The sequence below is a fragment of the Hoylesella loescheii DSM 19665 = JCM 12249 = ATCC 15930 genome (assembly GCF_000378085.1).
In the GTDB taxonomy this organism is placed as follows: Bacteria; Bacteroidota; Bacteroidia; order Bacteroidales; family Bacteroidaceae; genus Prevotella; species Prevotella loescheii.
This window is the reverse complement of sequence record NZ_KB899215.1, coordinates 1-57,671: the sequence shown is the minus strand read 5'-3', so window position 1 is coordinate 57,671 and position 57,671 is coordinate 1. Positions and strand designations below refer to the sequence as shown.

At 47.1% G+C, this 57,671-nt stretch carries 39 protein-coding genes, 2 rRNA genes and 1 pseudogene; 26 read left to right on the top strand and 16 right to left on the bottom strand.

Annotated elements, in window-relative coordinates; translation table 11 throughout:
• Positions 1-605 precede the first annotated feature (605 nt).
• Together F453_RS0107790 and F453_RS0107785 are read right to left on the bottom strand one after the other, a co-directional pair.
• A complete protein-coding gene (locus F453_RS0107790; protein WP_025789954.1) occupies positions 606-4,349 on the bottom strand; it encodes a collagen-binding protein in 3,744 nt (1,247 codons plus the stop codon).
• 2 nt (positions 4,350-4,351) lie between these two features.
• Positions 4,352-5,266 carry a TolB family protein gene (locus F453_RS0107785; RefSeq protein ID WP_009235030.1) on the bottom strand — a complete coding sequence of 305 codons (915 nt, stop codon included), beginning with the start codon at positions 5,264-5,266 and terminating at the stop codon, positions 4,352-4,354.
• A gap of 628 nt (positions 5,267-5,894) precedes the next feature.
• Here F453_RS0107785 and F453_RS0107775 point away from each other — a divergent pair.
• The 3 genes from F453_RS0107775 (at position 5,895) to F453_RS0107765 (ending at position 9,714) form a co-directional block, all read left to right on the top strand.
• A complete protein-coding gene (locus F453_RS0107775; RefSeq protein WP_018967510.1) occupies positions 5,895-6,578 on the top strand; it encodes a hypothetical protein in 684 nt (227 codons plus the stop codon).
• 193 nt (positions 6,579-6,771) lie between these two features.
• On the top strand, positions 6,772-7,251 hold the full coding sequence (locus F453_RS0107770; RefSeq protein ID WP_234398402.1) for a hypothetical protein: 480 nt from the start codon (positions 6,772-6,774) through the stop codon (positions 7,249-7,251).
• A gap of 132 nt (positions 7,252-7,383) precedes the next feature.
• Positions 7,384-9,714 (top strand): glycoside hydrolase family 20 protein, encoded by a 2,331-nt coding sequence (locus F453_RS0107765; protein WP_018967508.1) that lies wholly within the window; start codon positions 7,384-7,386, stop codon positions 9,712-9,714.
• A 318-nt stretch (positions 9,715-10,032) separates the two neighbouring features.
• On the opposite strand, the gene F453_RS0107760 is transcribed toward F453_RS0107765, so the two are convergent.
• Both F453_RS0107760 and yfcE read right to left on the bottom strand, forming a co-directional pair.
• A complete protein-coding gene (locus F453_RS0107760; RefSeq protein ID WP_018967507.1) occupies positions 10,033-10,836 on the bottom strand; it encodes a TrmH family RNA methyltransferase in 804 nt (267 codons plus the stop codon).
• A gap of 154 nt (positions 10,837-10,990) precedes the next feature.
• Complete coding sequence (yfcE, locus tag F453_RS0107755; RefSeq protein ID WP_009235025.1) at positions 10,991-11,539, bottom strand: phosphodiesterase; 549 nt, start codon at positions 11,537-11,539, stop codon at positions 10,991-10,993.
• Between the two features lie 646 nt (positions 11,540-12,185).
• Here yfcE and F453_RS0107750 point away from each other — a divergent pair.
• From F453_RS0107750 to carB, 5 genes are all read left to right on the top strand, one after another.
• Positions 12,186-13,382: a hypothetical protein gene (locus F453_RS0107750; RefSeq protein ID WP_018967506.1), complete on the top strand. Its 1,197-nt coding sequence runs from the start codon at positions 12,186-12,188 to the stop codon at positions 13,380-13,382.
• Between the two features lie 808 nt (positions 13,383-14,190).
• Positions 14,191-14,985 (top strand): polysaccharide biosynthesis/export family protein, encoded by a 795-nt coding sequence (locus tag F453_RS0107740; RefSeq protein WP_025789952.1) that lies wholly within the window; start codon positions 14,191-14,193, stop codon positions 14,983-14,985.
• Between the two features lie 76 nt (positions 14,986-15,061).
• Positions 15,062-16,957: an amidophosphoribosyltransferase gene (locus tag F453_RS0107735; protein WP_018967503.1), complete on the top strand. Its 1,896-nt coding sequence runs from the start codon at positions 15,062-15,064 to the stop codon at positions 16,955-16,957.
• A gap of 6 nt (positions 16,958-16,963) precedes the next feature.
• Positions 16,964-18,043, top strand: coding sequence for a glutamine-hydrolyzing carbamoyl-phosphate synthase small subunit (carA, locus tag F453_RS0107730; protein ID WP_018967502.1), 1,080 nt, complete (start codon positions 16,964-16,966; stop codon positions 18,041-18,043).
• Positions 18,044-18,057: 14 nt separating this feature from the next.
• Positions 18,058-21,288, top strand: a complete 3,231-nt coding sequence (gene carB, locus F453_RS0107725) for a carbamoyl-phosphate synthase (glutamine-hydrolyzing) large subunit (protein ID WP_018967501.1) — start codon at positions 18,058-18,060, stop codon at positions 21,286-21,288.
• Between the two features lie 902 nt (positions 21,289-22,190).
• On the opposite strand, the gene F453_RS0107720 is transcribed toward carB, so the two are convergent.
• From F453_RS0107720 to F453_RS0107700, 5 genes are all read right to left on the bottom strand, one after another.
• On the bottom strand, positions 22,191-22,661 hold the full coding sequence (locus tag F453_RS0107720; protein ID WP_232214818.1) for a hypothetical protein: 471 nt from the start codon (positions 22,659-22,661) through the stop codon (positions 22,191-22,193).
• 180 nt (positions 22,662-22,841) lie between these two features.
• Positions 22,842-23,414 carry a crossover junction endodeoxyribonuclease RuvC gene (gene ruvC / locus F453_RS0107715; RefSeq protein ID WP_018967499.1) on the bottom strand — a complete coding sequence of 191 codons (573 nt, stop codon included), beginning with the start codon at positions 23,412-23,414 and terminating at the stop codon, positions 22,842-22,844.
• Positions 23,415-23,578: 164 nt separating this feature from the next.
• A complete protein-coding gene (locus tag F453_RS0107710; protein ID WP_025789951.1) occupies positions 23,579-24,223 on the bottom strand; it encodes an MBL fold metallo-hydrolase in 645 nt (214 codons plus the stop codon).
• Positions 24,224-24,325: 102 nt separating this feature from the next.
• The gene (rsmG, locus tag F453_RS0107705; protein WP_018967497.1) at positions 24,326-24,973 is read right to left on the bottom strand and encodes a 16S rRNA (guanine(527)-N(7))-methyltransferase RsmG; all 648 of its coding nucleotides are present in this window, start codon (positions 24,971-24,973) and stop codon (positions 24,326-24,328) included.
• Between the two features lie 74 nt (positions 24,974-25,047).
• The gene (locus F453_RS0107700) at positions 25,048-25,848 is read right to left on the bottom strand and encodes a DUF3298 and DUF4163 domain-containing protein (RefSeq protein ID WP_018967496.1); all 801 of its coding nucleotides are present in this window, start codon (positions 25,846-25,848) and stop codon (positions 25,048-25,050) included.
• Between the two features lie 321 nt (positions 25,849-26,169).
• Here F453_RS0107700 and F453_RS0107695 point away from each other — a divergent pair, with 321 nt between their 5' ends.
• Both F453_RS0107695 and F453_RS0107690 read left to right on the top strand, forming a co-directional pair.
• A complete protein-coding gene (locus tag F453_RS0107695; RefSeq protein ID WP_009235013.1) occupies positions 26,170-26,790 on the top strand; it encodes a 30S ribosomal protein S16 in 621 nt (206 codons plus the stop codon).
• A 368-nt stretch (positions 26,791-27,158) separates the two neighbouring features.
• Positions 27,159-27,596, top strand: coding sequence for a hypothetical protein (locus F453_RS0107690; RefSeq protein ID WP_025789949.1), 438 nt, complete (start codon positions 27,159-27,161; stop codon positions 27,594-27,596).
• Positions 27,597-27,670: 74 nt separating this feature from the next.
• On the opposite strand, the gene prmA is transcribed toward F453_RS0107690, so the two are convergent.
• On the bottom strand, positions 27,671-28,540 hold the full coding sequence (gene prmA / locus F453_RS0107685; protein ID WP_018967495.1) for a 50S ribosomal protein L11 methyltransferase: 870 nt from the start codon (positions 28,538-28,540) through the stop codon (positions 27,671-27,673).
• 233 nt (positions 28,541-28,773) lie between these two features.
• Here prmA and F453_RS0107680 point away from each other — a divergent pair, with 233 nt between their 5' ends.
• From F453_RS0107680 to F453_RS0107670, 3 genes and pseudogenes are all read left to right on the top strand, one after another.
• Positions 28,774-29,757, top strand: a complete 984-nt coding sequence (locus tag F453_RS0107680; protein ID WP_025789948.1) for a hypothetical protein — start codon at positions 28,774-28,776, stop codon at positions 29,755-29,757.
• A gap of 71 nt (positions 29,758-29,828) precedes the next feature.
• A complete protein-coding gene (locus F453_RS0107675; protein WP_018967493.1) occupies positions 29,829-31,451 on the top strand; it encodes an OmpP1/FadL family transporter in 1,623 nt (540 codons plus the stop codon).
• 213 nt (positions 31,452-31,664) lie between these two features.
• A pseudogene (locus F453_RS0107670) lies at positions 31,665-31,901 on the top strand (RagB/SusD family nutrient uptake outer membrane protein); the annotation flags it as partial.
• A 1,012-nt stretch (positions 31,902-32,913) separates the two neighbouring features.
• Here F453_RS0107670 and F453_RS0107660 read toward each other — a convergent pair.
• Both F453_RS0107660 and F453_RS0107655 read right to left on the bottom strand, forming a co-directional pair.
• Positions 32,914-34,254, bottom strand: coding sequence for a TolC family protein (locus F453_RS0107660; RefSeq protein ID WP_018967491.1), 1,341 nt, complete (start codon positions 34,252-34,254; stop codon positions 32,914-32,916).
• A 343-nt stretch (positions 34,255-34,597) separates the two neighbouring features.
• On the bottom strand, positions 34,598-36,652 hold the full coding sequence (locus tag F453_RS0107655; RefSeq protein ID WP_018967490.1) for a DNA topoisomerase 3: 2,055 nt from the start codon (positions 36,650-36,652) through the stop codon (positions 34,598-34,600).
• A gap of 211 nt (positions 36,653-36,863) precedes the next feature.
• Here F453_RS0107655 and F453_RS0107650 point away from each other — a divergent pair, with 211 nt between their 5' ends.
• The 9 genes from F453_RS0107650 (at position 36,864) to F453_RS0107605 (ending at position 48,267) form a co-directional block, all read left to right on the top strand.
• The gene (locus tag F453_RS0107650; protein WP_025789945.1) at positions 36,864-37,373 is read left to right on the top strand and encodes a nitroreductase family protein; all 510 of its coding nucleotides are present in this window, start codon (positions 36,864-36,866) and stop codon (positions 37,371-37,373) included.
• 547 nt (positions 37,374-37,920) lie between these two features.
• The gene (serC, locus tag F453_RS0107640) at positions 37,921-38,988 is read left to right on the top strand and encodes a 3-phosphoserine/phosphohydroxythreonine transaminase (protein ID WP_009235001.1); all 1,068 of its coding nucleotides are present in this window, start codon (positions 37,921-37,923) and stop codon (positions 38,986-38,988) included.
• A gap of 101 nt (positions 38,989-39,089) precedes the next feature.
• A complete protein-coding gene (locus F453_RS0107635) occupies positions 39,090-40,007 on the top strand; it encodes an NAD(P)-dependent oxidoreductase (RefSeq protein ID WP_009235000.1) in 918 nt (305 codons plus the stop codon).
• Between the two features lie 10 nt (positions 40,008-40,017).
• Entirely contained in the window at positions 40,018-41,271 is a 1,254-nt protein-coding gene (locus F453_RS0107630) for a DUF1015 domain-containing protein (RefSeq protein WP_018967487.1), read from the top strand.
• 443 nt (positions 41,272-41,714) lie between these two features.
• Positions 41,715-42,299 carry an IMPACT family protein gene (locus F453_RS0107625; protein WP_025789944.1) on the top strand — a complete coding sequence of 195 codons (585 nt, stop codon included), beginning with the start codon at positions 41,715-41,717 and terminating at the stop codon, positions 42,297-42,299.
• A 172-nt stretch (positions 42,300-42,471) separates the two neighbouring features.
• Positions 42,472-43,983 carry a glycoside hydrolase family 10-like protein gene (locus F453_RS0107620; RefSeq protein WP_025789943.1) on the top strand — a complete coding sequence of 504 codons (1,512 nt, stop codon included), beginning with the start codon at positions 42,472-42,474 and terminating at the stop codon, positions 43,981-43,983.
• 475 nt (positions 43,984-44,458) lie between these two features.
• Entirely contained in the window at positions 44,459-45,754 is a 1,296-nt protein-coding gene (locus tag F453_RS0107615) for a Gfo/Idh/MocA family protein (RefSeq protein ID WP_018967484.1), read from the top strand.
• A 642-nt stretch (positions 45,755-46,396) separates the two neighbouring features.
• Positions 46,397-46,606: a hypothetical protein gene (locus F453_RS0107610; RefSeq protein WP_009234994.1), complete on the top strand. Its 210-nt coding sequence runs from the start codon at positions 46,397-46,399 to the stop codon at positions 46,604-46,606.
• 50 nt (positions 46,607-46,656) lie between these two features.
• The gene (locus tag F453_RS0107605; protein WP_025789942.1) at positions 46,657-48,267 is read left to right on the top strand and encodes a hypothetical protein; all 1,611 of its coding nucleotides are present in this window, start codon (positions 46,657-46,659) and stop codon (positions 48,265-48,267) included.
• A 138-nt stretch (positions 48,268-48,405) separates the two neighbouring features.
• Here F453_RS0107605 and F453_RS0107600 read toward each other — a convergent pair whose 3' ends face one another.
• Together F453_RS0107600 and F453_RS0107595 are read right to left on the bottom strand one after the other, a co-directional pair.
• Positions 48,406-49,422, bottom strand: coding sequence for a glycosyltransferase family 2 protein (locus tag F453_RS0107600; protein WP_018967482.1), 1,017 nt, complete (start codon positions 49,420-49,422; stop codon positions 48,406-48,408).
• Positions 49,423-49,451: 29 nt separating this feature from the next.
• Positions 49,452-50,903: an oligosaccharide flippase family protein gene (locus F453_RS0107595; RefSeq protein ID WP_018967481.1), complete on the bottom strand. Its 1,452-nt coding sequence runs from the start codon at positions 50,901-50,903 to the stop codon at positions 49,452-49,454.
• Positions 50,904-51,234: 331 nt separating this feature from the next.
• On the opposite strand from F453_RS0107595, the gene F453_RS0107590 reads away from it, so the two are divergent.
• From F453_RS0107590 to F453_RS0107575, 4 genes are read left to right on the top strand one after another with little or no spacing between them, the layout of a single operon-like run.
• Positions 51,235-52,182, top strand: coding sequence for a glycosyltransferase family 2 protein (locus F453_RS0107590; protein ID WP_018967480.1), 948 nt, complete (start codon positions 51,235-51,237; stop codon positions 52,180-52,182).
• Entirely contained in the window at positions 52,179-53,120 is a 942-nt protein-coding gene (locus F453_RS0107585) for a glycosyltransferase family 2 protein (protein WP_018967479.1), read from the top strand. The genes F453_RS0107590 and F453_RS0107585 overlap by 4 nt, the downstream gene beginning before the upstream one ends.
• Positions 53,117-54,235 carry a glycosyltransferase family protein gene (locus F453_RS0107580; RefSeq protein ID WP_018967478.1) on the top strand — a complete coding sequence of 373 codons (1,119 nt, stop codon included), beginning with the start codon at positions 53,117-53,119 and terminating at the stop codon, positions 54,233-54,235. Before F453_RS0107585 ends, F453_RS0107580 begins: the two co-directional genes overlap by 4 nt.
• A 53-nt stretch (positions 54,236-54,288) precedes the next feature.
• Positions 54,289-56,214, top strand: coding sequence for a hypothetical protein (locus tag F453_RS0107575; protein ID WP_018967477.1), 1,926 nt, complete (start codon positions 54,289-54,291; stop codon positions 56,212-56,214).
• 862 nt (positions 56,215-57,076) lie between these two features.
• Here the strand turns inward: F453_RS0107575 and rrf are convergent.
• A 5S ribosomal RNA gene (gene rrf, locus F453_RS0107560) occupies positions 57,077-57,189 on the bottom strand.
• 109 nt (positions 57,190-57,298) lie between these two features.
• A 23S ribosomal RNA gene (locus tag F453_RS0107555) occupies positions 57,299-57,671 on the bottom strand; the annotation flags it as partial.

Sequence of the window (57,671 nt, the reverse complement as noted above, 5' to 3'; positions counted from 1 at the left end):
CTATACCCTTTAAATGCGTTTTTAAACAATACGGTGCGTTAACGCTATCATATACTGCTGTTCCAGCTTATATGGAATCGTGTTCCGGCTTATATGGAACAGGGTTCCAACTTATATGGAATAGTGTTCCAGCTTACATGGAACACCACGCTTCATTAAAAACCACTGTGCAAAGGAATGATTATGGCATTCGTAACGTTTAATAGGTGCAGCGCCATCCCATATCTTGGAGGTGACGATCAAGCAAAAGATGAGAAGTAGGGAATTAACGGGGCGAGGCTCTTCACGCGCGCATACGCGCGCGTTCAATTAATATAAATCTGCTTGGAAAAAATAAAAGTAAGCGTTGAACTATTGGAAGGCAGTTTATCACCAATGCCTGTTAAGCAGATTGCTAACATATCTAGCCCAACATGCACCACAACAACGAAGCATATTGCCCCTCGTTTCACCTTGGAGAGAGGCTGGGTATGAGAGCCGTATTTAAAAAGGCGAGTTCTGGACAGCCATTGAAGGCCATTCCAAAACTCGCCCATCTGTTGTTATGCCTTTGTTGGAAGAGGCCGCGAGAAGTTAATACGCCGTGCCTGCACCAACCATGGGCATCATTTCTTCATCATTTTCTCAGTCTTCTTGCTACCATCGGCATACGTGGTAACAACGATATTCACACCTTCGAATGGTTGTGACGACTGCAAACCTGCTGCGTTGTAATAGCGCACACTTACCACGCGCTTGCCTGCGGTTGGCTTTTCGATACCCGTAGCGGGCTGTCCCTTCACCGTTAAGGCACGTTTGGCAGGCGTAAGTGTCTGATTGCGTTCGCTAGGAATACTCAAAACGTAAATCTGCTTGCCTGCACATACCAAGTTTCCAGCGGGGTCGAAGGCCATTTGGTATATTTCTTCGCCAAAGCCTCCGTAGCTATATTTCTTGGTAAGTGTGGGCGTTGAGCCGTTCCATGCAACGTTGAAGAATTGCAATGCCAAACTGCCATCGCATATTACGAGGGTCTTGCCATCATCGCTAACGGCAAATCCCGACCTGCGCGAACCGTTAAGGTTCTCTACCCAATCGGCGTTGCCAGAATTGAAGGTGACTTTTCCGTCCTTGTCTACGAACATCAGCGAAGGCACACCTTTGCTATTGTTGCCCGCTCCACGGAATTGCACCACCCAAAGTCCACCATCAGGACCAGCTGCTAGGTTGTCATCGGCATTGATTAGTCCGCTAACCTTAAACGTCTGACTAGGTGCCTTATTCCACGAGGTAAGTACCGATCCATCGGGTTGTCCGATGTTGTATACGCCGATAGCTGCCTTCATGTCTTCCAAGCAAACGTATAACTTGGCATTGCTGCCGCTACCCGTTGCCAAAACCATTGAAGCCGACGAGCCAACATTCTGTCCGTCGTTGGTGATTAGTCCGTCTTCATCAGGCTTACCAACGAAGAACTGCTCGAATGTGCCATCCATCTGGGCAGGGTTAGCGATAAATACGCCCGGATTTTCGTCGCTAAACTCGGCAATATAAAGTTTGCCTGTTGGGTCTACGCTCATTCGATAGTTCCCCATCAGCTTTTGTCCGCCCTTGTACGGGGCAGCATTGGTGCGCACGCCATTAGCATCGCACACGTAAATGCCTGTCACATCGAGTTTCTTCTTATTGGCTTCGCCCACATACATACGACCGAAGAAGTCGCTTTCGGTGCTCTTGTCGATGGCCACCGCAGCACGATTGTAGGTTGTGGAAGCCGCTTCGGGGTTGATGCGGTTGATACTTGCGATGCGATTTCCTGTGAGGCTAACGGCCCAGTTCAACTCTTGTTGCTTGCCGCCAGGCAACTGGTCGGTGGCAAATTCAAAGCTGTTGTGGCCAGCCTTTACGCCAGCGAGTGGCAATTCGCCTACGGTCGCACCCGACTTAGCGTCTGTAAACACCAATTTAGCGGCTGTTGGTTCGTCATTAGCATCAAACGAGAAGGTGTAACGTTCGCCAGCCTGTGCCAAACGCAGGTTATAGGCATACACACCTTTCACTGCGGGCTGGTCTACACCCTTGGTGGTGAAGTTGGTCAGCACGCTGTCTGTTACGAGCGTAAGGATGATGTCGACATCCTTCACCATGGCCGTGGTGGCCATAAAGCCCACTTTCTCAAGCGGCTTAGCAAGATCAAGCGTAGTTGCCTTTATCAATTGAGCCTTTTCCAAACCTTCACTCACGTCGAAGAGACGCAGTCCGGCCACCTTCGCATCTTTAAGATAAGGCGTGGCCAAGAGGGTATGTTTGGCGTATTTAAAGAATACGGCACCAGATGCAGTAGCCACTTCGCCCTCGTTGCCCAATATATCGGCAGACAAACGGCCAAGTATCTCGCTGTCTACATTAGATGTTGTTGCGGGCTTAAACTCCATCGGCGAGGTTACGTTGCCATCTACCATCCACTGATCGTCGGCAAAAGGCGATGCAGACAACTTGTAATCGTTACCCAATTTCACCTCGGTGAAGTTGCTGCTGGCGTTGATGGTTTTCTCTGTAAAGAGCGAAGAGGTGATGGTATTGTTCTCAACGTAGAGTATTAAGTTTCTCACCCCCTTGGCAACACCGTTGGCATTGGTTCCGCCAACAGCTATTTTGCAACTCTTAGCAGCACCACTCACGGCCACCGTCTTACCCATATCGGCGTTAAGGAAGTTGGCTGAGCTTTGTGTAGAGAGCCACTCAATGGGGTTGGCATCCATGTCTTGCCATTTAAAGATGCGCAACGTGCCACGTTTGTAACCTTTGTCCGTTTCCACTTCTCCATCGTTAAACTGGCATTCCACGCTGTTTACGCCCACCAATTGGCCGTCAGCAGTAAAGGCGATGTCGTTCAAACGGCTGTGGAAACCCTTGTTATCGGTTTCGGCTGCTGGCAGTCCGTTAGTGCTTAGTTGTTTTTCAATCTTCCTTGTGGCGTTGTTCACCAAGTAAAGCTGTGGTGTCCCATTGTCGTCGGTTAATATAACGGTCTTGCCTTCACGACTGATGGCGCGCTTAACCTTACCCTTAATGGGCAGCGTAACGGGCTCTTCTGCCTTCATGTTCAGTGCTTGGGGCATGCTCAAGTAGGCTGGTTGCTCAGGATCGGGATAGTTAACGTAAGTGTCAGAAGGAGGTTCGTAGCCCTCGGCCTCAAGATATAGTTTGGTGTAAGTGGTTTGATCGGCCTTCACCACCAGCTTTTCCATGCTCTGTGCCACGAGATTCTGATACTCGGTAGACGTGGCTTCGGCAGTGAATTTGCCTTGTTCCTTGTAGCCTTTAAGGGTGGCTCGCACGGTGTATTCGCCTGGTTCGAGGTCTTCGAACACAAAGATACCATTATAAAGTGAGTCTACCTGATAGGTTTTCACGGACTTTTCGCCCTTAAAGAGCGTCACCGTGGCCCCGTTCAGGGGCATCCATTGGTCGTTGGTACGCGGTGCATAACGGAACACGGGATTAACGATAATCTCGTGAAGGTCTTTCACCGTACCCATGATATAACCCGTTGTTTCGGCTGGGAGATTAAAAATAGCGGCCAATCCGCGCGACATTCTGATGGCATCTTGCTTGCAATAGTCGGGGTTTAAAGCGCGATGGCGAGCTGGTTGATAGGTGTGGAAATAGCCTTCGATAAGAAAGCCTGGCACACCATGCTTCAAAACACCCAAATAGCCTTCGTAATCGCCATGTTTGCCATGACGAACGGACGAGCTATGATAAAATGAGATGTCGCCACGAACATTCACATTGGTTCGGCTGTAATAGCTTTGCGGGTCCAGTTCGTCCATATAATGTGGTTCCCACATTTTAAGAGCCATGTCTCGGCTACCTGGTACCAGGTCACCATCCTTACCGTCTTTGCCACGATAAAGAATAAGGGGATAGTTGGTGTTTCCCCCATCGGTGGCGGCATTAGAGTGTACCGAGATAAAGAAGTCCATGTTGTTGGCGTCCACCTCTTCGCAAATCTCCGACAAAGGGCGGTCGAACTTATCGTTTTCAGGGTCGCCTGTAACGTAGGGATATGGTCCATTGCCTGTTCGCGAGAGCATGATGTTGTCTCGTTTAACACCCATCTTCACCAATTTATCTACCATAGGGAGGGTTCGCATCAGCACGGTTGTCGACTCGTAGAACCCTTTCTTGCCCGGTCTACCTGTTTCTGGCAGGTTGGGATAAGGTATGGTAGGCATCGGACGGTCGTTAGGTCCGTAGCAACCATGCCCAGGATTGAGGTAGATACGCAACTTGCTCGCGTCTTTTGTCTGTGCTTGCGCAAGGGCTGCAAAGGCCATTGCTATAAAAAGTAATATTTTCTTCATGGCTATTTGCTTTTAGTTACGTTGATGATATATGCTTTTCCGTCGGGCGTTGAGAATGCAATCTTGCCCGCCTGGGCCGACACTTTGGGGTACATCGCTATAAGCGAATCGGGTGTGAGCGACTGTTTGTCGCCTTTGAGATTGGTTGCCACGATACGCGATGCGTAAACAAACTCGCCATCGTCTTGATCGTACATGCCCACCACTGTAGCATCGTCCCACCATTGGGGTGCGCGCATCATGCCAAGTGGCTTTACATTGCTGCCATCGAGGTTGCAAACAAATGCCCCTTCTGCTCCCACGTAATACAAAATCTTAGTTCCGTCGGGCGAAAGTGATGGCCAAAGATAACTCTTGTCTTTACCATTGGGCGAGAGGTTGCGAGTTTTTCCGTTGCGCGAAATCATTAGCTGTCGGTTGTTAATACTCAACACCACGCCACTTTTGTCTGAAACCTTGCCCTCGAAACCCTTAGCGGTTACCTGTCCACGCGTAACGGGCAAGGCGGCTTGATTGTTTATGCCTACCCCTTGCAGGTTTCGCGTAGGGGCTACAAGTTCTCGACTCTGGCCCGATCCTAAGTTGATGCTGCGCAACGACACCATTCGGAGATGCCCAGAGGTAAACGAGTTTTCCCTGTAAACCACGCGTTTGCCATCGGGCGACACACGTGCGTCGTATCCCGCACCTGCTGCTCGCGTGATGTTTTGGGCTTTACCCGTGCTTAGATCTAGTTTAGTGAGTCCACTGTTGTCGTCTGCGGTGAGCAAAAGAAAATCTCCTTGCCCACTGATTGCCACTACCTTACTCCCCACATCTGGCGGAAGTGCCACGGGAACAAGGCTTGCGACGTTGAAAACTTGCGCCCAACCACCAACAGTCAATGTGGCGGCGAAGGCTAATAGTACTTTTCTCATACGAAGCTTGTTTTTAGGTTATATAATAATGTGAACGAAAATAGGCTTTCGTAGGCCGTGCACTTACGGCCGAAAGATGGTCTTTACGACGGTGCGTATGGAATGGCGCGCCTTTGGTTTTCCCCATCTGGCGGGTTTTCCATTGGTGTTTGGCACATTTACGCCACACTTCAACACCCTTAAATCGCCCTTCTAGCAGGCGTGTTTCGGCGTGTCTAGTCAGTAAAACAAATCAAATAATAAGCTTCTTACAGTTTCGCATTGCGCTGGTTCTTCGTTTGGCTTGCGCCTAATATGTCGTTTATTATTCCTCTAAAAAGTCCGATTTCAATATAAAATTGCATAATGTCACACATCCAGCGCTCTCTTTTGCGAAGTTAGGAAATTAATTGACATCTTGCAATAAGCCTTAAATTATTTTCATGATATTTAAATTTTGTAATGAAACTGCATGTAAGGAAATGGGGGAATGATAAGCCATTGAAAATGGAAAGAGGAGAATAGAAATGCCAAACATCCAGTAAATCAATGATGATTCTTAGCTAACAAGCAACGATACAACACACATTACGATCGCTATTATCAGCATTTTTCGTACATTTGCATCATTAACAAAAACCTCAACATCATGAAAACAATCGCACTTTGGATTATCGGTTGTCTTGCACTTACTGCAATAGGTTGCACCGAACGCACAGACAAACGAACAGAATTACCACTTAACAGTATTGACACAGCAAAACTTAAACCCGAACTGAAAGCCGTAGTGAGGGCCTATATCAAGGCGCATCCACGATATAAAACATTTTTATTAACACCAACAGAAATACCCGAAGAAAATTGGTTGGCATATATTGAACCCTATTTTCTTATCGGTCCTGCATTTGATGGTCTATACAACGGTGGAGAATTTGGCTTTACGCGTAGCTATCCCACAAGTTACTTCAACCTAGACGACCATATCGTTTTCGTAAAAACCATACAAGAAGATTTGACAATACTAGATAAGGCCGCCATTGATGCCTATAATAGGCTTGCCGAACCTCAAGACACATTCGACAAAGATACGCCAACACCATACGTATATCCAATAAAGAGTTACCTATTAAAGGCATGGGTGATGAGAACAGGCCTCAAAAGAACAACTGAACTCCTATCTACACGAGCCGACACATTTGCTACTATAAAAAGGATACCCTGTAATCTGCCCAACAAGGAATTGCTTTATTCCAATCGTAAAGCACGAAAATCAAGGCACGCAATAAAAAAAGACACCGCACTGAGCAACATCCCAGTAGCAGACAGCATATAGTCTGTGTGCTTAATCTCAACCTTTAATAAGTTTCTGGTTCTTGTTGCACACGCAGCAAAATGCTCTTTATCACATTGAATGACACGAAAAGTTGATTTCTTTTTTGTTAAATAAATAACAATTTGCTATCTTTGTGGTTCAAAAACAGCTATTCGGTGCATCAAAAAGCATTCGGAAGAAACAATGTTGAGAAATGAAAAGATGTGCAGCAGCATTATGTTGGGTGGCCATGGTATGGGCGCAAACAGCCAGGTCACAAACCCGATGCGTGGTGGCAGATATAGAAACACGCCGCCCACTGAAGGGTGTGCGAGTGACTACTGACACCAATGCCACCATCGAAACCGACTATACGGGCACATGCATCTTGCCTGCCACTTTCAAGTCGCTCGCGTTTGCTTCATACGGATACATGCGCCGACTGATGAATAGGAGCGAACTCACCGACACGGTGTTGCTTCTTCCTACCATGCTTAACGAGGTGGTGGTATATGGCAAGGCGCCAAAGCCAGGGTTCGACCTGCAAGAGGCTGCTAGGCGTAGTGCGCGAATAGGGGCAATGAAAGCACCAAGAGGAGTAAAATTCGACTTTTTTAGGATGTTCGATAAAAGTACAAGGCGACCCTCGAAGAAAGAACGCGAGATGAACGAGCGTATCCTTAAAACGTACTGATGCCCCCACCCCACAATCGTCCAACAAGCGAGCGTGCCATGTTAAAAGCGCATTCGCCTCACTGCTTACCATCACAAAGACAATCGTACACACCATAAATTGATATACAAACCTATTAATATAATAAGAAAAATGTACTTTAAGCAAATTATCCTCGGTGCATTAGGCCTGCTTTCGGCAACCTTTGCCCAGGCACAAGCTCCCAAAACAACGGCTAACTACCGTGTTGTGCCGCTTCCACAAGAGATTACCAACACATCGGCAGGCGCTTTCGCACTCAACGCCCAGACGCGTATAGCCTACCCAAAAGGCAACGCCACCTTGCAAAAAGATGCCGAACTGCTGGCGCAATATCTCTTTACGGCTACCAATATACGACCAGCACTAACCACCGCAGCACAAGGTCGCAACCTCATTCTGCTTTCGGCCACGTTGAAAAACAACAATAAGGAAGCCTATCGCCTAGAAGTGACCAAAGACCGTATCACCATCAATGGTGCATCGGCTGCTGGAACATTCTACGGCATACAGACTTTGCGCAAGGCGATACCCCAAACGGGAGCGCAAAGACTTAGTTTTCCGAGCGTAACCATCGCCGACCAACCCCGCTTTGGCTATCGCGGCGCGATGCTCGACGTAGCTAGGCACTTCTTCTCCTTCGAAGACGTGAAGACGTTTATCGACATCTTGGCCCTGCACAACATCAACCGCTTTCACATGCACCTTACCGACGACCAAGGTTGGCGTATCGAAATAAAGAAGTATCCACGACTAACCGAAGTGTCGTCGATGCGTCCCGAAACGATGGTTGGCCACGATGCAAGTAAGTTCGACGGCAAACCGCATGGCGGTTTCTATACCCAAGAACAGGCACGAGCCATCGTTAAGTACGCAGCAGATCGTCATATCATGGTCATTCCTGAGATAGACATGCCCGGACACATGGTTGCCGCCTTGGCAGCTTACCCTGAATTGGGCTGTACAGATGGCCCTTACAAGGTTCGTACCACGTGGGGCATTGCCGAAGAGGTGCTGTGCGCAGGCAACGACCGTACTTTACAGTTCGCCAAAGACGTGCTTTCGGAGGTGATGGACATTTTCCCTGCCGAGTATGTGTATATCGGTGGCGACGAATGTCCGAAGGTTAGCTGGGCAAAATGTCCGCGTTGTCAGGCACGCATCAAGGAGAAAGGATTGGCTGGCGACGGCAAACACACGGCAGAAGAACGTCTGCAAAGCTTCTTTATGAGTGATATTGCCAACTTTATCACCGCTCGCGGACGCAAAGTAGGTGGTTGGGACGAGATATTGGAAGGCGGAATAGCCCCCAATGCCACGGTGCTGTCATGGCGAGGAATGGAAGGCGGCATCGAGGCGGCACGCTTAGGCCACGACGCCATTATGTGTCCCGTGTCGCATCTCTATCTAGACTATTACCAAACCAATGCTCGCGAACACGAACCGCTGGCTTTCAACGGTTTCATACCTATCGAAAGAACCTACGATTTTAACCCCGTATCGCCTAAACTCACAGCCGAAGAATCGAAACACATCATTGGCGTGCAGGCAAATCTTTGGACAGAGCACATGGATAACTTCCCCCACGTGCAGTATATGGCGCTGCCACGATTGGCTGCAGCAAGTGAGGTGCAATGGACAATGCCCGAAAAGAAGAACTTCGACGACTTCGCCAACCGCATGCCGCAACTGCTCAACATCTATAATTTGAACAAATACCGCTACGGACGACATCTTTTCAACGTCAATATCGCGGTGTCGCCAGCCGAAAAGCCTGGTAGCCTCAACGTAACGCTCACCGCTCGCAATGGCGCAACCATCTACTATACCCTCGACGGAACACAACCCACGGCAAAATCGCAGCGCTATACACAACCGTTTACAGTGCAAAAGTCGTGCAAGTTGCGTACCATCGCCGTGTATCCCACCTTTACCAGCAGCGAAAACAGCGAAGATTTGCTTATCAGCAAGGCCACAATGGGCGAGGTGAAATACAATGTTGAACCAGATGCTAAGTACCCTGGCCTATCGCCGCGCGAACTTACCAATGGCCTACAAGGCAGCGTTATCTTCAACTCTGGCCGTTGGGTGGGCTACGTTGGTAAAGATCTCGATCTCACGGTAGACCTTGGCGAAGTGAAACCCATTCGCCTTATCAGTGTTCGCACGTTGATAAGTGCAGCCCAATGGATTATGCCCCATCGCGGATTATACGTTTGGGTGAGTACCGACGGCAAGAACTTCGAGGACATTTACGACCTGCCTGCCGACCCGATGCCAGCGAACAAGCCCGACTATATAGACACCGAAAATGTGCTTTTACCCATGGCGAAAGACGCTCGCTATGTGCGCATCAAGATGTTATCAGAAAAAAGCATGCCTGCATGGCATCCACATACGGGCAAACCCGGTTGGTTGTTCGTGGATGAAGTGACGGTAGAATAAATAAAGTACGCTTTTACATAATTAGTTGACGAATTAACAGGGCAGCAAATAAACAAGAGGCTGTGCCTGTTAATTCGTCAACGGGCTTATTGATCTGTTTGTTAAGGCAGGTTCTAAAAATTACCTTTGCTGTATTTTTAGCTTTTAACTGAGCAGATTTTGCTTACTTCTTGAAGGAGCATAGTGCACCCATGCGACTGAAAGAGTAAGCGAAAGATGCCAGATAAAAGCAAAAAGACAGTGAAGAGCAATACAAGGAACAACAAATGAACCTTTGCGGGGAATTTCTAGAACATGCCTTAACTTGATTCAACTTGCTTACTTGTCAACTCGCAATTCCCAAAAGGCAACGGCCGAAGCTGCAGCAACGTTGAGCGAATCTACGCCATGAGCCATGGGGATACGCACCACATAATCGGCCTGCGCAATCACTTCGCTTGGCAATCCGTCACCCTCTGTGCCCATAACGATAGCCAAACGCGGTTCGGCTTTCAACTGAGCATCGTTAAGTGGAATAGAATTATGCGTCAGTGCCATTGCTGCCGTGCGAAATCCCATAGTAGAAAGTTCAGCCAAAGGTTGTTCTGCCCACGTCCACGGCACAAGAAACACCGAGCCCATAGACACACGCACGGCACGGCGATTAAGTGGATCGCAGGCGTTTTTGGCCAAAACGACGGCATCGATACCCAATGCCGCAGCCGAACGGAATATCGCCCCGATGTTGGTTGTATCTGTAACACCGTCTATCACACACACTCTCGTGGCATGGGCACATACCTCGGCCACATTGCCCATTGGCTTTCTGCGCATGGCACACAACACGCCACGCGTAAGGGTATAGCCTGTAAGCTGAGCCAACAGCGTGCGTTCACCCGTATATATGGGCATCTCGCCACACCTCGCGATGATATCTGCGGCATCTCCCACGATGTGACGCTCCTCACACAGCATTGACAGCGGCTCGTAACCAGCATCGAGTGCCACACGTATAACCTTCGGACTTTCTGCGATGAACACGCCCTTATTGGGTTGGAGTCTATTGCGCAACTGCGTTTCGGTTAGCGCACTATACACTTCAACGCCTGGATGGTCGAGCGACGTTATTCTTTCTATCGACATAATAAGAGATTTTAAAAGTGAAAAGGTGAAAGGGTGAAAAGGTAAAAAATAGCTTCGCCTACCAAATTGTTAGCTTGTCTACTTGTTAACTGGTCAACCTAAAAGGTGAAATGACGGTTTAGCTCTACACCTCTCTATCCCTTAACTTTCGCATTTATCCTTCGTTAAGGTTCATTGTCTGCAAAAGCGTGCCGTCAGTTTTATACACACTTATCACGCCAGCTTCGTAAGTGGCGAACGTTGGCGGGTTTCCGCCTTTGGGAAAGGTTATCGAACCCAGATTACACACTACACCTTGGGGTGTGCGAGTTAATTCCCAAAGATGCGTATGACCATAAAATATGGCATCACACTTACCCAATGGGCGCTTCTCCTTATTATAAACATGACCGTGGGTGAGTATTAATCGCTTGTTGCCGTCAACAAGCAGCAGATAATCGGCCATGATGGGGAAGTTAAGCAACATCTGGTCGACCTCCGAATCGCAGTTACCACGAATGGCCACAATATCATCGGCCATGGCGTTAAGTCTTTCCACAATTCCCTTAGGGTCTAGTCCTTCGGGCAATTGGTTGCGTGGGCCATAGTTAATAATGTCGCCTAGGATGCAGAGCATGTCGCATTTTTGCTCCTTATAAAAGTGCAATGCGTTTTCCAAAGCTGGCAAACAGCCGTGTATGTCTGAAATCAATAGATATTTCATTCTCAGTATATTAAATATGTTTGATGGTCTCGGCTCATGGCATTACCAGCCAACAAACCATAACCATGTTTGTTTATAAAAGACATTTAAATGTATCGCCACTCATCATTATGGGTCAACAATTCACCGCCTTACCTTAAAATAAAAGCAACTTGACAACATTTTGCGCCCCAACCATATTCTATGGCAAGACGCAAGCTAGCTTGTCGAGTTGCATACAAAGGTAACAAAAAATGCGTTTACACACCCCTTGCAACCTGCTTTTTTATCCATCGTCTCGTTACACATAAGATGTAACCCTGTTACTTATCAACTGGAACATGGTTACATATCATCTGGAACACGGTTACATGTCATCTGGAACAAGATTACAGCTTATGTGTAACAAGACATAAGGTGTGAAAGCTGTTTTTAAAGCCTCATCTAACGCCTTGCATTTCGATAAATAATAGCCCAAAAATGAAGTTTGGATAAAAACTATATTTGTTTAGAGGAGCATGTCGAACCGACAAACGCACGACCCATCACTCTTTAAACAGACAACAGACGTAAATAAAACGCATCGTTAGTAAAATAAACAGACAACGTTTGCGTTGTTAAGATAAAGACCCACAACTAACCCTAAGCCATGAGCTTTATCACAACCATGACACTAAGAAAGGCAGGGCGACTGAACGAAGCTCTGCAACAGGCCACCGCCGATTGGCAACAAGAGAAAAGTCCGCAAGCATGCATGGCCATGTTTTGGGTGCAGAAAGACATCTGCGACTGGCTTGTTAAGGAGCAACGGCTGGACGAGGCCAACCAACGTATAGCCTTACTGGAACAGCTGCAACCATTGATGAACGATGCCGAGGGCATCGCCCTTAAAGCCATTGAACGCCTGAAAGAACATGCCTTGCCCTATTATCCGCAGATGCGACACATCGAACGCATAAGTAAAGACGGCTGCGAGCAAGTTGCCTACGAGGCTTTGTTGCCTTTCTTGAACGAAAACCTGCCACCTGCCCTACACGAACGAGCGGGATGGGTGGTGTATCGATACGTCAAACGGATGTTGCCCAAATGTCAACCGACAACGGTACGAAGGGTCCTATTCCACTACATTTCGCTGCAAAACGAACGTCCTTCGTTGCTTCATTCACAAATGTTGCTGATGGCCATTGCGATACGGGAGCGTTTTGTCGACTTCAAACTGATGAATTTCATCGCAAAATGGGACGCAAACACTTTTGCAGAGGGCGATTTCCTACCTTCGCAGAGCGAGGCACATACGTTTCGCCCACTGGCCGAATATGTGGTGGAGCGCTGTTTCGACTTGGGTTATAGTCTGCAAGAAGTATTCAACGTCTTCTCAGTCAATCCCTATTTCACAGACGAAAGGATAAAGCTGCTCTATGCCCGAAGCCAATACTTCGCCATAGTCAACCAGCAAAAGCAAGACGAAACAGCAGCGCTGAATCTGGCCACACACTATACACAGGCAATAAGCGGAACGCACATACGCAACGAGTTTCATTCGGCCATCCTCAATTTGTATCTCCGCCACCTACCCACGTCCCATCAACGGCACGCAGTGGGCTTCATCAAAGCGTGGGGCATTGGCAATTTTAGAGACGAAGATTGGCTGCGCACAACCAAAGACGGGCACTGTCATCCAGCCTTAGTTGAGAAAACGTTGGTTGCATTGCTGTCGGCATGTGAAACAAACGAGCTGAAAAAGCTTGGCGAACATCCGCCCACCACCTTAAGAAAAGGTGTTGAGACATTTGCCGACAATAAAAGTCTGACGCAACTTTGGGCGAAAACCAAGCTCATTGCACGTTATGAAGAGTCGGAATAATTGTATTTGGCCTTTAGTAAGATGAGGTATTCAGCACAATGGCACGTATAAAAAAAGCCCGACCACATACACATGCAGCCGGGTTCTCTCTACTAACATAAAAAATTTCTTCGTACAATGTCCGTATCACGCGGTATGAGGCGGAAACTTGAAAGCTATTCCCAACTCTCCATTCCCTTTAGTAAATGGCCTACTCTAACCCTCTCTACGGTCTTGACGAAGCGACGTTGTGAGTTCGATGTTACTGAAATACCTTGTTGATTACCATCGAACAACCGATATCCAACGTCTTACCATGTAACTAATCCTTGAATAAATCTTTATTGCCAATCTAATACCTACAGTATTGTCAACGCTACTTGTTTCTTTAAAAACATTGTAGCTTATATCTACCTTATCTAACTTCTTATCTCTTTTTTCAGCTGCAAATTTACTAAAGAATATCAACATTATGCTTTAAAACATATTAAAAATGACATTTTTTCTAGGCAACCGATTGCACAAATATAGCAAAAAAGGCACATAACGAGAGAAATTGAAAGAAAAGGGGCAAAAAGATGAGATAATGCAGCTACATATAAACAACTAAACCAAGCTGAGAACAAGCCACTTAACAAATAAATTAATAAACCGCACGTCAATAAACCAATAATTAACGAATAGTCTTCCATTTCTCAACATAATAAGACAGCAATGACACAAAGCAATGAATAGCGCACAAAACTCGCGTTAATAATAGGTTAAAGATTTGCGAAATCAGAAAAAAGAGCGTAAATTTGCATGCATATTAAACGATTGTATTATTGGTATGAGTAAATTTCTAAGTTCAGTTGTCTTATTGACATTCGTATTGTTATTAGGGAGTTGTGGAGGAAGCAAAGAGATTGTGTATTTCCAAAACGTAGATGGCGTGAACCTCGAAGAGTCTAAGGGGCTATATGAGGCTAAGATAATGCCCAAAGACCAATTGTCTATCACGGTGGTAACAACCGACCCCGCTGCTGCTGCACCATTCAACCTTACGGTGGGCAACAGTGTTGGCACAAAGGGGCAATTGGCACAAGGGGCTAACCTTCAAAATTATTTGGTAGACAATAACGGTGACATCGAGTTCCCCGTGATTGGAAAAATTCACGTAGGTGGACTGAATAAGAACCAATGCCAAGATCTTATTAAGAGTAAAATTTCGGGCTATCTCGCTGCCAGCGAGAATCCCATCGTTACCGTTCGCATGGCTAGCTACCAGGTAACTGTGCTGGGCGAAGTGAGTAAACCTACCGTAATACCTGTTACTAGCGAAAAGATGAGCATCTTGGAAGCCTTGGCTCAAGCAGGCGACCTCACCATCTACGGACGTCGCGACAACGTTATGCTACTTCGCGAAAACCCCGATGGACGTAAGGAGGCACATCGCATAGACCTGCGCGATGCCAACCTCATCAATTCTCCTTACTATTACTTGCAACAAAACGACGTGATATATGTGGAGCCTAACAAGGCCAAAGCCAGCAATTCGAAAACCAGCGCAGCCACAGGTATTTGGTTGTCTGTGGTGAGCAGCGTGTTGTCGCTCACGTCTTTGATAGTGAACCTTGTAAAATAACAAAAATAAAGGTGAGGGATGTTTACGGACATCCCTCTACTTATATAACACCCAAGGCAAAAAAGAACAAGATTGGATGGAACCATTGAAACATGAATGTGGCGTGGCCACAATAAGGTTGCTTAAACCTCTGCAATATTACCAACAGAAATACGGTACATGGATGTATGGGCTTAACAAGCTCTACTTACTTATGGAGAAACAGCACAACCGCGGACAAGAGGCTGCGGGCATGTCGTGCGTTAAGCTCAAGACCACTCCTGGCAACGAATACATGTTTCGCGAAAGGGCCGAAGGCAGCAATGCCATCACCGAAATATTCTCAGCGGTGCAAAAGGGCTTTGCCAAAGAGACGCCCGAACACCTTGCCGACGCACGCTATGCCGAGCGCACGCTGCCTTTTGCTGGCGAACTGTACATGGGTCACCTGCGCTATTCCACCACAGGCAAGAGTGGCCTTTCGTATGTTCACCCCTTTCTGCGCCGTAACAACTGGCGCGCCAAAAACCTAAGTCTGTGTGGAAATTTCAACATGACCAACATCGGCGAGATATTCGAACGTCTCACCCGACAAGGCCAATGTCCCCGCATTTACAGCGATAGCTACATTATGCTCGAGCTGATGGGACACCGTCTGGACCGCGAAGTGGAACGCAACTTTGTGGAAGCACAGGCACGAGGGCTTACCGACACCGACATAACCCAATACATCGAAGACAACGTGAACGTAGCCAACGTGTTGCGAACAACCATGCCACACTTCGACGGTGGATATGTGGTGTGTGGCGTTACAGGCAGTGGCGAGATGTTTTCGATGCGCGATCCCTGGGGAATAAGGCCTGCCTTTTATTATAAAAACGATGAAGTGGCCGTTGTGGCCAGTGAACGCCCAGTGCTACAAACCACCTTTGGCATCGAGTGCGATGACGTAAAGGAACTAGAACCAGGAACAGCTCTCATCGTAAAGCGCAATGGCGACTATCGTATCGAGCGCATCATGGAGCAAAAATCGGATAGTTCGTGCTCGTTCGAGAGAATATATTTCAGTCGTGGTTCTGATGCCGATATATATAAGGAGCGTAAGAAGTTGGGCGAACAACTAACAGACGCCATCCTTCGCGCCATTGACTACGACACAAAAAACACCGTATTGTCGTATATTCCCAACACGGCCGAGGTGGCCTTCTATGGTTTGGTAGCAGGATTTAAACGCTACATGCGCCAACAACACGTAGCCCAGATTCAGGCATTAGACCATACCCCCACGACCGAAGAACTAAACGAGATACTAAGCAACACCATCAGACTAGACAAAGTAGCGTGGAAAGACATCAAGTTGCGTACCTTCATCGCTGAAGGAAACTCGCGTAACGACTTGGCTTCACACGTGTACGACATCACCTACGAGAGCATTCGCCCAGGAAAAGACAACCTCGTGATTATCGACGACAGCATCGTGCGTGGCACAACGCTACAAAAAAGCATCCTGCGAATACTCGACAAGTTGCACCCCAAGAAGATAATCGTGGTGAGCAGCGCACCTCAGATACGCTATCCCGACTATTACGGCATCGACATGCCACGTTTAGAAGAGTTTTGTGTGTTCCGTGCTGCCATCGAGTTGCTGAAAGAAAAGAACATGCACGCACTTATCAAGCAAACCTACGACAACTGTCGACGTGAGCTGAAAAAGCCTGTTGAGGAGATGGGTAACTGCGTGCAAGAGATATACAAGGCCGTTACGGTTGACGAAATTAACCGTAAGATCGTGCAGATGCTACGTCCCAAAGGCGTAAATACACCCATCGAGTTGGTGTTTCAGTCTATCGAAGGCCTACACGAGGCCATACCCCAACACAAGGGCGATTGGTATTTCACGGGCAACTACCCTACTCCGGGTGGCATGCGACTATGCAATCAGGCCTTCGTTAATTACATCGAAAAGGTTTATCAAAACGAACAGAAATTCTAGGATATAATGAGAAATGTAACATTAGTTCTGCAAGACGGCACCAAATTCCATGGCAAGTCCTTTGGTTACGATGCGCCTGTGGCAGGCGAAGTGGTTTTTAACACGGCCATGATGGGCTACCCCGAGAGTCTTACCGACCCTTCTTATGCCGGTCAGCTAGTAACGCTTACCTTTCCCTTGGTTGGAAACTACGGCGTTCCACCCTTCACCTTTGGCCCCGAAGGGCTACCCACGTTCATGGAGAGCGACCATATACACGCCTCTGCCATCATCGTGAGCGATTATAGCGAGCAATACAGCCACTGGAACGCTAACGAAAGCTTGGCCGAATGGCTTAAACGCGAACATGTACCTGGCATAACGGGCATCGATACACGCGAGCTTACCAAGGTTTTGCGCGAACATGGCGTGATGATGGGCCAAATAATCTTCGACGACGAACCCGAAAATATACCCCAAGCGCAGTACGAAGGCGTGAATTTTGTAGACCGTGTTAGCTGCAAAGAGATAATTCGCTATAACGAAGGAGCCGGAAAACGCGTTGTATTGGTAGACTGCGGAGTGAAGGCTAACATCATTCGCAACCTTATCGAGCGTGGTCTTGAAGTGGTGCGCGTGCCTTGGAATTACGACTATACTGGGATGGAGTTCGATGGATTGTTTCTTGGGAACGGACCAGGAGACCCCGATTTGTGCCAAGATGCAGTAAACATACTGCGCCAACAAATGAGCAAGAGCCGCAAACCCATCTGTGGAATTTGCATGGGAAACCAACTTATGGCCAAAGCAGGCGGAGCTAACATCTACAAATTAAAGTACGGACACCGCTCGCACAACCAGCCCGTGCGCATGGTGGGCACAGATAAATGCTACATAACGAGCCAAAACCACGGTTATGCCGTTGATGCTTCTACGCTTGATAAGGATTGGAGTGAGCTGTTCGTAAACATGAACGACGGCAGCAATGAAGGCGTACGCCACAACACCAACCCGTGGTTTACATCACAGTTCCATCCCGAAGCTTGCTCAGGACCGGTCGATACGCTGTTTATGTTCGACCTCTTCGTAGAAAAACTCACCCTTTAAAACCCCTTAGAAATATGAAAGATGAAAGCATAAAGAAAGTATTGCTGCTGGGTTCCGGCGCATTGAAGATTGGCGAAGCGGGTGAGTTCGACTACTCTGGCTCGCAAGCGCTCAAAGCCCTACGTGAAGAAGGCGTGCAAACGGTGCTTATCAACCCCAACATCGCCACGGTACAAACCTCTGAAGGCGTTGCCGACCAGATATATTTCCTACCCGTTCAGCCTTATTTCGTTGAAAGGGTTATCGAGAAAGAACGCCCAGACGGCATTCTCTTGGCCTTCGGTGGACAAACGGCACTTAACTGCGGTGTGGAACTTTACCAAAGTGGTGTGCTCGAAAAGTATGGCGTTAAGGTGCTGGGTACGCCCGTGCAAGCCATCATGGACACTGAAGACCGTGAGCTGTTTGTTGAAAAGCTGAATGAGATTAACGTCAAGACCATCAAGAGCGAGGCATGTTCCACCATCGAACAGGCACGTCGCGCTGCTGCTAATCTTGGCTATCCCGTTATCTTACGCGCTGCTTACGCATTGGGCGGATTGGGTAGTGGCTTTTGCGATAACGAGGAAGAACTGAACAAATTGGCTGAGAAAGCATTCTCGTTCTCCCCACAAGTGTTGGTAGAGAAAAGTCTCAAGGGATGGAAAGAAATTGAATACGAAGTGGTACGCGACCGCTACGACAATTGCATCACTGTCTGCAACATGGAGAATTTCGACCCGCTTGGTATCCATACGGGTGAAAGTATCGTTGTTGCTCCATCGCAAACGCTTAGCAATAGCGAATATCACAAGCTACGTGCACTCTCCATTAAGATTATCCGTCACATCGGAATCGTTGGCGAATGCAACGTTCAATATGCCTTCGACCCTAAGAGCGAAGACTATCGCGTTATCGAAGTGAACGCTCGCCTTAGTCGTTCGTCGGCCCTTGCTTCAAAAGCCACAGGCTATCCGCTGGCTTTCGTTGCAGCCAAGTTAGGCATGGGTTACGGCCTTTTCGAGCTGAAAAACTCGGTTACAAAGACCACCAGCGCATTCTTCGAGCCCGCACTCGACTACGTTGTCTGCAAGATACCACGCTGGGACTTGAGTAAGTTTCGCGGCGTAGACAAGGAATTAGGCTCGTCGATGAAGTCGGTTGGCGAGGTAATGGCCATCGGCCGAAACTTCGAAGAGGCCATTCAGAAGGGATTGCGTATGATTGGCCAAGGCATGCACGGCTTCGTTGAGAACAAGGAATTGAAGATTGACGACATTGATGCTGCCCTTCGCGAACCCACCGACAAGCGTGTGTTCATCATCTCGAAGGCCATGCACAAGGGATATACCATCGACCAAATACACGAACTCACGAAGATTGACAAGTGGTTCTTGGAAAAACTGAAGCACATCATCGACATCGACGAGACCTTGCAACGATGCACCAGTGTGAACGTATTGGATAAGGAATTGTTGCGAACGGCAAAGGTGTATGGCTTTACCGACTTCCAAATTGCCCGTGCAGTGGGTCTTGAAAAGGAGATGGGCAATATGCACAAGGCTTCTTTGGTGGTGCGCAACTTGCGAAAGTCGTATGGCATTCTGCCCGTTGTGAAGCAGATTGATACGCTTGCAGCAGAATATCCCGCGCAAACCAACTACCTTTACCTCACCTATTCGGGTGTAGCGAGCGACGTTCGCTTCGACAACGACCGCCGTTCTATCGTTGTTCTCGGCTCTGGTGCTTATCGTATCGGTTCTTCTGTAGAGTTCGACTGGTGCGGTGTGCAGGCCCTTAACACCATCCGACGCGAGGGTTATCGGTCGGTTATGATTAACTATAACCCCGAAACGGTGTCTACCGACTACGACATGTGCGACCGTCTGTACTTCGACGAGTTGACATTCGAACGTGTGATGGACGTTATCGACCTCGAAACGCCCAACGGCGTGATTGTGTCTACAGGCGGACAGATACCCAATAACTTGGCAATGAAGCTCGACGAGCAACACGTGCCTATACTTGGAACATCGGCAACAGACATTGATAACGCCGAAGACCGTGCCAAGTTCTCATCTATGCTCACCCGAAACGGCATCAACCAACCCGAGTGGAGCGCGCTGACGTCGATGGATAAAATTAACGAGTTCATCGCTCGCGTAGGCTTCCCCGTGCTGGTTCGCCCTTCTTACGTACTGTCGGGTGCAGCTATGAACGTTTGCTCAAACCGCGAAGAACTTGAACGCTTCCTGCAATTGGCTGCCAATGTCAGCGAAGACCACCCCGTAGTGGTGAGCCGATTCATCGAGCACGCTAAGGAAATAGAGATGGATGCCGTGGCCAAAGACGGTGAAATACTAGCCTATGCTATCAGCGAACATATCGAGTTTGCTGGAGTTCACTCTGGCGACGCCACCATTCAGTTCCCCCCACAAAAGGTTTACATAGAAACAGTGCGTCGAATAAAGCGCGTTAGCCGACAGATTGCTAAGGAATTGCATATCTCGGGACCGTTCAACATCCAGTTTATGGCACGCGACAACGACCTGCTGGTTATCGAATGTAACTTGCGCGCCTCACGTTCGTTCCCCTTTGTAAGTAAAGTGCTCAAGCTGAACCTCATCGATTTGGCCACACGCGTTATGCTTGGCCTACCCGTTGAGAAGCCCAACAAAAACCTTTTCGACCTCGATTACGTGGGCATAAAGGCCTCGCAGTTCTCGTTTAACCGTCTACAAAAGGCCGACCCCGTACTAGGAGTAGACATGGCATCTACTGGCGAGGTGGGGTGTTTGGGCGACGACACCAATTCTGCTCTGCTTACAAGTATGCTTTCGGTGGGTCATCGCATCCCAAAGAAAACCGTTTTGCTCTCAACTGGCGGTGGAAAGCAAAAGGCCGAGATGCTAGATGCGGCCAAACGACTGGTGAACAACGGCTATGAATTGTATGCCACTAGTGGTACATCGCACTTCCTAACAGAGAATGGCATTGCCAATACCACCGTGTATTGGCCTACCGACGAGGGAATGGAACCCAAAGTGCTCGACGTGTTGCGTGAAAAGAAGATAGATATGGTGGTGAACATCCCCAAAGACCTCACCCCACGCGAACTCACCAACGGCTACAGCATACGTCGCGCAGCCATCGACCTCAACATTCCGCTCATCACCAATACGCGTTTGGCCAGTGCTTTCATCACAGCCTTTACCACCATGCGTGTCGAGGACATCGAGATTAAGGCGTGGTCGGAGTATAAATAACTTGAATCGGTGTGCTTGCAAGTTACTGAATTGATAACCATTTCAGCATGTAAGCCTCTTGTTTATGGGCCATACTCGATAAAACTCACAATCACTAAACCCACAAACTTGAGTCATAATACAATAAGGGGCTATGGAAAAAATATCCATAGCCCCTTATTGTATTATATAATGTATGCAAGCTCAAGATAAGAGATGTTCGGTGTGTAAACTTCCGTGTAGTGCCAGTTGGTGAGATTGCTATTCGTTTCTTACCTTATCTCGCTCAAAAAGACATCGCATCTTATCCCAAATTCACGTAACGTTTGATACTAGCTTGGCACCATCTAGGCGGTTCATTCCACAGCCTATCACCGCCACCAATTCATCCTTCCTACGTCCAAACGCCACATTTCATTCCCCACCCGATAAGCTCTTGTAGTGAGCATTTTTAGCTCCCGCCTTGTTACAGCTAAGATGTAACCCTGTTCCAGATAAGTTGGAATGGTATTCCAGTTCAACTGGAACAGCATTCCAGATGATATGGAACAGCCGTCCAAAATACATTTAACACGGCAGTTAATCTAATAAAGCATTATAAAAGCTTAGCAAGCGTATTTTCAGAGCCATGAAAATGCGAACCACGTAAGGGTTAATTGGCGCGTTCGGGATAAGATACCATGCTTTCTGAACAAGACTGGTCAGGTAAAGAAATGGTTATCTAGCCAACTTGTGCTACACGGCAGTTAGCATAACAAATTGCTCTTATCCCGAACTCGCGTATTATGTGTAGCGATAGTGTCAAGCACGCTCGCTGTTCAAAACGCTTTAGCCGATCAAATAATTCACGCCTACCCCACCCTTTGCCCTTCATTCTCGAGCGAAAGAAAAGCTACGGTTGAGCTAAAGCGAGGTAAAAGCCCCTACTTTTTACGGCGAACTTCGGCCAAAGCCTTCACCCAATCGGTATCCAAAGAGAACTGCGTCATATAGTTGCTATTGTCGTAATAGCTCAACACCAGTTCCTTATCCGTGTCGTTAAAGCGGCTGTTGCTGATAGAAGCATTTTTAAAGCGAGCCATCACCAACTCTTTCTGCGCTTTTTTCTTAGCTTCCGACAGACGTTTGAAGAACAAGTTGATAAACTCGTGCATAGCGTATGCCTGCCTGTCAAGCATCCTAACGGTACTGTCGGGCATCAGTTCTTTCGACTTCATCGCCATATAGTTCAGCTCGTCTACCTTAAACGTTGCCACCTTACGCACGTCAAGGCTCTTGCTTTTGTCGGCTGCCGTTTGTTTCGACACCTTCAATATGCGCTTATACACTTCTTGTGCTTGCGCTGTAAAGCACACCGTGCATGACATCAGCGCCATAATCAAAATCTTTTTCATTGCAGTTCCTTTCATTTTTTATACTTCTAATTCTATTGAGTTTGTGAGTTTATCAGTTTATGAGCTGGTGAATTCATTCGTTTGTCGTAAGCTTTAAGTTTATAGATTGTGTGAGATGAGATTCATCACTCACAACCCAACGACCGAGGAATTAACGACTTATGAACTTAAAGACTTCATTCATTTACCCGCCACGCGGTCTTGGTTGCGCTTCACAAAGTCTTTCCAGCCTCGATATTTCGTATCAGTTTCAGGCCTATCCATCTGTAAGAAGTGGCAATAGGCAGCACCAAGGGCATCTGTTGCATCCATAAACTTAGGCATGTCATCGTCGCTTAGCTTCAACATACGCTTCAACATACCAGCCACTTGTTCTTTCGAAGCTTGTCCTTGCCCCGTTATGGCCATCTTTATTTTCAGTGGCGCATACTCGTGTATAGGAATGTCGCGGTGTATGGCAGCAGCGATAGCCACGCCTTGAGCCCGTCCCAACTTCAACATCGACTGTACATTCTTACCAAAGAATGGAGCTTCAATGGCCAGTTCGTCGGGCAGATAGGCATCGATGATGCCCGAAACGCGCTCGAAGATATGCCCCAACCGTAAGTAAGGGTCGGGCATTTTGCGCAAGTCGATAACGCCCATCGCCACCATTTGCGCCTTTTTCCCTACCACACGGATAACGCCATAGCCCATCAAGGTGGTGCCAGGGTCAATGCCCAGTATTATCTTTTCTGTCTCTTCTTTATGCATGAATCGATTTGTAAGTTGGGAACGAGTTTACCTGCTCTTCTAGTTTTTCGAGCGTTCCTTGGCTTTCTTGTTCTTCTAGGCTTTCTGGTTTTAGCTAGCTTACTACTTACTCTTACTACATTTACTACTTACTCTTACTACATTTACTCCTTACTACTTACCCCCTATCTATCCAAATACGGATTATGCGCCAGCTCGTAGCCAATCGTCGTCTCTGGTCCATGTCCCGAAAACACGCGCGTAGTGTCGGGCAGTTGCGACAAGTGGCGTATGCTTTGCATCATTTTAAACATGCTTCCGCCAGGCAAATCAACCCTGCCAACCGACCCTCTGAAGAGCGTATCGCCTGTAAAGGCCACGCCTTCGGCCTCGCAATAGAACACACAACTACCCTCTGTGTGGCCAGGCGTATGAATGATGGTGAACCGATGGTTCCCCCATTCGATGGTATCTGCCTCCGTAAAGTATCTCCCCACAGGCGGTTGTTTCTCTTCAAGTTGCATGTTCAGCAGATAGGCAGCCTGCTCGGGCAGATGCTCTAGCAACTCACTATCGTCTTCATGCATTTCAGGGCGCAAGCCGTAGGTAGCAAACACAAAGGCATTTCCCAAATTATGGTCCACATGTCCATGTGTAGCCAGCAGTCGACGGGGTGTCAACTGGTTATCGGCGATATACTGCGTAAGCGCCGACTTATCTTTCTCGAAGAATGCACCGCAATCTATGATCACGCATTCCTTGGTCTCGTCTGATACAACATAGCAGTTTTCCTGAAACATGTTGCACATTATATGATGTATATTCAGCATCGTGCTAAATCGTTTTGCATTTTGTTTTTATCCTTCATTGGGTGTAGTCACGGTTCGGCAAGTCTTCATTCACAACCGCCAATCTACCTCAATAGGTAATGTCTACATCGGTACATACACCACGTTTTTCTCTTCGAACCACGCTTCATCAAACCAATTGCTCACCGGCGTAACGTCTACGACCTTCTTCACAGAGCGCGTTTCGGCATCAAGATTACCCCCTTTGAGGCATATCAGTCCGTTAGGCAACGCGTTATGTTGTTTGTGTGAAATGTTCTTCTTCACGATTTTCATCAATTCGGGCAAAGGCATCACGGCCCGGCTCACCACAAAATCATACTCGCCTTGCTCTTCTTCGCCCGCCTTCTGTTCGGCTTGGGCGTTGGACAAGCCAATGGCAGTGGCAATCTCTTGTGTTACACGTATCTTCTTGGCTGTACGATCTATCAGCTTGAACTGACATTCGGGAAACATGATAGCCAACGGAATGCCAGGGAAACCTCCCCCCGTGCCGAAGTCTAACACGCGTGTGCCAGCCTTAAACTGCACATACTTGGCGATGGCTAGCGAGTGAAGAACATGGTGCAGATACAAATTGTCGATATCTTTACGCGAAACAACGTTTATCTTTTCGTTCCACATGCGATATAGTCCGCCCAATTTGGTCAGCTGATCTTGTTGCTCGGCTGTCAGATTCTTAAAATATTTACGTATCTCATCCATTGTCTTTATCTTGTTCTTAGGGGGCATCCACGCCCTATTGCATTTATTATGGCTTTATCTTATGAGCTATCTTCTGTCGCCATTGCAGAACGAATGACCCCCTACTTTAATATGCGGCTTAGTTCGCTGCTACTCAAAGTAACGCTAATTTCACCCACAGCATGCGGTGCAATCTCGTCTTCACAATATATAAAGGTGAAGCTGTCGTCGTCGATGGCAAAGTTGTCGGGCACGTAAACATATCCATCAGCAAATATGTCTTTCTTATTTAACTCGTCCAGTCCATTGGCATCAAAGCGTTCGCCCACCTTTTTAAGCAGCAGTTCTTTCAGCGTAGGCTCGTAACCAGGCACGAAAACGTCTTGCAGTTGCAACACGTTTCCAGTAGTAACGTCGATGTTTCGCACCAGCGTTTGGTTTATTCCGTGCGCACCACCACCGTAAGTATATATCTTGGCTGTATAAACGATGATGTTCTTCGCCCCGTTTCGTGTAGCCGTTTTTACCTTATAGTCGTAGTTATAGGCTGTGGCATGCTCCCTATCTTGGCGATAAAGCATGCTATAGTCGGCCACATAGTCGTTAATCAATCGTTTCATAAACGAGTCTACAGCCTGTTTCATGCCAAACTTTTGATTGGTAAGTCCCAAATAATCTGGCATCATAATACCCGCATGTATCAGAGCGTTATTTATCTTGTCGGCGTTATTTCCCTTGGCGAATTGCAAGCTAAGGGTCACATTGCACCGCGGTGCGTCCTTATCGTTGGTTAGCGCCACAGTGGTATCCACCACAATACTGTCGAAATCCAGTCCTTCAATCTTGGCCGTAGTGCCTTTCTTGTTCGTGCAAGCGGTAAACGCCACAAACGCAACGGCCAAAACAATGAGTATTCGTTTCATGTTATTTCTTTGCGTGATAATGTGCAAAGTTACGAATAAATTGCTCAAGGGCGCAGTTCTTTGGTGTTAATCTGTGTTTTTTGGTATACTTTGTTGCTCTTACCACTTAACTCCTTTACTCCTCCCCCATTACTTCTTACTCCTTTATTCTTTAAACACTTCACCCCTTACTCCTTTACTCCCTCTACTCCTTACTACTCTACTCCCCTTAAAATTTCTCACTCTTCCTTGCTCATTATCAGAAAAATATGCGTACCTTTGCAGCCGCTGTCACGAGTTGACAGCATTAAATTCAAACCTAATTACATTTTAAATTGCACAATGGCAACAAAAATCAGATTACAACGCGGCGGCCGTAAGGGCTATGCTTTCTATGGCATCGTTATCGCCGACGCAAGAGCACCACGTGATGGTAAGTTTACTGAGAAGATTGGTACGTACAACCCCAACACCAATCCCGCAACTGTAGATTTGAATTTCGAACGCGCCTTGCATTGGGTAGAGTGTGGAGCACAACCCACCGACACTGTTCGTAACATCCTTAAAGGCGAAGGCGTTTACTTGATGAAGCACCTACGTGGTGGCGTTAAGAAAGGCGCATTCGACGAAGCAGCAGCACAAAAGAAGTTCGACGCTTGGAAAGAAGAGAAGAATAAGGGTACCGAAGCTATCCGTAACAACGAAGCTAAGGCTAAGAAAGATCTCGAAGCTAAGAAGCTAGAAGCTGAAAAGAGCATCAATGCTGCTATCGCCAAGAAAGTAAACGAAAAGAAAGCTGCAGAAGCTGCCGCAAAGGCTGAGGCCGAAGCTGCCAACGCTGAAACTGAAGCAGCTGTAGAAGCTACCGCTGAAGCACCAGTTGAAGAAGCACCCGAAGCACCTGCACAAGAGGCTACGGAGGCTCCTGCCGAAGAGGCTACCGAAGCTCCTGCTGAAGCATAAGTCACTGCACTTAACAAACAAAAACAAGGGATATGCCACAAAACGGCATGTCCCTTTTTGTTTTACACAGGGACTGCAACACACTTTTGTTGGCTCAGCGCAAGATTAGATGAAAAAACGAATGGCTATCTCACCAGCAGATCAGCCGCCACGCGGTAGTTGGCATAACAATACTCTCTTAATCCCGAACTCGCGCAAAGATGAATTATTGTGACTTTTCTAGATTATTTGCCACATTATTTGTTAAACAATCATACCACAGCTTCTGAGAAAACAAATATCCTAAAAAGACAAACATTTTTTATACAAACATGCTTGCCTTTGTGGTTTTTTACTATCTTTGCAATACCATTAAAACAATTTGCATTATGAAAGCTACGGAACAAACCATCATGCAGGTGGAACGCGCCATCAACAAAATAGCGCAAAAGTTTCCTAACCTAGAAAACAACGTCACCCTCACCGATATCCACATACGGGTTTCGCAAGATTCTGGTGAATTACTTGCCTTCGACGACGACGATAGGGAGATAACCCGTTGTGTGGTGGAACAGTGGATTGAAAGCAAGGACGAACACTTTTACCACAACGTTACTCATATTCTGCAAAGTTGTTTGCGGAAACTTAATGCCGTGGTAGAAGGTATGGGTATTCTCAGACCATTTAGTTTCGTGCTCGAAGACGATGAAAAGAACCATGTGGCAGAGCTACATCTCGTTGACGATGATACGAGTATCATCACGGGAGAACTGCTTCAAAACCTCGATGAAGACCTTGACAGTTTCATGGAAGATTTGATGAAATAACACGAAACACCACATCTATGCGGCGCTCCACGCCATGCGCCGTGCCCTAAACTAATGAAGCGGACAGCATTTTGCTACTCCTTGCTGAACGTTAAACACGCCCACCCCTCTTGCTCACTTTCCGATACGAGCCTCAGTCCTAAGTTTGTGGCCGCCGTCACCAACATTGACACGTCTGCTTGGTAAAAGCCACTAAGCACAATCGTGCCTTTTTTCGCCATCGCTTGCACCCATCTAGGCAAGTCGGCCAAAAGGATATTGCGGTTGATGTTGGCCACAACCACGTCGAAAGGTCCGTCGCCAGCAGCCAATGATGTGGCGTCGCCTTTGCGCACAACCATGTTAGCCACGCCATTTAACGTGGCATTGTGCAGACTATTGTCTACACTCCACTCATCTATATCATAACCCAACACGCTTTCCGCCCCCAATTTAGAAGCCACTATGCCCAAGATGCCTGTTCCGCAACCGCAGTCTAGCAGGCGTTTGCCTTGCAGAGGCATGCCCAACAGTTGTGCAACAACCATCTGTGTAGTTTCGTGCGTACCCGTACCAAAGGCTTGTCGTGGCTCGATAGCCACTTGTAGGTGGAAGCCCGCTGGTAAGTCGGCTGCCGAATAATGGCGTGCATCGAATATAATACAACGTCCCTCGATACAAATTGGTTCAAATCCGTTGGCCTCCCACTCCTCGTTCCAGTTGCGGTTTTCGGCCTCAACCATCTCGTAGGCTATGCGTGCCGAGGTTATTGGAAAGTCGGCGATGGCCTCATCCAGTGCTGCCTTGTCTAGCACTTGTGGCTGAACATAACCCACCAACTTATCATCCGTTTCTTCGAAAGCCTCGAAACCGGCTGCCACAGCCAAGTCGGCAAGCAAGTCTTTGGCTGCTTCCATATCTTCGTTCGCTACATTCAGCGTGAAGACCGCTTTAAGATATTCCATATCAACAAGTTTGTTTTAGTTGGGCATTGTGTGTTATCCCCCTTGGCAAACTCTGTAACGAGACATTATCCCCTCATTGTTTGCCAATGGCTTACAAACCAAGCCCGCATCGCAAAATTACAAAAAAATAGGGAAAATCCTCTGTTTAGTTAGGGAAAATCCTTATATTTGCATAACTATCGTTAGTAAATTTGCAACGTAACAACTTGCCTTTGGCAGAAAGGAACATTGACATGAAAAGATTAGGATTATTAGCAATCGGTTTGGCATTTGGGTCGTTCACGGCAATGGCTCAAACAGACGATGTGTATTTCGTACCTAAGAAATCAGACAGGATTAACAAAGAATACAAAGACAGGGGAGAACGCGATGCCGATGTTTATTACTCGGGATCGAACAGGAACGTAGACGAGTACAACCGTCGCAACCGCAACGGCAGCAGTTACCAAAAGATAAGGCGCGACTCGCTAGGAAACGTCATCGTTGAAGAGGACGTTAACACCTCGTTTGCAGGGCGCGACCGTGACGCTTACGACCGTTCGCGACGCGACAAACGCGACTATTACGATGACGACGACTATTATTACAGCCGTCGTGTTAGTCGTTTCTACGACCCATGGTTCTTCGGCTACTATGGTTACTCGCCTTATTACGGCTATTCGCGTTGGGATTGGGATTGGTACGACCCATTCTACTACGGCTATGGCCCTCGTTGGCGTGGCTATTATTCATACTGGTATAACGACTGGGCTTATCCCTACTACGGCTATGGTTGGCGTTCACCCTATTATTATGGTGGCTACTACGGTCCGTACTATGGCTATTACAGGCCTTATTACGGATGGGGCACCTATTATACACCAGGCTATTACACCTATCGCGGTGGTGCAGCGGGCACACGCAACCATGGCACGATGAGTTCGCGAGGGGCAAGAGACCGCACCGACTATCGCTACCAATACAATGGCGATACGCGCTCGTCGGGTCGGAGCTACGGCAACGGCTACGAACGCAGTAGCAACGGCGACTTCTACAACACCCGTTCGTACGACAATAACCGCAATTACAACCCACCTACACGTAGCTACGACAGCGGTTCGCGTGGTGGTTCGTTCGGCGGAGGTGGTTCGTCGAGGGGCGGCGGCGGTTCGTTTGGCGGTGGCAGTACTGGTGGTGGAGCATCATCTAGGGGAGTAACCTTCGGTGGCAGACGCTAAACCAGTGTGCAGAATATAAAAAATGCAGTGAAAAAGAGATAGGAGACCTATTTATGAACACAAGATATTTGATGATATGTTCGGCCTTGCTGGCACTGCCGGCAATGGCCCAAGAAACTTACGAGAACGCCCGATTGCTGGGCGGCGACCTAAATGGTACGGCGCGATATGTGGGTATGGGCGGTGCAATGGAAGCATTAGGTGCCGACCTTTCCACAATTCGCACCAACCCCGCAGGCATCGGCCTCTACCGAAAATCGGGTGTCAACCTCTCGTTCGGGTTTAATTCGCAGGCCGACGCCAATGCTCGTTTGGGGCATTCGTCCACAAAAATGAGCTTCGATCAAGTGGGATTTTACCGCGCCATGCGTATGGGCGAACGCTCGTTTGTTAACTTCGCCTTCAATTTCAGCAAGGGAACCAACTTCAACTATTTCCTTAGCGCGGCAGGCAGGCTAAACGATGCCTCGCTGGGAAAGCAGGCTTACCTTAAAGGTTTGCGCGGTTCGCTGTACGACGGAGGTTACAGCATTGGGCCAGACCCTAAGCACCCCGATGTGTATTTGGGCTTTGTTGATTCCAACCCAAGCAACAACGACGTGTCGCGAAATTATGGTCAGCTAGACTATCTGTATTGGAACTCACGTTTGATACCCGCTAAACAACCAGGGGACGCCATGTACGATGCAGCCAACGGCTACGACTTTAATCGCTCGCAACATGGTTATATCGGCAATTACGACTTTAACATCAGCGGAAACGTTAACGATCGTGTGTACCTAGGATTGACCCTTGGCCTACGCACCGTTAACTATAAGGGTTACTCCGAATATGTGGAAAACCTCGTGGACAAGACCAACAAGAATATTGGAACAGCCACCGTGGCCGACGAACGCAAAGTTACTGGCACGGGTTTCGACCTTAGTGCGGGTGTAATTTTCCGTCCCATAGAAGAGTCGCCTTTCCGTATAGGTTTCTCTGTCAATTCGCCTACATGGTACGACTTGAAAACTGAGAACTATACCACTATACTAAACGAGGGCCAAAACCAAGGAAGATGGGAACGTGGAAAGTCTAGCGAAACCTATAACTTTAAGGTTTTCACCCCTTGGACCTTTGGTGCGAGCTTAGGCCATACCGTTGGCGACTTCTTGGCATTGGGTGCATCGGTAACCTATGCCGACTATGCATCGGTGGATAATAGGTATATCGACGGTGAATATGTTGACTATTATGGCGACACACACGAGACTTCGGCCAGCGACAAGGTGATGAACAACCATGCCAAACGTACACTCAACGGTGTTGCAACGGTAAAATTGGGTATGGAATACAAGGTTTTGCCACAGGTTGCAGTGCGCGCGGGATATAATTACGTATCGCCTGCCTATAAGAAGGATGGCTTTAAGGACGGCACACTCAACTCGGAGGGCTCATATTACAGCTCGGCAGCCGACTACACCAACTGGAAGGCTACCAACCGCATCACTCTCGGAGTGGGCTTCATTGGCAAACAATGGTCGGCCGACCTTGCTTATCAGTACAGTGCAACCAATGGCGAGTTCTATCCATTCACCAATGGACTGACCACAGTAGACCCAGCAACCAAGAAACCCGTCACGAACGAGGCCTCTGCCGTATCAGTTAGCAACAAACGCCATCAGATGTTATTCACCGTGGGTTATAGGTTTTAATGCCAGTTGATAAGGTTACGAGTTGACAAGTAAGTCTACATTTGTGAAGCAAACTAAGTTAACAAGTTAATGAATTAACAACCCATCAAGCTCACAAAGCAACGAGCTTAGTCACCTTATTATAAAATAAATGCCGCATGTTCTTTTGTAGAACATGCGGCATTAGTTATTATAGTACTGTTTAAAAATATGTGCTACACCGCCGCACAGTTTAATGCCACTACAGCAAAGAGCTTAGTAGACAAGGAACGGCAGCTGGAACTTGCTTTCCAAGCCGAACGCAGCTATGACGTGTTCCGCAATGGCGATGCACTTACGCGTCGTTTCCCCGGTCCGCACCAACCTATGCAAGACGTTCCCGCTACAGACTACCGCGTGATTTACTTCATCCCGCAGTCGGCTATCAATGCCTACAATGGTGTGCTGGAACAAAATCCTAGTCAAAATTAAAAGGTGAAAGGCCATACCAAAAGGTGAAAGGTTGAAAAAGTGAAAAGGTGAAAAGATGGCTAACGCCCTTTAAGGGTGAAAAGATGAAAGGAGTGAAAGGGTGAAAAAGATGGCTTACGCCCTTTAAGGATGATGGGTGAAAAGCAGGTTTCGCCAGTTGTCAGAACTACAAGGCCATGAATTATCAAGGCAAAAGATAAGAAAACATATCGCATGCGCTCTCCTATCTCAACACGCCAAATAAGCCTTTGTAGCGCCTTTTATCACTATCGAGCAAGTTCCATATAAGATGGAACGCGATTCCGGATAAGATGGAACGCGATTCCAGATAAGATGGAACACGATTCCAGATAAGATGGAACACGGTTACAGATGATATGTAACAGTGTTCCATTTTATGTTTAACGAGATAAACGAATAAAAAACAGTGTGTTTGCGCTTACTTATTAGGGTGTAAGTAAACACATCTAAGCATATCGAGATTAAGTAGAAATAGGCAGAAATGTCATTTCCATCCTGCCCCATTTTTATCTTCTGACAGAAATTCAGTTTCTTTTGACAGAAGAACATAAGGAACATTAAGGAGGAGAAAAGGCCTTATCTACAATCGCGAAACATGCTTCAGTCAAAGGGATTGAAGCGTTTACGCCAATTAGGGCTAACCTGTCAATTGGCGAACCCCTTTTCTTCATCTCATCATCCTTAAAGGGTATCAGCCATCTTTTTCATCTTTTAGGTTGACGAGTTAAAAAGTAGACAAGTTAACAAGCTGATAAACGAAGCCATCTTTTCACCTTTTTACCCTTTCACTCTTTCACCGTCAAAGGGCGAAGCCATCTTTTCACCCTTTCATTTCTTTCACCCTTTCACCCTTAAAGGGCGTTAGACATCTTTTCACTCTTTCACCCTTTCACCCTTAAAGGGCGTTAGCCATCTTTTCAACTTTTCACTTTTTCACCTTTAAAGGGCGTCAGCCTTCTTTTCACCTTTTCACTTTTTCACCCTTTCACCTTTACTTAATCTCTCCCGTTTTATAGAAATTAAGGAGGTTGATGTTAAGGATGGCCAAGTATTTACTTTGCAATTCGTTTTGCTGGGCAGTAACAAGGTTGTTCTTACCAGTCATCAATTCGATGATGTTTTTTAGTCCAAGCTTGAACTGTTCGTTAAGCAAGTCGTAGCTTTGTTGTGCACTTTCCACGCTAATCTTTGCTGCCTTATACTTGTTTTGGTTGTTGGTGGCCTGCAACCAACACTCTTCGATGTTGGAATAAAGGGTTGTTTGCTTATCCTGCAATTCGAGCATCGAGCTTTGTTTTTCGAACATCGCCTTGTTAACAGCCGTACGTTTAGAGCGATTATCAAAGATAGGGATGCTCAGAGTGACGCCTGCCCCCATGTCGAAGTTGGTTTTGAGCTGCGTTCCCCATTCCTTGTTGTTCATCGAAGTGGTGTTTGTTCCCATACTTGCGCCAAGGCTAAGTGTAGGCAGATTTTGTGCCCTAGCTATCTTTATACTCAATTCCGACTCGTTGATAGCGAGCTGTGCGGCCTTCAACTCGGGTCGCCAACTGATGGCCTGACCATAAACCTCGCCCACCGAAGGTATGGACTCCAAGGCCATTTCATCGGTGGTGGCAGGCACGGCCACTTCAAAAGGAGCACTGTCGGTAATTTGCAACAGCTGTTTAAGTTGCCGTTTAAAGTCGGCCAGAGTGCTCTGCGCCGAAAGAACATTATACTCTTCTTGCGCTCTTTGTGCGGTAAGCTGCGCCAAGTCGGCCTTACTCATCTTGCCCACGTTAAGCATTTCCTTGCCCCGTTCTTCGTTTTGAGCGCTTGTTTCCAAAGCCTGCTTGCTCACGCTAATGGCCTCCGAGGAATATAAAATTTGCACATAAAGTTGCGCTATACGCTCTTGTATGGTGGCTGCCGATACCATTGCGTCGGCTTCGGCTTTGCTCGCCCCAAGCTTATTAAGGGCAATGGTGTTGCGATTGCGGTTTCCGTTCCATAGCGTCCATTGCGCATTGATAACGTATGTGCCGTTATATGACACCTTATCTACACTCGATTGCACAGAGCCATTTGCCACACGGGCCTCTCCTGTTTCAGGCCACGGACGATAGTTTACGTTTTGTGAGGTGGAAGCCGATACCGAAGGCAACAGCTCTGCTTTGCTGTGCAACACCTCTTCTTCGGCCGACTTAACGGCAACTCGTTGCTTTTGCAAGCTAATGTTGTGCTGCATCGCATAGTCGATACAGTCTTTCAATGTCCATTTGTGGGTCTGGGCAAAGAGCATGGTGGGCAAGGCGAAGAGCACGCCTAGGCTTAGTGTCCATTTCTTCATATTGTGAGGTTTATGAGTTCTTTAATTTATGAGTTTATGCGTTTGGGAAAGTTTGAGTTGAGAAGATATTTTAAGTTGAGGAGGTGTTGAGCTATTGAGTTAACAAAGATTAATAGCACGCTGCAACAAAGCATCTGGCTTAATTCCATAACTCCTTAACTCCATAACTCTTCGAACTTACTTCTTACTACCTTTACTACTTTACTACTCACTACTTAGACATGGTTGAGGCCTAAAAAGTTTACAAGAGGCGCCGCACTTTAACAATAATTTATATCGTTCGGTGAGCCTTAAACGTTTTACCACACACCGATGCGGGGGCAAAACATCATCGTGCCCATGTCTACGCCTCGTTGAATGGCAGTCGGAAATTACAGCCCGCCTTCCAATTGCTACATCCGTAGGCCCCTTTTCCTTTGATGACAACCCCCTGCTTGCATTGCGGACAAGGTGTGCCCACAATGTTATCGTCGGTTTGGAGAGTAGGTGCCACAGTTGGTTCGGCAGTATTAGGGGCCTTTGCCACAGTCTGCGTCTTATCTTTGGGAGTAGCAGCCTTCTTTTTAGCGATGGTTTTCTTGAGGTCGTCTTCGGTGGTGATGGTGATGTGACGGTTGGAATTATCGCTCAACACTTCGTTAACAATCTCGGTTATCTGTACCTTCAGTTCGTTCACAAACTGCTGTGCGTCGTAGTTGCGATGCTCAATGTCACGTAGTTTCTTCTCCCAAATGCCCGTGAGTTCACAACTTTTCAAAAGTTCTTCACGAATAATGCCTATCAGTTCGACGCCTGTTGGCGTGGGCAAGAGGTTCTTTCGCTCGCGACGGATATAGTGGCGCTTAAACAAAGTCTCGATGATGCCGGCACGCGAAGAGGGTCGGCCAATGCCGTTTTCTTTCAGCGCGCTACGCAATTCTTCATCTTCGACAAACTTTCCAGCCGTTTCCATGGCACGCAAGAGCGTTGCCTCGGTGTAAAACTTTGGTGGAACGGTCCACTTTTCACTCAATGTGGGCGTGTGCGAACCCTTCTCGCCCTTGGTAAAGGTAGGTAAGGTGCGCTCTTCGGCCGTTTGTTTGGCCGAATCTTCATCGTTATTAGCGGGCGTATCCTTAGCATAGAGCACGCGCCAACCCTGTTCCAGTATCTCCTTACCCGTAGCTTTCAGTTCAATATCGTCTACCTTGCCCGTTACGGTGGTAGTAGAAAATTTGCAATCGGGATAAAATACAGAGATGAAACGTCGCGTTACAAGGTCGTACACATTGCTTTCCATCTCTGAAAGTCCACCTGCGGGAACACCCGTAGGGATAATGGCGTGGTGGTCGGTAACCTTCGACGAGTCGAAAACCTTCTTACTTTTACTTAAAGCCTTACCTAGCAACGGCTGAGTAAAGGTTTCGTAACCACGCACTCCTTTTAATATAAGGGGGCATTTGGGGTAGATGTCGTCGCTAAGAAACTGTGTATCGACACGCGGATAGGTGGTAAGCTTCTTCTCGTAAAGGCTTTGAATGAGGTTTAACGTCGTTTCGGCCGAATAGCTGAACTTGCGATTACACTCCACTTGCAACGAGGTGAGGTCGAAAAGATGGGGCGGAGCCTCCGTTCCTTTCTTCTTCACAACGCCCGTTATTTCAAAATCCTTATTGGCAATGGTTGCAAAAGCGCGTTCGCCTTCTTCCTTATCGGTGAACTTCCCCTTAGTGGCGGTAAACAGCGTATCGCGATAAATGGTGGAAAGCACCCAATAAGCCTCAGGCTTAAAATTGTCTATCTCTTTCTGTCGGTTAACGATGAGGGCCAAAGTAGGTGTTTGTACGCGCCCGATGCTTAGCACTTGTCGGTTCTGACCATACTTTAAGGTGTACAGGCGTGTAGCATTCATGCCCAAAATCCAGTCGCCAATGGCCCTGCTTAGTCCTGCGAGGTAAAGCGGTTGATACTCGCTTTGGTCTTTAAGGTTGGCAAATCCCTGTCGGATGGCTTCCTCGGTAAGCGATGAAATCCATAGTCGTTTAACAGGACATTTGGCTTGTGCCTTCTGCATCACCCACCTTTGAATCAGTTCGCCTTCTTGTCCGGCATCACCACAGTTCACTATCTCGTCGGCGTTTTGCATCAGCCGCTCTATCACTTGGAACTGTTTCTCGATGCCGCGGTCTTCAATTAGCTTTATGCCGAAGCGTTGGGGTATCATGGGAAGCGAGCCCAAGCTCCACCGTTTCCAGTTGTCGGTGTAGTCGTTGGGTTCTTTTAGGGTGCAAAGGTGGCCAAAGGTCCACGTCACTTGATACCCATTGCCCTCCATATACCCGTCGCGTTGGGTGGTTGCGCCTATTACAGAGGCGATATCACGTGCCACGCTGGGTTTCTCGGCTATGCAAACTATCATCTTCTATTATCCAATTAAGACTACAAAGTTAGGAATTTTATTTTTAAAATGGGGTCTGTGGCGAAGGCTAACTGATTTAAGAAACGTTGCGCGAGTGGTTTCTCGCATAGCGAAAAAACGCAAAAGACGCATTCAAACTGCACTTCATTTCGCGAAAGAATGCTAACTTTGTCCCTGCACAACATGTTGAACCCCTAAAATAACTATGCAAATGGACTTTCTGAATTTGGCAAAAGAACGCTTTTCTGCACGCGCTTTCAGTGCGCAGGCTGTGGAAGAAGACAAGGTGAACTATCTTTTGGAGTGCGCCCAACGTGCCCCATCGGCCTGCAACAAGCAGCCATGGCACTTCGTTGTGGCTCAAACGGAGGAGGCGCGCCAGAAGGTACAGCTATGCTATAACCGTGAATGGATGAGGCAAGCACCCTTATACATTATTATATATGCAGCCAACGACAAGGCATGGGTACGCGAAGAAGACGGCAAGAGCCATGCCGACATCGACGCAGCTATCGCCATCGAGCATCTATGTTTGGCCGCAACGGCCGTTGGTTTAGGTAGTTGCTGGGTATGTAATTTCGATGTGGCGGCCCTGCAAGCAGCCTTTCCCATAGGTCAGGAGTGGCACCCTGTGGCCATCTTACCCATTGGATATCCAGCAAGTACACCTACAAAGCCATCTCCTCGAAAGGAAATGGACGAAATAGTGTCGCGTTTCTAGCAACTAAGTACTGGGAAAATACAACCTTAGAAATACAAAAAAGCGCGTCAGAAACCCATCCAAAGGGTAACGGACGCGCTTTTTTACAAATTTAAACAGAATGTCAAAAAGACAATTGACATACGCAAACAACAAATTGTCGTTATCGTATAAACCCAAATTCCATTACTTTCTGCCACATATTTTACACTTGCGATTTATTTCATTACAAAACTATCGCGATAAAGAACCCTTGCAAGCGAAAAATATCCCACAAAAAATTTGGCGGGGAAAGCAAAAAAAACTATCTTCGCACCATTAACTACCTGATGACGATTAAAGCGCGTTCTAAAAATTACCTCTAATGGATTTTTGGATTTGAGCTAAGAAGGTCTTGCTTACTTCTTATCGGAGCGTGGCGAGCTATGCAACGAAAAGGAAAAGCAGAAGAAGCCAAGCGAAAACCAAAAGCCATGAAGAGCCTAACAAGAAACAAGGATTTCTACACCAAGAGGTATTGATGGCGCACGCCATAGATTAGTCTATATTACTAAAAACATAAATGAATATGAAGAAGTACAATTTCAATGCCGGCCCCTCAATCCTACCTAGAGAAGTTATCGAGAACACGGCGAAGCAGATTTTAGACTTTAATGGTTCTGGACTTTCCATCATGGAGATTAGCCACAGAGCAAAGGATTTCCAGCCCGTTCTTGACGAGGCTGTTGCCTTAATTAAAGAATTGCTCAGCGTTCCCGAAGGATATTCGGTTATTTTCCTCGGTGGCGGTGCTTCGTTACAGTTCACCCAAGTGCCCTGCAACTTCCTAATTAAGAAAGCTGCATACCTGAATACAGGTGTTTGGGCAAAAAAATCAATGAAAGAGGCTAAGCTATACGGCGACGTTGTAGAAGTGGCTACGTCGGCCGATGCCAATTTCACTTACATCCCAAAGACATTCGACATCCCCACAGATGCCGATTATCTGCACGTTACCACAAACAACACCATCTACGGAACCGAAATCCGTAAGGAAATAGACTCGCCCATACCACTTATTGGCGATATGTCGTCCGATATTTTCAGCCGTCCAGTAGACGTATCGAAGTACGATTGTATCTACGCTGGTGCCCAAAAGAACTTGGCTATGGCTGGTGTTACAGTTATTATTGTGAAAGACGACAAGCTGGGACGCGCTCCAAGACAAATCCCAACCATGCTCGACTACCGCACACATGTGGACAAGGGCTCGATGTTTAACACGCCTCCTGTTGTTCCTATCTATTGCGCACTCGAGACGCTACGCTGGATTAAGAAGTGCGGAGGCGTTGAAGCCATGGACAAGAAGGCCATCGAAAGGGCTAAGATTATCTACGACGAGATTGATCGCAACCGCCTGTTCCGTGGCACAGTGAAAGAAGAAGACCGTTCGCTGATGAACATCTGCTTCGTGATGAACGAAGACTTTGCCGAACTGGAGAAATCTTTCATGGAGTTTGCTACGCAAAAGGGCATGGTGGGCATCAAGGGTCACCGCGACGTTGGCGGCTTCCGCGCAAGCTGTTACAACGCCATGAGCATCGAAGGCGCAGAGGCCTTTGCAGCTTGCATGAAAGAATTCGAAGCTAAACTCTAAGTTTACATATAGATTTTTCGTATTCAATCGGTGGGTCTGTGGTCGCATTCAGACCTAGACCCACCATTATTTATTCATCTAACTTAATAACTGTTTTCCTTATGAAGGTACTTGTTGCTACCGAGAAACCTTTTGCCGCCAATGCGGTGAAGGCCATTAAAGAAGAAATAGAAAAGGCAGGACACGAACTTGTTTTGCTGGAAAAATATACCGAGAAGGCGCAATTGCTCGATGCTGTGAAAGATGTTGAGGCCATGATTGTGCGTTCCGACAATGTTACACCCGACGTAATGGACGCCGCTACCAAGCTCAAGATTATCGTTAGGGCTGGTGCTGGTTACGATTCTATCGACACGGCATACGCCAAAGAGAAGGGTATCATTGTAGAGAACACACCCGGACAAAACGCCAATGCAGTGGCCGAGTTGGTATTGGGCCTGCTCGTTTATGCCGTTAGGGCATTCTTCAATGGCAAATCGGGTTCCGAGCTCATCGGCAAAAAGCTGGGGTTGCTGGCTTTTGGCAACGTTGGTCGCAACGTGGCACGCATCGCCAAAGGTTTCGGCATGGAGGTTTACGCCTACGATGCATTCTGTCCTGCCAACGTTATTGAAGAAGCTGGCGTACACGCCGTGGCTAATCAAGAGGCGTTGTTCGACCAATGCGACATCGTGAGCTTGCATATCCCTGCTACACCCGAAACTAAACAAAGCATCAACTATGCACTAGTGAACCGCTTGCCCAAAGGTGGCATCTTGGTTAACACGGCTCGTAAAGAGGTGATTAACGAGGCCGAACTGCTCAAACTTATGGCCGATCGTGAAGACTTGAAATTCGTTACCGACATCAAACCCGATGCCGATGCCGACTTTGCCAAGCTAGAAGGCAGGTATTTCAGCACGCCTAAGAAGATGGGCGCACAAACGGCAGAGGCCAATTTCAATGCAGGACTGGCTGCAGCCAAGCAAATTAATGCGTACTTCGCTGATGGATGCACCAAGTTCCAAGTAAACAAGTAACACAGACACTATGGCAACGATAAGACCATTTAAAGGTATCCGCCCACCAAAAGAACTGGTTGAGAAGGTGGAATCGCGTCCTTACGACGTGCTTAGCTCTGAAGAGGCTCGCGCAGAAGCTGGAGATAACGAGATGAGCTTGTACCATATCATCAAGCCCGAGATTGATTTCTCTCCCGAAACTTCCGAATACGACCCCAAGGTTTACGAGCAAGCAGCACGCAACTTCAAGAAATTCCAAGATAAGGGATGGCTCGTGCAAGACGAAAAGCCCGCTTATTACATCTACGCACAAACCATGAACGGCAAGACGCAGTATGGTTTGGTGGTGGGTGCTTTCGTTGACGACTACCTGAATGGAACTATCAAGAAGCACGAGTTGACTCGTAAGGATAAGGAAGAAGACCGTATGAAGCACGTTCGTGTGAACGATGCCAACATCGAACCGGTGTTCTTTGCCTACCCAGACAATAAGGTGCTAGACGAACTGATTAACAAATACGTTAAGAACAGCGCACCCGAGTACGACTTTATCGCTCCTATCGACGGTTTCGGACATCAATTTTGGGTTATCGCCGATGCTAACGACATCGACGTTATCACAAAGGAGTTTGCCAAGATGCCTGCCCTTTACATCGCCGATGGACATCATCGTTCGGCCGCAGCAGCATTAGTTGGCGCCGAAAAGGCCAAGAACAACCCCAACCACAAGGGCGACGAGGAGTATAATTACTTCATGGCCGTTTGCTTTCAAGCGTCGCAGCTCACCATTCTAGACTATAACCGCGTGGTGAAAGACCTCAACGGACTTACCTCCGCTCAGTTCTTAGATAAGGTGGCACAGAATTTCGACGTGCAGAAGATGGGCAAAGAAATGTATCATCCCACAGGATTGCACAATTTCTCGCTCTATCTCGATGGCGAATGGTACAGTCTGACGGCCAAGAAAGGTACTTACAACGATGCGGATCCCATTGGCGTGCTCGACGTTGACATATCTAGTCGACTGATTCTCGACGAGATTTTGGGCATCAAAGACCTTCGCACCGACAAGCGTATCGACTTCGTGGGCGGCATTCGTGGCCTAAACGAGTTGAAAGAACGTGTAGACAGCGGCGAAATGAAGATGGCTCTGGCTCTCTATCCCGTGTCGATGAAACAGATAATGGACATCGCCGACAGCGGAAAGATTATGCCACCGAAGGCCACTTGGTTCGAACCAAAACTGCGTTCGGGACTTGTAATTCACAAGCTGAGCGACTAATAACACCCTCACATCAAAGCCGTCGGGCATGCTTTTGGAGTGCGCTATCATGCGTAGAAAGCTGCCCGCGGCTTGTTTTTTGTTTAAGGAAATGGAAGAAGAGTGAAAAGAAGAAAGGGTGAAAAGGTGAAAAGATGGCTAGACTAAACCATATCAACACACGTCCCTACCCCACATTCCCCTAAATCAATAGCCCTAAAATTCCAAAACATACTGATTAACTCCTTAATCACGCAAATCCCCTAACCCCAAGTGTACGCCTTTACTACTTAAACCTTTTACCTCCTTATTCTTAAAACACACAGTTTTACTACTTTATTTCTTTACTCCTTAACTTCTCAAACAAATCTATCTATTTCCTTCGCCTTATCGTTCTTTTTGTGTTAACTTTGCAAGGCGTCCCTATTTTTCCGCATGGGGCACACCTATTATATATGCACGAGATGAACGACGAATACAAAACCATCGACGACATTGGGCAAGGTGTTTACACAGAGAAACGAAGTAAGTTTCTTGCTTACGCTCATCCTGTGAACTCGATTGAGCAAATAAAAGACCTGCTGGCCAACTATCGCAAGCAACATTACGATGCGCGGCACGTCTGTTACGCCTATATGCTAGGGCCTGAACGGCAAGATTTCAGAGCCAACGACGACGGCGAGCCCAGCAGCACTGCAGGTAAGCCCATACTCGGACAGATAAACAGCCACGAACTAACCAACATCCTCGTGGTGGTGGTGCGCTATTATGGAGGTGTAAACTTGGGAACTGGCGGACTTATCGTGGCCTATCGCACGGCCGCAGCCCTAGCTATCGACAACGTCCCAATGGTAAGTAGACTGGTAGAAGAAACCGTTTCGTTCGCCTTCCCCTATGTGATGATGAACAGCGTGATGCGTGTGGTGAAAGAATCTGAAGCCAAAATTCTCGCCACCAACTTCGAAAACACCTGCGAGATAAAACTAAGCATCGTACGTTCGAAAGCCGAAGAACTGCTAAACAGACTTAACAAGCTGTCGTTTGGATAAAGGTATTCTGCACAGAATTATTGCCAACAATTGGCATGGGTTAACATCCTTACGCAAGAGGGGACAGAGTAAGCACTGCTGCCACTTTGCCAACAAAAACCATAATATTATATCCCCAATGGCGGTTTATACGTATATTTTGACTAATTTTGCACGAAAACATTAATAGGAAATGAAAAGACTAATGATGATAGCCACACTTTTGGCTACCATGTTGCTAGCAGGCGCGCCTCAACTTAGTGCCGCCTCGCTCCACAGCAAACGCGAATTCAGGGGAGCATGGATACAAACGGTGAACGGACAGTTTTCAGGAATGAGCACCGCAGCCATGCAACAAACACTCAGACAGCAACTCGACGAACTGCAACGCGATGGAGTTAACGCCATCATCTTTCAAGTTCGGCCCGAGTGCGATGCGCTTTACGAAAGCAAGATCGAGCCATGGAGCCGTTTCCTAACGGGCGTTCAAGGGAAAGCACCCATGCCCTATTGGGACCCACTCAAATGGATGATCAACCAATGTCATCGCCGTGGCATGGAGCTTCATGCCTGGATAAACCCCTACCGTGCAAAAACGGCAGGCACAACGGCCTTGGCACGCAACCACGTAGCATCGCTATACCCCAATAGGGTGTTCTCCTATAACGGCCAACTGATACTCAACCCGGGCCTGCCCGAGAACCGCGAGTACATCTGTCGCGTGGTAGACGACATCGTTTCGCGCTACGACGTCGACGGAATACACATCGACGACTATTTCTACCCTTACCCTGCCGCTGGCCAAACCATAGCCGACGACAAGGAGTTCATGCGTTATAACGGCGGAATAGCCAACAAAAACGATTGGCGAAGAAACAATGTGAACGCCTTTGTTCAACGCTTGGGTCAAACCATCAAAGACCGCAAGCCCTGGGTGAAGTTTGGTGTGTCGCCGTTTGGCATCTATCGCAACAAGAAATCAGATCCCATTAACGGTAGCGCAACAAGCGGATTGCAAAACTACGACGACCTTTATGCCGACGTTCTGCTATGGGTGAACAACGGATGGGTAGACTATTGCGTACCACAACTATACTGGAAGATTGGTCATCCTAGTGCCGATTACCAAACACTTGCCATCTGGTGGAACAAGTATGCGGGCAATCGTCCGCTCTATATCGGCGAAAGCGTTGAGCGAACCGTTAAAGAGCCAGATCTTAACAACCCTAAAACCAACCAGATGGAAGCGAAGTTCAAGCTTCGCCGAATGCTACCCAACGTGCAAGGAGCCGTTCTATGGTATGCCAAAGCTGTGGCCGACAACATGGGCAACTATGGTTCCACCCTACGAAACTATTATTGGAAGACGCCTGCCCTACAACCCCTCATGCCGTTTATCGATCACAAACGCCCTAAAAAGCCAAGACATCTTGAAGCTGTGTGGACTAGCGACGGCCTTGTTCTTTTCTGGGAAGAGCCCAAAGGTAAGAAATGGGGCGATTTTGCACAAAAATATGTGGTGTACCGATTTGCCATGGGAGAAGATGTTGACATCGACAACCCTGCCAAAATCGTAGCCGTCACACACGACAAGTGGATTAAACTGCCTTACGACAAGGGGCAAGTAAGATATAGATATGTGGTTACGGCACTCGACAGAATGAGCAACGAGAGTCGAAAGGCCAGAAAGAAAGTGTGGCTGTAAGGCGCAATTGGTGTAAGTATGCCCACCCATCGCCTGTTATTTGGATAGCATCATCTTGCTGCCAACTGGCAAAATAGCCCCATTCTCCTAGTGCTTCTAGTTTTCTTCGTTAAACTTAGCTCACTAGTAGCATCTATCCCAACCACCGCATACAAAGTTATCTGCGGGCCATATAACCTCCCTTCAATGGTGCAAAGCCATCATAGGGAGTTTATATGACCCGCATTATTTTTCTACTTCATCTTATTTTGCTTTTGATACCCTTACTATATGTCAATACTAAAGCGCTTAACAAGTTGACAAGTTAACTGGTTAACAGCCTTTATAGGCGAAGCATTTTTTCACCCTTTCATTTCTTTCACCTTTTCACTTTTTCACTCTTTCACCCTTTCACTCTTTCACCTTTTCACCCTTTCACCTTCCCATTATCCCCATTTTTTAGGTAAATTTGCAGTGGATTAAAAATATGACAACAATGGAAACGATATCTGCGGCACAGCCGTTAGAAACCTTTGTACCCACGCGTGCTGTTGGGCAGCGTGATGTTTTGTCTTTGGCTCTCGCACCTATGCCCCACCTACAAGTGGCATTTGTTGGCGTGGGTGCGCGTGGACAAATGGCCGTTACACGTTGGTGTCATATCCCTGGCGTAGAAATTACTGCCGTGTGCGACGCGTCTAGACAGGTAGCAGAAGAGGCAGCGCAACACGTTGAACAGCTGGGTAAACCTCGTCCAACAGTGTATTGGGGTGAAAACGCTTATCGTCAGCTATGCCAGCAACAAAGACTGAACCTCGTGTACGTGTGCACCGATTGGCTTTCGCACGTGCCGATAGCCCTTCATGCCATGCAACGCGGCAAATGTGTTGCCGTGGAAGTGCCTGCCGCCCTTACGCTCGAGGATATTTGGCAATTGGTAGACACGGCCGAACGCACACAACAACACTGCATGATGCTTGAAAATGCGGTGTACGATCACTTTGAAATGGCCGTGCACGAGATGGTTCGAGAGGGACTATTCGGCGAGATAGTGCATGTTGAAGGTGGTTATGCACATCCCATTGGCAACCGTTGGACACCTTGGCGAATAGAATACAATCGGCTTACTTGTGGCGACGTTTATCCCACCCACAGCATTGGGCCTGCCTGCCAGTTGCTAGGCATCCACCGAACCGATCGTTTACACTATCTCACCGCCATGCACACCGCCCCCTTTGTAGGTAAGGAGATGTATCAAGAGGTAATGGGGAAGCCCTGCAACAGCTTTGCCAACGGCGACCAAACCTCTACAATGATACGCACCATGAAGGGCAAAACCATCCTTATCCAGCACAACGTGATGACGCCACGACCATATAACCGTATGTTTCAAGTGGTTGGCACGCAGGGATATGTCGCAAAATATCCTATACCCGAAGTGCTGTTGAGTTCCGCTTCGGCTGCTAAAGTCGGCGTTGAAACCAACATCGACAACATGCCATTGCCCACATCGCAACTAGAAAAGCTACTCAGCCACTACGCCCCACCCTTCTCACACGAAACAATCGACTTGGCCAAACAACTCGATTCGCGCGGCGGCATGTCTTATTTTATGGATTTACGTTTAGCCCAATGTCTGCAACAAGGTTTGCCACTAGACATGGACGTGTACGACTTAGCCGAGTGGTGTTGCATTGCCGAACTCTCAAAACGTTCCATCGAACATGGGTCGATGCCCGTAATGATACCCGATTTCACACGCCGTGAAGTCTTGCAGCAAACTAACGAGTGAGGTTTCTCCTTGTTCTTAAGTGCGCTTCATTCTATTTCAACCCAACCAATCTCACCCACTACGTCCCTAAACGACATACATCTTTAATGCGAAAGAGAAGGAGAATACTAAAAATATGATGAGACAGTGGTATATCAGAGTAAGTATCTATTGACAGCAGAGAAGGCTATTGGGCATTTGAAATACGCATAAATTTGAGAAACACTTTGTATATTTATCAAAAAATACGCTATTTAATCAGCCTTTTTCTTGTCAGTTAAATAAATTTATATTATCTTTGCACTCGAGTGCAGCTATCAGTAAGTGACTAGGTTAGAGAGATGTTACCATCCAGCGTATTATTCTACTAAATAAATGAATATGCAGAATACTGGATAATAACGATTATCCAGCAAATGCGGTTGGACTGTTTGGTAAATATTAATAATTTACCAATCTTTCTCACGTAAACGCATCGACGTTTACTTTCCACAAATCCTTATCCTAAGTGTAAGCTAGGGTTTAATAACCATAAGAAGCAAAAGGGGTTCCACGAATTCCTATTGCAACCTTATTGTGTTACATTAGCAAGCATATTGCAAGTAAGATCAGACGAGGGATAACAATATTTCGTCCAACAAATAAACATATCACAAAGAAAATATGAACAAACAAAAAGTTACAAAGAGAGTATATCTCACTCCATTTATTGAAGTGTGTAACATGAACAATGAGAGTCCATTATTAGCAAATTCACCTGTTACAGGTGGTCATAATGATGCAGTAGACGATGAGACACTGAATGCCAAAGAATTCAACTTCGATGATGACTATGGTATTTGGCAAGACAGTAATGAACAACAGGAAGACTAAAGACAAATCATAAATTACGCAACGTAAACAACAAACAAGAGAAAAAGCAAATGAGGAAAATACAATTCGGGAAGATGAGAACCCTTGCTCTTACAGCTCTCGTGCTGTTCATGGTAGGTTGTGCCAATGATGAAACAGCGCAGGATAACACGGCAAAACAACTTGACACCAATGGGTTGACAGAGTTTGCAGTAGTTTATAACAGCACCAAAGCGTTGAGCAACACACGCACTGCTGGTGAATATACCGGTTCAGGCATTAAGTTTTACTGGACTTCTAACGACCGACTATGGATCAACAACAAAGCAGTAACACCCTCATTGAAAGAAAGCCACCGTTCTAGCATTCCTACCACAGGTGGTAAGGAAACCGATGCCAAGTTCTATTTTGCAGGCGTATATTCTGCCGCAACCTACCCTGTACGCTACACAGGAAACGGAAACACTTCTGGCAACAAAGTTACTATCAAAGCTAATCAAGCACAACAAGCGCCCAATGACGGAGCGCATATCGGCACAGACGGTGACTGCGGTACGGCCGAAGCAAAGCGTCAAACCGACGGTTCGTACAGATTCACACTTGATCACAAGGCTTCATACCTCACCTTTATACCCTATTATAGCATTGGCTTTACAACCGATGTGAAGGTAACTCAAATCAGGGTAAAAGCCGATCAAGTTATTGCTGCAACATACGACTTTGACGACACAGGCATTAAAACAACCACTGCGACCTCGCCTTCTAAATGTATTACACTTACACTTAAGGGTGGTGGTACTAATGGCTTCAATATCCCAACGGCACAAAACCTTACAGAAAATGCCGCCATCATGGTTATTGCACCTGGTAAGTACACCAACTTTACTGTAGAGTACATCCTCTACGACCAAGTAACTAATGTAACTGCCTCCGTGTACAAGAACTATGGAACTGTAACTTGCCAGCCAGGAAGAAATAAGAAAATAGCAACAGACTTAGATGTTATAAACCGTGGAGATAAACTCTATATGTGGGATGCGCATAAAGATTACTGGTGGGGGCATGAGAACGAGCAACCAGTTGTTAACGGAGTAACTAATCCAAATTTCCCTAAGAGCAAGACAAGCGACCCTGATCGATGGTATTACGACGTCGAAGCACCAACTGGACATGCAGTAGTAGCTGGAGGCCATGCTGCTTTCTGCCCTAACGTAAACGAAATGCTATGGTTTATCTTCAAAGGTAACCCGCATTGGGATGGCAATAAGCCCTTCTCATTTGCCAAACATCTATACAAAGGTGGTATGTGGTTCAAGAAGAAGCGCGTTATCTTGCTGGAAAACAGCCTGAACGATGCCACTATGAGAGATAAATTCGATGGTACGGATTATCGCCCCGTTGGTAAAGATTGGCCTCGCGTTAACAATAGTATTGCAAGTGGCACGCCTGCCAATACTGATGATTATTTCTTCTTGCCCGCAATCAACTTCTTCTTCAATGGTAAATTCGATGGTAGCGGGAAGATGGGAGAGTATGGAGACTACTGGACTTCATCTGCTTCAAACGTGAATAATAGCAACGAAAATGCTTTCAACCTAGCTTTTGGAGGAGGTTCAGCAGGTATATATAACAGTCTGCGCAGGAAAGGCGCTATGACCATCAAGCTTAAAGACTTTAATTAAACTTAGATAAGAGAATGAGGCGGAAAACTTAATCGTTTTCCGCCTCTTCTTTTACAACCCAATGCACAAACCTTTCTATCTACAAAACATACCAGCCTCAGCTTTCATCCATACGCAGGTTTGATGATTTGTGGATGCTCACTTCTTACCTTGCCTTAATCTATCACGCATTGCCCTAACGAAGAAATACAATTCTGCCTGCATTCTAAACGCCAACCACGAAAAGCGGAGGGGCATATACCCAAACTTTCGCGTTTCTTTGTCACTTAGCAAAGACAGGTCGATGTCTTGCCAAGCCTCCTTCAAACGTTTTATCACCATCCGGCGATCTGCCCTAGACAATTGCCTACGCGTTTTGTAATACTCAAAATACAAGTCAATAACAGTTAGCCAGCGCATTTCTTCAAATCGTGAGCAAAGAAAGTGCGTGTCAGTATGACTCTGCAAAAATTGTTTCAAGCTTTTATAAGCGTCCAAACGATAGTACTTATTCAGGTTTGGCGCATGCGTTGCCGACTCAGTATGTTGTCGATAGAAATACTTTCCCGCACATTGCGCCACCTCTCGCGATGCCCAATAATGCACGCGCGTGGTATTTTCGTCACTATACACAGGACTGCTCTCGTCGTAGGGATATTGAAGATGTATCGCACGCCTGATCATATAAAGGCCATGAATGCGCCAATCAAGACTCAATTCGCAAGCCCGCAGTCCGCTTATACGACTAAACGCCATCGAGTTATACCGCCGTTGACGCGTGTATGTGCCCTGAACGTCGTCGCGTTCGGCAATAATAAAATCGAAAAGCACGCAATCCACCGCTGGTTCATTGTCGAGCACCTCGGCAGAAAGCTGCAAAGCATCGTCCGAGAGCCAATCATCCGAATCCACCATACACACATATTCGCCCGTAGACATGCCCAAAGCCACGTTGCGCGTGTGCGATATACCTGAGTTTTTAGCCAATGTCGCCACCTTCAAGCGGCTGTCCTTCGCGGCATATTCGTTTAGCAACGATAGCGAATTATCGGTCGAGGCATCGTCTACGCATACTATTTCAATGTCTTTGAGACTCTGATTTAGCAACGAGTCGAGGCACGCTTGCAGGTATTTTTCCGCATTATACACGGCAACCAGCACAGAAACTTTGGGCATCTTCTTTATATCTCTAAGTTGATAATATCTTAACGTTTTGTTTTCTTTCGCAATGCACTAACCGATAAGTACGAACTAATACCTACCAGCATAAGGCCGACGAGGCAATATATCGGCAGGTTGTACACAAAGGTTGTGGCGTAGGCCAAGGCAAGCCATGGCAGTTGCAGTCCGATGTTACGGAAAACGCTGCGGCGCATTCGATAGCCAAACTTCTTTTGCACCACGCACGCCACCAAAACAAGATTAAGCCCCCCCATTGCCGATAGACACAAGCCCACGCCCCACAACCCGCCTAAGTGCATTCCGCCGATAACGGCAGCCACAAAAGCCAAGTCGTAGGCCACTTCTAGTAGCAGGTAGGTTCGCGAATCGCCCTTTGCCAGCGCGATATACTCTAACGGAAGACTTATCGCACGAAAGAAAATGTTGAAGCTAAGCACCTGCACCATGGCCACTACGCCTGCAAAGGCACTGCTATACAACAACGGAACGAGAACGGGCAACGCCAAAACGAATACCACCAACAGCGGCCCCACAATAAGCAAGCCTACCTCTATTTGGCGATTTACAAGCACATTCATGGTAAATTGTAGCCTGTTAACGGCCGAAATGCGTGGGAAGAAGTCGGCCTCTAACGCCGAAAACAGCGTGGAAGCATACACCACCGAAAGCATATAACCTGCATTATACAGGCCAACGGTTTCGATTGAAGCAGTGCTATTGAGAAAGCTACGAATAAAAAGGTCGGCCCCGTTGCCCAATATGCCTGCTAATGTAAAAGCCAGGCCTAGTTTTATCATCACGCCGCCCGAACGAACATGCTGCCTGTTCCAACTTAATCGCAGCGGAAAAGTCCTGAACGAACAAACCACCGTTACGCACATCTGCACTAAGGCAGCGACAATGAGCGATGGAACAATGGCGGCTTCGCGATAGATATAATACAAGGGGATGGTTATCAAGATGGTGAGCACCAATCCTGCAACGGTTAGTTGGGCGAGGCTACGTAGCCTTCGTGCGCCTTTCAATATGGCCATTTCACCCACGGTGATACACGAAAGGGCCACAATGGGCGACAGAAGCATGAAATCGACAGTGTGGACGCTATCCGAAAACGTAATTTGACTGAGCCAGGCACTAAGCGCCAAGCACAGCGACATGCCTAAAAAGCCTGCGAAAAACGCCCAAAAGCGAAGTGTAGCGACAGCAGACTCTAGGCGCTGACCATCGTTTGCCTCGTAAGCCTCCGAAACATTGCGCACCCCACTAACGCCCAATCCCATGTTAGACGTATTGGTAAGCAAGGTTATGGCCGAGTTGAACAGGGAGATGATGCCCACACCAGCAGGTCCTATAAGCACTGCAACCAACTTGTTACGAATAATCCCCAAGCCGATTATCACGCCTTGAACGCTGCCAAACACACCCATATATTTCAGTATGTGTGCATAGCCGTTTGTCTTTTCCTGTTGTTTCATTCTTATTATAGTAAAAAAAGAATTAGTTTTAAACGTTCGTCTGCCAACTGTTTTCTCTGCAACGCAACAGTACAAAAGCCTTTGTAGTGTCCGTACAAGCCTTTTGTAGTCACACTACAAGTCGTTTGTAGTCACGCTACAAGCCGTTTGTAGTGTCTGTACAAGTGCTTTGTAGCCCCACTACAAAGGCTTTTGTACTGACACATACCTACGCATACGTACAGCTTCGTAGCTTAAAGGCGGTTGTTTACAAAACCTAATCTTTTTTACTATAACAACGAAAAATTTTGGTCATTATTGCTTTTTAATGTAACTTTGTAAATAAAACATCATGCTAATAAGTGTTGTCATACCTGTATATAACATGCAGCACACACTCGACCGATGCGTAGAGAGCGTGCTGAAACAGACGTTTGACAACCTTGAAGTGTTGCTTGTTGACGATGGTTCTACCGATGGCAGCGCGCAAAAGTGTGACTCGTGGGCCGAAACCGACAGCAGAATAACCGTGGTGCACCAACCCAATGGCGGACTGAGCAAGGCTCGCAACACAGGCATAGCCCATGCCAAGGGCGATTTTCTAGCTTTTGTAGATGCCGACGATGCTATCGCAACAGACACGTTGCAGGCTGCCATGGATGCTTTTGAGCAACATCCGCAATGCAACATTGTGGAGTTTCCCGTGCTGATTGGGTGGCTTTCGGAACACGAACGTCTGCTAACCTTCAACCCCCAAGAGCACCATGCACCCGCCCTTTATTGGTATGAAGAACAAGGATACCTGCACGCGTATGCCTGGAATAAGCTGTGGCGTGCCAATCTCTTTGAAAGCGTACGATTTCCAGAGGGTAAGGTGTTCGAAGACCTTATCACCACGGCTCGTCTTTTGGCCAAGTCGGGCAACATCCTTACCATCAATCAAGGTGCATACCACTATTGGCTGAATCCCGAAGGCATCACCCAAAAGGCCAGTGCCTACGAATTGGCCCAACTGCTGGTATGGAACTTGCGGGTGAGAAAAAGCATCATCCCCCCCAACGGATGCACAAGCGAGGCCGAAGCGCGTTTTCACCTGCATCTACTGAACATGCAAATTGACCTTTATCGCAAAGGCGACACCACCATCAGGTTGGCTCGTCATCCGCTAAGTTGGCGCTTTATGCTAAAAGCACCCATGCCTTTTGCCACGCGTGCCAAAGCCATTTGGGCCGAGGTGTTAGGCATTAAGAGCCTTTGCCAAATACATCTATTGTTACACCGATTCATGAAAACAAGATGATTAGTTTTATCATTCCCTATCACAACGAACCTTTAAGCATGCTTAGGCAATGCCTAGATAGCGTTTTGTCACTGTCGTTGAGTAAAGATGAGCGAGAGATTATCGTCGTTGACGATGGTTCGAGCCATTCGCCCATCAACGATTTGCGTGATATTCATGACAGTATTATCTACGTTCGCCAAAAGAATGGAGGCCTAAGTCGTGCCAGAAACACAGGATTGAAACTTGCTTCGGGCGAATATGTGCAGTTTATCGATGCCGACGACTATCTGCTGCGGGCACCATACGAGCATTGCCTAGACATCATGCGCTATCAAGAACCCGATGTGGTGATGTTCAACCAAACCCAAAGCAATCCTAAAAACGTTCCCACACACTATGAAGGACCGATAGACGGAACGCGTTATATGCGCCATAACAACTTGCACGCTGCGGCATGGGGCTACCTGTTTAAACGCCAGCTAGCGGGATCGTTGCGTTTTCGCGAAGGCATTTTCCACGAAGACGAGGAGTTTACGCCACAGTTGTTGCTACGTGCCGAACGCGTATTTATCACCAACGCCCATGCCTATTTTTACCGAAAACGCGAGGGGTCGATCACACAACGGAACGACACAAAGAGCATTGCCAAGCGGTTAAGCGATCTAGAAAACATCATTTTGCAACTTAAGAAGATGGCGGCAACGGGACCCACGGCCAATAGAGATGCGTTGCAAAGGCGCGTGGCACAACTAACGATGGATTACATATACAAGATTATCGTTGAAACGCGGTCGCCTAGACATCTGGAAAAATGTGTGGCACGACTGCACCGCAATGGTCTGTTCCCGCTTCCTGATAAACCTTACAGTCAGAAATACCAATGGTTCAGACGTCTTACCAACTTCAAGGCTGGCAGGCGCATACTATGTAGGGTGTTACCAAAGGCTGCTTCATGAAGATTTTACTGCTAGGCGAATACAGCAACGTACATAACACCCTGGCCGAGGGGCTTCGGCAGCTGGGACATCAAGTTACGGTAGCCTCTAATGGCGACTTCTGGAAGAACTATCCACGCGACATCGACTTGCAACGAACTGCAAGCTTGTGGGGCAAAATAAGCTTTGCCTTTCGGCTTTTACGGGCCTTGCCCAAACTGCGAGGCTATGATGTGGTGCAGCTTATCAATCCGCTGTTTATAGAAATAAAGGCCGAAAGACTGTTTGCACTTTATCGTTATCTGCGCAAACACAACAAACGGGTGTATCTCTGCGCATTTGGCATGGACTATTATTGGGTGAACGAATGTCAAACCCGCAAGCCTTTACGATATAGCGACTTTAACCTTGGCAACGAACTAAGGCAAAACGCTGATGCCTTAAAAGAAACGGCCGACTGGATTGGCACAAGCAAAGAACGACTAAACAAATACATCGCTCACGATTGCGATGGTATTATCACTGGGCTTTACGAGTATTGGGTGTGTTATCAGCCACTTTTTCCCCATAAAACCGTTTTCATCCCCTTCCCCATTAGGATGCCTTCTCCACCCGCCACCATCTCGCCCGTTGGACAGAAGGTGAAAATTTTCATCGGCATCAATAAGTCGCGACATGCCTATAAGGGTACTGATGTGCTGTTGGCTGCCGCCCTTCGATTGGTGGAAAGGCACGCAGAAGAGGTGGAACTGGTGAAGGCAGAGTCGGTGCCCTTTGCCGAATACCAACAACTGATGGATGGTTGCGACCTCATCTTAGACCAACTATACAGCTATACACCATCTATGAATCCCCTTTTGGCCATGAGCAAGGGTATCGTATGTGTGGGCGGTGGAGAGCCAGAGGGGTATGAACTGCTGAATGAAATGCATTTGCGACCTATAATAAACGTGTTGCCCGACGTTGAAGACGTGTATAGACAACTGGAAGAAGCCATTGCCGACAAGGAAAGGCTGATGCAACGCAAACACGAAAGCGTGGACTATGTGGCCAAACATCACGACTACGTGAAGGTGGCGGAACAGTATGTGGAGCTTTATACCGCAGAACTATCCGACAATGCCCCACCTGAATAAGCACAAACACATCCTTAGCTAACTATATCGCACAATAAAACGACTCTACTACCATGTATATCATCAACAAGCTACTTCTATTTTCTTTTCTCTTCGTTGGCCTAATCGCAAGGGCACAAGGTGTTATTGAAACGTTCGATTATGCCCATCTTACAAGCACTGACAAGGTTGGAGAGCATTGCCAACTAACTTTTTCGGTAGGTTCGGGCAAATCTAACCCCACGTTACTGTCCACATCACATGCCGTATCGTTTTATTTGGGCAACCGACTTACCATCAAGTCGCATTCCAATAAATGTATCACCAAAGTGGTTTTACATGCTGCCGAAAGTGGTCAGTCGTATAACGTTGGCCAATTTGCCTCTTCAACTGGATATTTTAAGCAAGAAGAGCAAGCCTGGATTGGTCAATCGAGGCAAATGGACTTGGTAAACATCAGTCTTGAAGTACTAAAAATCTCTCGTATTGAAGTGCATTTGGCCGACGTTGCACCAAAGCAAATAACTACTATACGTTTTGCAGAATCTGCTTACGACATCTTCGAAGGCGATGCACTACCTTCACCCATACTCGAGGGCGTGAATGCGGCTGACGCAGTTGGTAAGTTGGCGTTCGTATCAGGTAATAAGAATGTTCTGGATTTCGACGCAGACGGGACGAAGGCAATGCCTATTTCTACGGGTGAAACAAAACTTACAGTTATCTATCTGGGGGATGAGCGGCATGCGCCTTGTATGTCGTCGTGCTGGATTAGGTGTTGGAAAGATGTTCGGGAGGTCTCTTCTATCCGTGATTTTAACGTACTAGCCGACGAAATAAACGTAAGCAGGCTAGTTCTGAATGCTGCGGAAGTGGTGCAAGTTACGGCCAACAGTGCTTTCATCAGTGACGGCACAGGCTGTTTGGCACTGCGTTTCTCACATCATCCTGGGCTACAAGCAGGCGATGTGCTAACGGGTACAGTGCTTGGTAGGTTTATCCGCAATTCCTACCCTGCATTGCTAGTGGAGAATAATGCGATTAACCATCTGCAAATCGAACACAAATCGGTTTCATCTCCTCAGGAGGTGGACTGCACAAAGCTTACTTTGGGAAACTGTGTTTATGGCCATCAGGTGAATGTTATTGCAAAGGTGACAAACCACAAAAAGCATAGCGTGCAACTAAAAGTAAACGGGTATGACTTAAAAATAGATGATATTTTGAAAACAAAGCTTGTTTTACCCAAAGAAGATGCTTGCCTTGGGTTAACAGGTTTGTTTTATAGTTATGAGGAGGGAACAATCTTCTTCACTCCGCTAAACCGTTATGGGCTTAGTCGTGAAATGGTGCTTGACGAGTATAAGTCTGAAAATCCAGTTTATTCGACGAGCTCTACTACTGTTGTTGTGAAACGAAAGCTGAAAGCGGGACGATGGAATAGTATTTGTTTGCCTATTGCAATGAATAAGATAGACTTGCAACGGGCTTTCGGCAACCATACGTTGGTGGCTTTCTCAAGTGTTTCGGGAAATAAATTGCTATTTAAATCGGTAGACCGACTTGACACTGGCGTACCATACTTACTAAAAACCAACAATGATATCGCCTCTTGGACGCTGCCGAACGTAAGTATAGATGCTCCGAAAGCTAGCAAGATTACCCATGAAGGTGTGTCGTTTTGTGGAACATACAACGTGAAAGAACTCGTAAGCGATGGCACAGAACAATTTTTACGAGAGAATAAGCTCTTCATTCCAGCTAAAAATAAGCGTGTTATGCCTGGGCTTAGAGCTTACTTCAAATTTCCTTCGGCTGCGGGGGCAAAACAATTTGATTTTGTGATAGACGAAGCAAGCCCAATCGTTTTGCCTAATTTTGAGGAGCATTCGGAGGATGGTGATGTTTGGTTTACACTGGATGGTAAAGCCATTAGCCCACAACACCGCCAACGAGGACACGTATATGTCCGTAGAAATAAGAAATTCATCGTACGATAGATTACCTGATAAGTTTTCATGAAAGATGCTCTACCTATTTCTTTTCTCAAAAAATAGTCCTATGAAAAAGAACAAATATATAGCGCCCACTATGGGTATTGTAAATATTAATGTGGAATTTCTCTGCCAATCTGGCCCTAGCCTTAGTCCTGGGAGTAGTCCTGGTGACGCGTGGGAAGCAGATTCAAAGTCCCTTAATGTGTTAGACTTCGACAATTATGAAGAGATTGATAACTAAACTGGTATTAAAAGAATTTGAAATACGGGCGAAAGTTAGTGTACCACAAAAACGTGTAAGCCCATTATGCACAAGCTAAGCGTTGGAATGATGCAGTAAGCTGTGGAGCATAATTCCTGCACTTATACCTGCAAAAACTAAATTGCTCACAGTGCACTCTAATTAACTGCCAGACGAGCGACACCGCGACTAATCGTAATCCCCAACAAGTAGGTTACCATCAGAGCGACCACATCTATATCCACATAAAGCATTAAAATGTCGATACTAATGTTAGTATCGGATGCTTCCCTGCACCCTATGTGCATCCACACATATCTTTTGCGCTACAAAGCCCCATTGGAATACGCACATACAAATATTTCTTTACAAGCTCGTACGCCACCTTCACCTTAACAATGCTGCTACTAACGAGTTTATGAATTTGTAAACTCACTAATTTATAAGCTTATAAACTCATGAACCTAAAACCTCACCAACTTATAAACTAATGAACTCATAACCTGAGCAACTGATAAACTTATAAACTAATGAACTTATAACCTCACAAGCTCATAAACTCACTACCTCCCAAAACGAACAAGCCCCGAGTGCGAAGCGTCGCGCTCGGGGCTGTCGTATGAAAAAAGGCGGCCACCTACTCTCCCGCATTGCATTGCAGTACCATCGGCGCAGGCGGGCTTAACTTCTCTGTTCGGAATGGGAAGAGGTGGGACACCGCCGCAATAACCACCTGATTGGGGGTTGACTATCGCACAAGCAAGGAAAGAAGAAGTGACGCCTCACGCGGGACTTGCGTCCTGCGGCTCTCCAAGCGGAGGGCCGACGACACGGCTGAGGTGAGGGAGGTAAGAAAGTTTCGGGCGATTAGTAGCGCTCGGCTTTGGCGTCGCCGCCTTTACACCTGCGCCCTATCCACGTCCTCGTCTGGGACGACCCTCATGAGGAGTTCTAATCTTGCGGCCGGCTTCGCACTTAGATGCTTTCAGCGCTTATCCGATCCAGACTCAGATACCCGGCGGTGCACCTGGCGGCACAACCGGTAAACCGGAGGTCTGTCCATCACGGTCCTCTCGTACTAGTGACAGGGCCACGCAAAACTCCAACGCCCACGATAGATAGAGACCGAACTGTCTCACGACGTTCTGAACCCAGCTCGCGTGCCACTTTAATGGGCGAACAGCCCAACCCTTGGGACCTTCTCCAGCCCCAGGATGTG

What these genes read in the sequence shown, in the direction of transcription:
- F453_RS0107790 (WP_025789954.1), bottom strand. Translation starts at nt 4,349, where the DNA reads ATGAAGAAAATATTACTTTTTATAGCAATGGCCTTTGCAGCCCTTGCG.
- F453_RS0107785 (WP_009235030.1), bottom strand. Translation starts at nt 5,266, where the DNA reads ATGAGAAAAGTACTATTAGCCTTCGCCGCCACATTGACTGTTGGTGGT.
- F453_RS0107775 (WP_018967510.1), top strand. Translation starts at nt 5,895, where the DNA reads ATGAAAACAATCGCACTTTGGATTATCGGTTGTCTTGCACTTACTGCA.
- F453_RS0107770 (WP_234398402.1), top strand. Translation starts at nt 6,772, where the DNA reads ATGAAAAGATGTGCAGCAGCATTATGTTGGGTGGCCATGGTATGGGCG.
- F453_RS0107765 (WP_018967508.1), top strand. Translation starts at nt 7,384, where the DNA reads ATGTACTTTAAGCAAATTATCCTCGGTGCATTAGGCCTGCTTTCGGCA.
- F453_RS0107760 (WP_018967507.1), bottom strand. Translation starts at nt 10,836, where the DNA reads ATGTCGATAGAAAGAATAACGTCGCTCGACCATCCAGGCGTTGAAGTG.
- yfcE (WP_009235025.1), bottom strand. Translation starts at nt 11,539, where the DNA reads ATGAAATATCTATTGATTTCAGACATACACGGCTGTTTGCCAGCTTTG.
- F453_RS0107750 (WP_018967506.1), top strand. Translation starts at nt 12,186, where the DNA reads ATGACACTAAGAAAGGCAGGGCGACTGAACGAAGCTCTGCAACAGGCC.
- F453_RS0107740 (WP_025789952.1), top strand. Translation starts at nt 14,191, where the DNA reads ATGAGTAAATTTCTAAGTTCAGTTGTCTTATTGACATTCGTATTGTTA.
- F453_RS0107735 (WP_018967503.1), top strand. Translation starts at nt 15,062, where the DNA reads ATGGAACCATTGAAACATGAATGTGGCGTGGCCACAATAAGGTTGCTT.
- carA (WP_018967502.1), top strand. Translation starts at nt 16,964, where the DNA reads ATGAGAAATGTAACATTAGTTCTGCAAGACGGCACCAAATTCCATGGC.
- carB (WP_018967501.1), top strand. Translation starts at nt 18,058, where the DNA reads ATGAAAGATGAAAGCATAAAGAAAGTATTGCTGCTGGGTTCCGGCGCA.
- F453_RS0107720 (WP_232214818.1), bottom strand. Translation starts at nt 22,661, where the DNA reads ATGAAAAAGATTTTGATTATGGCGCTGATGTCATGCACGGTGTGCTTT.
- ruvC (WP_018967499.1), bottom strand. Translation starts at nt 23,414, where the DNA reads ATGCATAAAGAAGAGACAGAAAAGATAATACTGGGCATTGACCCTGGC.
- F453_RS0107710 (WP_025789951.1), bottom strand. Translation starts at nt 24,223, where the DNA reads ATGCTGAATATACATCATATAATGTGCAACATGTTTCAGGAAAACTGC.
- rsmG (WP_018967497.1), bottom strand. Translation starts at nt 24,973, where the DNA reads ATGCCCCCTAAGAACAAGATAAAGACAATGGATGAGATACGTAAATAT.
- F453_RS0107700 (WP_018967496.1), bottom strand. Translation starts at nt 25,848, where the DNA reads ATGAAACGAATACTCATTGTTTTGGCCGTTGCGTTTGTGGCGTTTACC.
- F453_RS0107695 (WP_009235013.1), top strand. Translation starts at nt 26,170, where the DNA reads ATGGCAACAAAAATCAGATTACAACGCGGCGGCCGTAAGGGCTATGCT.
- F453_RS0107690 (WP_025789949.1), top strand. Translation starts at nt 27,159, where the DNA reads ATGAAAGCTACGGAACAAACCATCATGCAGGTGGAACGCGCCATCAAC.
- prmA (WP_018967495.1), bottom strand. Translation starts at nt 28,540, where the DNA reads ATGGAATATCTTAAAGCGGTCTTCACGCTGAATGTAGCGAACGAAGAT.
- F453_RS0107680 (WP_025789948.1), top strand. Translation starts at nt 28,774, where the DNA reads ATGAAAAGATTAGGATTATTAGCAATCGGTTTGGCATTTGGGTCGTTC.
- F453_RS0107675 (WP_018967493.1), top strand. Translation starts at nt 29,829, where the DNA reads ATGATATGTTCGGCCTTGCTGGCACTGCCGGCAATGGCCCAAGAAACT.
- F453_RS0107660 (WP_018967491.1), bottom strand. Translation starts at nt 34,254, where the DNA reads ATGAAGAAATGGACACTAAGCCTAGGCGTGCTCTTCGCCTTGCCCACC.
- F453_RS0107655 (WP_018967490.1), bottom strand. Translation starts at nt 36,652, where the DNA reads ATGATAGTTTGCATAGCCGAGAAACCCAGCGTGGCACGTGATATCGCC.
- F453_RS0107650 (WP_025789945.1), top strand. Translation starts at nt 36,864, where the DNA reads ATGGACTTTCTGAATTTGGCAAAAGAACGCTTTTCTGCACGCGCTTTC.
- serC (WP_009235001.1), top strand. Translation starts at nt 37,921, where the DNA reads ATGAAGAAGTACAATTTCAATGCCGGCCCCTCAATCCTACCTAGAGAA.
- F453_RS0107635 (WP_009235000.1), top strand. Translation starts at nt 39,090, where the DNA reads ATGAAGGTACTTGTTGCTACCGAGAAACCTTTTGCCGCCAATGCGGTG.
- F453_RS0107630 (WP_018967487.1), top strand. Translation starts at nt 40,018, where the DNA reads ATGGCAACGATAAGACCATTTAAAGGTATCCGCCCACCAAAAGAACTG.
- F453_RS0107625 (WP_025789944.1), top strand. Translation starts at nt 41,715, where the DNA reads ATGAACGACGAATACAAAACCATCGACGACATTGGGCAAGGTGTTTAC.
- F453_RS0107620 (WP_025789943.1), top strand. Translation starts at nt 42,472, where the DNA reads ATGAAAAGACTAATGATGATAGCCACACTTTTGGCTACCATGTTGCTA.
- F453_RS0107615 (WP_018967484.1), top strand. Translation starts at nt 44,459, where the DNA reads ATGGAAACGATATCTGCGGCACAGCCGTTAGAAACCTTTGTACCCACG.
- F453_RS0107610 (WP_009234994.1), top strand. Translation starts at nt 46,397, where the DNA reads ATGAACAAACAAAAAGTTACAAAGAGAGTATATCTCACTCCATTTATT.
- F453_RS0107605 (WP_025789942.1), top strand. Translation starts at nt 46,657, where the DNA reads ATGAGGAAAATACAATTCGGGAAGATGAGAACCCTTGCTCTTACAGCT.
- F453_RS0107600 (WP_018967482.1), bottom strand. Translation starts at nt 49,422, where the DNA reads ATGCCCAAAGTTTCTGTGCTGGTTGCCGTGTATAATGCGGAAAAATAC.
- F453_RS0107595 (WP_018967481.1), bottom strand. Translation starts at nt 50,903, where the DNA reads ATGAAACAACAGGAAAAGACAAACGGCTATGCACACATACTGAAATAT.
- F453_RS0107590 (WP_018967480.1), top strand. Translation starts at nt 51,235, where the DNA reads ATGCTAATAAGTGTTGTCATACCTGTATATAACATGCAGCACACACTC.
- F453_RS0107585 (WP_018967479.1), top strand. Translation starts at nt 52,179, where the DNA reads ATGATTAGTTTTATCATTCCCTATCACAACGAACCTTTAAGCATGCTT.
- F453_RS0107580 (WP_018967478.1), top strand. Translation starts at nt 53,117, where the DNA reads ATGAAGATTTTACTGCTAGGCGAATACAGCAACGTACATAACACCCTG.
- F453_RS0107575 (WP_018967477.1), top strand. Translation starts at nt 54,289, where the DNA reads ATGTATATCATCAACAAGCTACTTCTATTTTCTTTTCTCTTCGTTGGC.